The sequence below is a fragment of the Pedobacter sp. AC379 genome (assembly GCF_979258145.1).
Genome location: NZ_OZ409839.1, coordinates 2,191,519 through 2,249,189, shown reverse-complemented (window position 1 = coordinate 2,249,189; position 57,671 = coordinate 2,191,519). Strand labels below are relative to the sequence as shown.

54 protein-coding genes and 5 tRNA genes (2 of these 59 only partly in view) are annotated in these 57,671 nt (G+C 36.6%); 12 read left to right on the top strand and 47 right to left on the bottom strand.

Annotated elements, in window-relative coordinates; genetic code table 11:
- On the top strand, nucleotides 1–270 hold the final stretch of the coding sequence (locus ACZZZW_RS09955) for a glycosyltransferase family 4 protein (RefSeq protein WP_463493126.1). Its footprint begins 930 nt before the window's first position; only the last 270 of its 1,200 coding nucleotides appear in the window; its start codon lies off the left edge, out of view; it ends in the stop codon at nucleotides 268–270.
- A 2-nt stretch (nucleotides 271–272) separates the two neighbouring features.
- On the opposite strand, the gene ACZZZW_RS09950 is transcribed toward ACZZZW_RS09955, so the two are convergent.
- Nucleotides 273–827, bottom strand: a complete 555-nt coding sequence (locus ACZZZW_RS09950) for a DUF4136 domain-containing protein (protein ID WP_463493125.1) — start codon at nucleotides 825–827, stop codon at nucleotides 273–275.
- 164 nt (nucleotides 828–991) lie between these two features.
- A complete protein-coding gene (locus tag ACZZZW_RS09945; protein WP_463493124.1) occupies nucleotides 992–1,765 on the bottom strand; it encodes a GLPGLI family protein in 774 nt (257 codons plus the stop codon).
- Between the two features lie 94 nt (nucleotides 1,766–1,859).
- On the opposite strand from ACZZZW_RS09945, the gene ACZZZW_RS09940 reads away from it, so the two are divergent.
- The 4 genes from ACZZZW_RS09940 (at nucleotide 1,860) to miaA (ending at nucleotide 5,777) form a co-directional block, all read left to right on the top strand.
- On the top strand, nucleotides 1,860–2,426 hold the full coding sequence (locus ACZZZW_RS09940) for an L-threonylcarbamoyladenylate synthase (protein WP_055914841.1): 567 nt from the start codon (nucleotides 1,860–1,862) through the stop codon (nucleotides 2,424–2,426).
- 88 nt (nucleotides 2,427–2,514) lie between these two features.
- Nucleotides 2,515–3,969 (top strand): CCA tRNA nucleotidyltransferase, encoded by a 1,455-nt coding sequence (locus ACZZZW_RS09935; RefSeq protein ID WP_463493123.1) that lies wholly within the window; start codon nucleotides 2,515–2,517, stop codon nucleotides 3,967–3,969.
- A gap of 96 nt (nucleotides 3,970–4,065) precedes the next feature.
- Nucleotides 4,066–4,716: an IS1096 element passenger TnpR family protein gene (locus ACZZZW_RS09930; protein WP_463493122.1), complete on the top strand. Its 651-nt coding sequence runs from the start codon at nucleotides 4,066–4,068 to the stop codon at nucleotides 4,714–4,716.
- 125 nt (nucleotides 4,717–4,841) lie between these two features.
- The gene (gene miaA, locus ACZZZW_RS09925; protein WP_463493121.1) at nucleotides 4,842–5,777 is read left to right on the top strand and encodes a tRNA (adenosine(37)-N6)-dimethylallyltransferase MiaA; all 936 of its coding nucleotides are present in this window, start codon (nucleotides 4,842–4,844) and stop codon (nucleotides 5,775–5,777) included.
- A 65-nt stretch (nucleotides 5,778–5,842) separates the two neighbouring features.
- Here the strand turns inward: miaA and ACZZZW_RS09920 are convergent, their stop codons facing one another.
- The 26 genes from ACZZZW_RS09920 to rpsU form a co-directional block, all read right to left on the bottom strand.
- On the bottom strand, nucleotides 5,843–7,138 hold the full coding sequence (locus ACZZZW_RS09920; protein ID WP_463493120.1) for a G-D-S-L family lipolytic protein: 1,296 nt from the start codon (nucleotides 7,136–7,138) through the stop codon (nucleotides 5,843–5,845).
- 12 nt (nucleotides 7,139–7,150) lie between these two features.
- The gene (locus ACZZZW_RS09915; RefSeq protein ID WP_463493119.1) at nucleotides 7,151–8,374 is read right to left on the bottom strand and encodes an OmpP1/FadL family transporter; all 1,224 of its coding nucleotides are present in this window, start codon (nucleotides 8,372–8,374) and stop codon (nucleotides 7,151–7,153) included.
- A 77-nt stretch (nucleotides 8,375–8,451) separates the two neighbouring features.
- Complete coding sequence (locus ACZZZW_RS09910; RefSeq protein ID WP_055914859.1) at nucleotides 8,452–8,763, bottom strand: DUF3467 domain-containing protein; 312 nt, start codon at nucleotides 8,761–8,763, stop codon at nucleotides 8,452–8,454.
- A gap of 92 nt (nucleotides 8,764–8,855) precedes the next feature.
- On the bottom strand, nucleotides 8,856–9,989 hold the full coding sequence (locus tag ACZZZW_RS09905) for a discoidin domain-containing protein (RefSeq protein ID WP_463493118.1): 1,134 nt from the start codon (nucleotides 9,987–9,989) through the stop codon (nucleotides 8,856–8,858).
- Entirely contained in the window at nucleotides 9,983–11,089 is a 1,107-nt protein-coding gene (locus ACZZZW_RS09900; protein WP_463493117.1) for an alpha-L-fucosidase, read from the bottom strand. The genes ACZZZW_RS09905 and ACZZZW_RS09900 overlap by 7 nt, the downstream gene beginning before the upstream one ends.
- Nucleotides 11,090–11,182: 93 nt before the next feature.
- Nucleotides 11,183–12,310 carry an SGNH/GDSL hydrolase family protein gene (locus ACZZZW_RS09895; protein ID WP_463493116.1) on the bottom strand — a complete coding sequence of 376 codons (1,128 nt, stop codon included), beginning with the start codon at nucleotides 12,308–12,310 and terminating at the stop codon, nucleotides 11,183–11,185.
- A gap of 5 nt (nucleotides 12,311–12,315) precedes the next feature.
- Nucleotides 12,316–14,049 carry a DUF4091 domain-containing protein gene (locus ACZZZW_RS09890; RefSeq protein ID WP_463493115.1) on the bottom strand — a complete coding sequence of 578 codons (1,734 nt, stop codon included), beginning with the start codon at nucleotides 14,047–14,049 and terminating at the stop codon, nucleotides 12,316–12,318.
- 190 nt (nucleotides 14,050–14,239) lie between these two features.
- Nucleotides 14,240–14,482, bottom strand: a complete 243-nt coding sequence (locus ACZZZW_RS09885) for a hypothetical protein (protein ID WP_463493114.1) — start codon at nucleotides 14,480–14,482, stop codon at nucleotides 14,240–14,242.
- A gap of 93 nt (nucleotides 14,483–14,575) precedes the next feature.
- Nucleotides 14,576–18,862, bottom strand: a complete 4,287-nt coding sequence (rpoC, locus tag ACZZZW_RS09880; protein WP_463493113.1) for a DNA-directed RNA polymerase subunit beta' — start codon at nucleotides 18,860–18,862, stop codon at nucleotides 14,576–14,578.
- Nucleotides 18,863–18,937: 75 nt separating this feature from the next.
- Nucleotides 18,938–22,741 carry a DNA-directed RNA polymerase subunit beta gene (rpoB, locus tag ACZZZW_RS09875; protein WP_055914874.1) on the bottom strand — a complete coding sequence of 1,268 codons (3,804 nt, stop codon included), beginning with the start codon at nucleotides 22,739–22,741 and terminating at the stop codon, nucleotides 18,938–18,940.
- 157 nt (nucleotides 22,742–22,898) lie between these two features.
- Nucleotides 22,899–23,276, bottom strand: coding sequence for a 50S ribosomal protein L7/L12 (rplL, locus tag ACZZZW_RS09870; RefSeq protein WP_029283246.1), 378 nt, complete (start codon nucleotides 23,274–23,276; stop codon nucleotides 22,899–22,901).
- A gap of 64 nt (nucleotides 23,277–23,340) precedes the next feature.
- The gene (gene rplJ, locus ACZZZW_RS09865; protein WP_108200815.1) at nucleotides 23,341–23,862 is read right to left on the bottom strand and encodes a 50S ribosomal protein L10; all 522 of its coding nucleotides are present in this window, start codon (nucleotides 23,860–23,862) and stop codon (nucleotides 23,341–23,343) included.
- Nucleotides 23,863–23,864: 2 nt separating this feature from the next.
- On the bottom strand, nucleotides 23,865–24,563 hold the full coding sequence (gene rplA / locus ACZZZW_RS09860; protein WP_029279316.1) for a 50S ribosomal protein L1: 699 nt from the start codon (nucleotides 24,561–24,563) through the stop codon (nucleotides 23,865–23,867).
- Between the two features lie 20 nt (nucleotides 24,564–24,583).
- Nucleotides 24,584–25,027 (bottom strand): 50S ribosomal protein L11, encoded by a 444-nt coding sequence (gene rplK, locus ACZZZW_RS09855; RefSeq protein ID WP_010601094.1) that lies wholly within the window; start codon nucleotides 25,025–25,027, stop codon nucleotides 24,584–24,586.
- A gap of 142 nt (nucleotides 25,028–25,169) precedes the next feature.
- Entirely contained in the window at nucleotides 25,170–25,688 is a 519-nt protein-coding gene (locus tag ACZZZW_RS09850; protein WP_463493112.1) for a hypothetical protein, read from the bottom strand.
- A 122-nt stretch (nucleotides 25,689–25,810) separates the two neighbouring features.
- Nucleotides 25,811–26,350 (bottom strand): transcription termination/antitermination protein NusG, encoded by a 540-nt coding sequence (gene nusG, locus ACZZZW_RS09845; protein WP_025143263.1) that lies wholly within the window; start codon nucleotides 26,348–26,350, stop codon nucleotides 25,811–25,813.
- Between the two features lie 9 nt (nucleotides 26,351–26,359).
- Nucleotides 26,360–26,557: a preprotein translocase subunit SecE gene (gene secE, locus ACZZZW_RS09840; RefSeq protein WP_025143264.1), complete on the bottom strand. Its 198-nt coding sequence runs from the start codon at nucleotides 26,555–26,557 to the stop codon at nucleotides 26,360–26,362.
- A 91-nt stretch (nucleotides 26,558–26,648) separates the two neighbouring features.
- Nucleotides 26,649–26,719, bottom strand: a tRNA-Trp gene (locus ACZZZW_RS09835).
- Nucleotides 26,720–26,803: 84 nt separating this feature from the next.
- On the bottom strand, nucleotides 26,804–27,991 hold the full coding sequence (gene tuf, locus ACZZZW_RS09830; protein WP_029279334.1) for an elongation factor Tu: 1,188 nt from the start codon (nucleotides 27,989–27,991) through the stop codon (nucleotides 26,804–26,806).
- Between the two features lie 126 nt (nucleotides 27,992–28,117).
- Nucleotides 28,118–28,189, bottom strand: a tRNA-Thr gene (locus ACZZZW_RS09825).
- 80 nt (nucleotides 28,190–28,269) lie between these two features.
- Nucleotides 28,270–28,345: transfer RNA gene (locus tag ACZZZW_RS09820), tRNA-Gly, on the bottom strand.
- 81 nt (nucleotides 28,346–28,426) lie between these two features.
- Nucleotides 28,427–28,509 (bottom strand) — tRNA-Tyr (locus tag ACZZZW_RS09815).
- 39 nt (nucleotides 28,510–28,548) lie between these two features.
- Nucleotides 28,549–28,621: transfer RNA gene (locus ACZZZW_RS09810), tRNA-Thr, on the bottom strand.
- Nucleotides 28,622–29,173: 552 nt separating this feature from the next.
- Nucleotides 29,174–29,521 carry a ribosome hibernation-promoting factor, HPF/YfiA family gene (gene hpf, locus ACZZZW_RS09805; protein WP_055914885.1) on the bottom strand — a complete coding sequence of 116 codons (348 nt, stop codon included), beginning with the start codon at nucleotides 29,519–29,521 and terminating at the stop codon, nucleotides 29,174–29,176.
- Nucleotides 29,522–29,535: 14 nt separating this feature from the next.
- A complete protein-coding gene (locus ACZZZW_RS09800; RefSeq protein ID WP_463493111.1) occupies nucleotides 29,536–30,420 on the bottom strand; it encodes a tyrosine-type recombinase/integrase in 885 nt (294 codons plus the stop codon).
- Nucleotides 30,421–30,579: 159 nt separating this feature from the next.
- Nucleotides 30,580–30,774, bottom strand: a complete 195-nt coding sequence (rpsU, locus tag ACZZZW_RS09795) for a 30S ribosomal protein S21 (RefSeq protein WP_025143268.1) — start codon at nucleotides 30,772–30,774, stop codon at nucleotides 30,580–30,582.
- 169 nt (nucleotides 30,775–30,943) lie between these two features.
- On the opposite strand from rpsU, the gene ACZZZW_RS09790 reads away from it, so the two are divergent.
- Nucleotides 30,944–31,330: a hypothetical protein gene (locus ACZZZW_RS09790; protein ID WP_463493110.1), complete on the top strand. Its 387-nt coding sequence runs from the start codon at nucleotides 30,944–30,946 to the stop codon at nucleotides 31,328–31,330.
- A 105-nt stretch (nucleotides 31,331–31,435) separates the two neighbouring features.
- On the opposite strand, the gene ACZZZW_RS09785 is transcribed toward ACZZZW_RS09790, so the two are convergent.
- The 3 genes from ACZZZW_RS09785 to ACZZZW_RS09775 all read right to left on the bottom strand — a co-directional run bounded on the left by ACZZZW_RS09785 (nucleotide 31,436) and on the right by ACZZZW_RS09775 (nucleotide 34,267).
- Entirely contained in the window at nucleotides 31,436–31,627 is a 192-nt protein-coding gene (locus tag ACZZZW_RS09785; protein ID WP_463493109.1) for a DUF6496 domain-containing protein, read from the bottom strand.
- A gap of 261 nt (nucleotides 31,628–31,888) precedes the next feature.
- Nucleotides 31,889–33,043, bottom strand: coding sequence for an acyl-CoA dehydrogenase (locus ACZZZW_RS09780; RefSeq protein ID WP_463493108.1), 1,155 nt, complete (start codon nucleotides 33,041–33,043; stop codon nucleotides 31,889–31,891).
- Nucleotides 33,044–33,367: 324 nt separating this feature from the next.
- Nucleotides 33,368–34,267 (bottom strand): ComEA family DNA-binding protein, encoded by a 900-nt coding sequence (locus tag ACZZZW_RS09775; protein WP_463493107.1) that lies wholly within the window; start codon nucleotides 34,265–34,267, stop codon nucleotides 33,368–33,370.
- 95 nt (nucleotides 34,268–34,362) lie between these two features.
- Between ACZZZW_RS09775 and ACZZZW_RS09770 the strand changes: the two genes are divergently transcribed.
- The 6 genes from ACZZZW_RS09770 to ACZZZW_RS09745 all read left to right on the top strand — a co-directional run bounded on the left by ACZZZW_RS09770 (nucleotide 34,363) and on the right by ACZZZW_RS09745 (nucleotide 40,485).
- Nucleotides 34,363–36,114 (top strand): lysophospholipid acyltransferase family protein, encoded by a 1,752-nt coding sequence (locus ACZZZW_RS09770; RefSeq protein WP_055914902.1) that lies wholly within the window; start codon nucleotides 34,363–34,365, stop codon nucleotides 36,112–36,114.
- Nucleotides 36,115–36,454: 340 nt separating this feature from the next.
- Nucleotides 36,455–37,264, top strand: a complete 810-nt coding sequence (locus tag ACZZZW_RS09765) for a 1-acyl-sn-glycerol-3-phosphate acyltransferase (RefSeq protein WP_463493106.1) — start codon at nucleotides 36,455–36,457, stop codon at nucleotides 37,262–37,264.
- A 177-nt stretch (nucleotides 37,265–37,441) separates the two neighbouring features.
- Nucleotides 37,442–38,593: a hypothetical protein gene (locus ACZZZW_RS09760; protein ID WP_463493105.1), complete on the top strand. Its 1,152-nt coding sequence runs from the start codon at nucleotides 37,442–37,444 to the stop codon at nucleotides 38,591–38,593.
- Between the two features lie 128 nt (nucleotides 38,594–38,721).
- Nucleotides 38,722–38,997, top strand: coding sequence for a hypothetical protein (locus ACZZZW_RS09755; RefSeq protein ID WP_055914911.1), 276 nt, complete (start codon nucleotides 38,722–38,724; stop codon nucleotides 38,995–38,997).
- A 282-nt stretch (nucleotides 38,998–39,279) separates the two neighbouring features.
- Nucleotides 39,280–39,594, top strand: a complete 315-nt coding sequence (locus ACZZZW_RS09750; RefSeq protein WP_463493104.1) for a hypothetical protein — start codon at nucleotides 39,280–39,282, stop codon at nucleotides 39,592–39,594.
- Between the two features lie 411 nt (nucleotides 39,595–40,005).
- Nucleotides 40,006–40,485, top strand: coding sequence for a hypothetical protein (locus ACZZZW_RS09745; protein ID WP_463493103.1), 480 nt, complete (start codon nucleotides 40,006–40,008; stop codon nucleotides 40,483–40,485).
- A gap of 637 nt (nucleotides 40,486–41,122) precedes the next feature.
- Here the strand turns inward: ACZZZW_RS09745 and ACZZZW_RS09740 are convergent.
- The 16 genes from ACZZZW_RS09740 to ltrA form a co-directional block, all read right to left on the bottom strand.
- Entirely contained in the window at nucleotides 41,123–42,052 is a 930-nt protein-coding gene (locus ACZZZW_RS09740; protein WP_463493102.1) for a hypothetical protein, read from the bottom strand.
- Nucleotide 42,053: 1 nt separating this feature from the next.
- On the bottom strand, nucleotides 42,054–42,362 hold the full coding sequence (locus ACZZZW_RS09735; RefSeq protein ID WP_463493101.1) for a hypothetical protein: 309 nt from the start codon (nucleotides 42,360–42,362) through the stop codon (nucleotides 42,054–42,056).
- A 243-nt stretch (nucleotides 42,363–42,605) separates the two neighbouring features.
- On the bottom strand, nucleotides 42,606–44,123 hold the full coding sequence (locus ACZZZW_RS09730; RefSeq protein WP_463493100.1) for a hypothetical protein: 1,518 nt from the start codon (nucleotides 44,121–44,123) through the stop codon (nucleotides 42,606–42,608).
- A gap of 39 nt (nucleotides 44,124–44,162) precedes the next feature.
- On the bottom strand, nucleotides 44,163–46,970 hold the full coding sequence (locus ACZZZW_RS09725) for a TonB-dependent receptor (RefSeq protein WP_463493099.1): 2,808 nt from the start codon (nucleotides 46,968–46,970) through the stop codon (nucleotides 44,163–44,165).
- 112 nt (nucleotides 46,971–47,082) lie between these two features.
- Nucleotides 47,083–47,598 carry an Mpo1 family 2-hydroxy fatty acid dioxygenase gene (locus tag ACZZZW_RS09720; protein ID WP_055914977.1) on the bottom strand — a complete coding sequence of 172 codons (516 nt, stop codon included), beginning with the start codon at nucleotides 47,596–47,598 and terminating at the stop codon, nucleotides 47,083–47,085.
- Between the two features lie 181 nt (nucleotides 47,599–47,779).
- The gene (gene rny / locus ACZZZW_RS09715; protein ID WP_055914924.1) at nucleotides 47,780–49,351 is read right to left on the bottom strand and encodes a ribonuclease Y; all 1,572 of its coding nucleotides are present in this window, start codon (nucleotides 49,349–49,351) and stop codon (nucleotides 47,780–47,782) included.
- Nucleotides 49,352–49,647: 296 nt separating this feature from the next.
- Nucleotides 49,648–49,938, bottom strand: a complete 291-nt coding sequence (locus ACZZZW_RS09710; protein ID WP_025143281.1) for a cell division protein ZapA — start codon at nucleotides 49,936–49,938, stop codon at nucleotides 49,648–49,650.
- A 33-nt stretch (nucleotides 49,939–49,971) separates the two neighbouring features.
- A complete protein-coding gene (locus ACZZZW_RS09705; RefSeq protein ID WP_055914926.1) occupies nucleotides 49,972–50,262 on the bottom strand; it encodes a hypothetical protein in 291 nt (96 codons plus the stop codon).
- 31 nt (nucleotides 50,263–50,293) lie between these two features.
- On the bottom strand, nucleotides 50,294–52,693 hold the full coding sequence (pheT, locus tag ACZZZW_RS09700; protein WP_463493098.1) for a phenylalanine--tRNA ligase subunit beta: 2,400 nt from the start codon (nucleotides 52,691–52,693) through the stop codon (nucleotides 50,294–50,296).
- A gap of 195 nt (nucleotides 52,694–52,888) precedes the next feature.
- Complete coding sequence (locus ACZZZW_RS09695; protein WP_055914932.1) at nucleotides 52,889–53,083, bottom strand: hypothetical protein; 195 nt, start codon at nucleotides 53,081–53,083, stop codon at nucleotides 52,889–52,891.
- 17 nt (nucleotides 53,084–53,100) lie between these two features.
- Nucleotides 53,101–53,295, bottom strand: a complete 195-nt coding sequence (locus ACZZZW_RS09690) for a hypothetical protein (protein ID WP_055914935.1) — start codon at nucleotides 53,293–53,295, stop codon at nucleotides 53,101–53,103.
- A gap of 1 nt (nucleotide 53,296) precedes the next feature.
- Nucleotides 53,297–54,691 (bottom strand): radical SAM protein, encoded by a 1,395-nt coding sequence (locus ACZZZW_RS09685; protein ID WP_463493097.1) that lies wholly within the window; start codon nucleotides 54,689–54,691, stop codon nucleotides 53,297–53,299.
- 5 nt (nucleotides 54,692–54,696) lie between these two features.
- Nucleotides 54,697–55,455 (bottom strand): prolipoprotein diacylglyceryl transferase, encoded by a 759-nt coding sequence (locus ACZZZW_RS09680; RefSeq protein ID WP_463493096.1) that lies wholly within the window; start codon nucleotides 55,453–55,455, stop codon nucleotides 54,697–54,699.
- Nucleotides 55,456–55,464: 9 nt separating this feature from the next.
- A complete protein-coding gene (locus ACZZZW_RS09675) occupies nucleotides 55,465–56,301 on the bottom strand; it encodes an endonuclease/exonuclease/phosphatase family protein (RefSeq protein ID WP_463493095.1) in 837 nt (278 codons plus the stop codon).
- A 95-nt stretch (nucleotides 56,302–56,396) separates the two neighbouring features.
- Complete coding sequence (gene radC / locus ACZZZW_RS09670) at nucleotides 56,397–57,095, bottom strand: RadC family protein (RefSeq protein ID WP_055914946.1); 699 nt, start codon at nucleotides 57,093–57,095, stop codon at nucleotides 56,397–56,399.
- Nucleotides 57,096–57,179: 84 nt separating this feature from the next.
- Nucleotides 57,180–57,671 carry the 3' portion of a group II intron reverse transcriptase/maturase gene (gene ltrA, locus ACZZZW_RS09665; protein ID WP_463492318.1) on the bottom strand. 783 nt of this gene lie beyond the right edge of the window, so only the last 492 of its 1,275 coding nucleotides appear in the window; its start codon lies off the right edge, out of view; the stop codon is at nucleotides 57,180–57,182.

Below are 57,671 nucleotides of genomic sequence, written 5' to 3'. Positions count from 1 at the left end.
GGTTTTGGCATCCCTATTATTGAAGCATTGTACTCGGGTATTCCGGTGGTTGCAGCAACAGGATCTTGTTTAGAAGAAGCTGGCGGACCAAATAGCTTATACGTATCACCGAATGATTCTGAAGCGTTGGCAACTGCCATCAATAAAATTTTGAACGATTCTGAACTTCAAAAAGAAATGAAAGAAAAAGGGCTGGAATTTGTTCAAAAATTCAACAGCCCTGTAGTTACTCAGCAATTAATGAATTGCTATTTAAATCTTTTGCAATAGCCTTATTTTGCAGCGGTAACGCTTGGTGGGTATTGTGCCAAAATTTCTTTAACACCTGTATACAAACGTTGTTCTCTTTTATTGAAGTTATCAAGGTTAAAGCCTGATCCCTGTCCGTGCCAGAATAAAATCTTTTTAGCCGGATCTAAGAAATCGATAATAATTGTGCCTTCGATATACTGGTTAACATAGTTGGAACCCCAACCGCCCCAGCCTCCTCGCCAGCCACCCCAGCCCCAGCCCCAACCACCGTAGTAAGCCGGACCATAAACATCAGTTTTTTCTCTTGCCACAACCACGAGATTCACCAACAAATCTGGACGATCTGATTTGGTAAATCCTTTGGCATTCATTTCAGATTCTACCGCAGCCATTAATCTGCGTTTATCCAAATTATTGAGCTTTACGCGAGCAATGCCTTTATCGTAAAAATTGTAAGTTTTATAACCGCCTAAATCAACATTTTTATCATAATCTGATGCGGTGCGGAGTGTTGTACATCCTGCTAATGCCAATACCACTGTAAAAAGCATTAATAATTTTTGTGCTGTTCTCATTTTGTGCATTGTTTCTTTTAAAATAACCTGATATAAATATAGCGATTTTGGCATTTAAAAAGGAAAATCGTTTGTAATTTTTACACTCAGATTGTTATATCTTAAACAGCTAGCAATTGATTATGTTTTGACGCTATCTGTCTATAAATAAATATTTTACAAAATCAATATAATTCTTTAATTGGTGCAACTGTATGTTTAATGTTACTCGATCCGGTTAGAGAATAATTAACCACATCATTATCCTTTTCTAAATCCTTTTTATTTGCTTTCCACTTTAAAATAAATGTTCCATGACTGATCATTTCATCATCGTTGTAAGCCTTTGGCATTTGTAATTCTACAGGAAACTGATCAACATATTCTATATTTTCCAAACTATAACGATATATATTGTCTATATCACTCACTTCAAATATAATACCCGGTAAACCTCCAAATTTCCATGGCCCAATTTTCATTAAATTATCCTTTTTAAACCATGCCACATATTTACGTCCTCTAAAATCGGTTTCGGCTTTGGTGCAAGTTTCGCCATTAATTTCCTTCGTTTCGGGAGAGATTTTCCAATGGAAATTGTTTAATGTATCCACTACTAAATAGGTCGCCTTTGGCCATATCCTTTCTGCATAGATAAGGCCAGAAATATCAGGCGATTTCAATACGAAAGGTATCCGTTTATCATTGTCATTCAGTACGATCTTAACGCTGGTGATCCTCCTGATTCCGTTGTACGTTGTATCCTCCTTTAATTTTAATTCCTCATTTGGTATTGACAGCTCTAACGACCTGCCATTCAGGTAATACTGTTCCAATTTTATGTCACTTGTTCTTCCGCTCACATTTATATTGTTTCGATAATGAAAGATGATCCTTTTCTGGGCAACAAGCAATGGAGATAAACTGATAAGTACAGCGAGAAGGAATAATTTCTTCATATTGTTTAGCGTTTGCATAAAAATATGGACTGTTTAATTTAAAAAGCAAACATTAACATTATTTAACTTCCTTTTTAAAAATTACCTTTGCAAAATGCTAAGAGATGAGATTAATAAAGCTTTTGAGGTACTAAAATCAGGTGGGGTTATCCTTTATCCAACAGATACCATTTGGGGCCTCGGCTGCGATGCCAGCAATGCTGAAGCGGTGGATAAATTATTGAAGATCAAAAACCGTCCGGCAGAAAAAAGTTTGATTGTTTTACTTGATGTAGACAGCAAATTGCAAAGCTACGTTGCAGAAATTCCTGATGTAGCATATGATTTGATAGAATATGCAGAAAATCCTTTAACCATTATTTTTTCTGGTGCAAAAAACCTGGCCGAAAACGTAATTAATGCCGACGGCAGCGTAGGAATTCGAATTGTTAAACATGATTTCTGTACACCATTAATTCAGCGTTTTAGAAAACCAATTGTTTCTACTTCGGCAAATTTAAGCGGGCAACCCTCACCGAAATTTTTTGATGATATAGATCCTGAAATTATTGAAGCTGTAGATTATGTGGTAGATTTTGAACAGGAAAACCGGACCAGCAGAAAACCTTCAACCATTATGAAACTTTCTCCAAGCGGACAATTTGAATTTATCAGAAAGTAAGTTCCAATCCGCTGTGGGTATCGAACTTGTGTTTTCTTGATCCACCAAATGTTTTTCTTAATTTTGAACAAATGAATTACCCTTATATATGCAGTCTGATTTGAACGAAGGAAGCAGCAAGTACCCTTCAAAGGATTTGGGCTTGCACCTCCAAAATCCCATATTCAAAACCTTATCCACTATAGCCGATAAGCACAATATCGAAGCTTACGTAATTGGAGGATTTGTTCGTGATTTATTTTTAGATCGCCCTTCGAAAGATATTGATGTTGTTGTTGTGGGCAGTGGGATAGCATATGCAGAAGCAGTTGGCCGGAAATTGAACACAAAAGTTGCCGTTTTTAAAAATTTCGGTACGGCTAATATCAAATATCAGGATCTGGAGGTCGAATTTGTAGGGGCCAGGAAAGAGTCTTATCGTTCAGATTCGCGCAAACCGATTGTTGAAGACGGTACCCTGGCAGACGACCAACTCCGCAGGGATTTTACCATCAATGCACTGGCAATTAATTTAAATACCAATCATTTTGGCGAATTGTTGGATCCGTTTAACGGACTTAAAGATTTAGAAAATAAACTGATCCGTACACCCCTTGATCCTGAAATAACGTTTTCTGATGATCCTTTGCGCATGATGCGGGCCATCCGGTTCGCTTCACAGCTTCATTTTGATATTGATCCGGCCGCCCTTAACGCGATAAAAACTCAAAAACAACGCATTAATATCGTATCAAAAGAAAGGATTACCGATGAAATGAATAAAATCATTCTCTCAAAAAAACCTTCGATCGGTTTTAAACACCTTTTTGATACTGGATTACTGCATATCATTTTTCCTCAGATGGCGCAGCTTTATGGTGTCGAAATCATCAAAGGAAAAGGGCATAAAGATAATTTCTACCATACTTTAGAAGTATTGGATAATATTTGTGCAGCTACCGATGACTTGTGGTTGCGCTGGGCCGCAATTTTACACGATATTGCCAAACCTGCAACCAAACGTTTTGAAGAAGGCCACGGCTGGACCTTCCACGGCCATGAAGATAGAGGAGCCAGAATGGTTCCGAAGATTTTTGCGCAGCTGAAACTTCCCTTAAATGAAAAAATGAAGTATGTACAAAAACTGGTGCAGCTCCATTTACGCCCAATTGTTCTGGCACAGGAAACCGTAACAGATTCGGCCGTGAGGCGGTTGCTTTTTGATGCAGGCGAAGAGATTGAAAGCCTGATGTTGCTTTGCAACGCCGATGTTACTACCAAAAACGAGTATAAAAAAACGAAATACAGAAACAACTTTGAGCTGGTTAAACAAAAGCTTAAAGATGTTGAAGAACGCGACAAAATACGCAACTGGCAGCCTCCTATTTCGGGCAATGATATTATGGAGACTTTTGGCTTAGATGCTGGCAAAGAAGTTGGATTAATTAAAAATGCGATCAGGGAGGCCATACTGGAAGGCGACATTACCAATGATTATGATGAAGCGTTTAATTTTATGCTCAATCAGGCAAAACAAATGGGATTAAATCCTGTTAATAAATAATTTAATTGCCTCTACGCTATATTAAGGTGCCTTTGTGGCATTTGATGTTTGCGGTAATATAAATTAACTTTAATTTTACGGTTCCAAAATACAATAATGGCTATTTATAAATTTAGAATTACTTTTGAAGATTTTGATGATGTTGTGAGAGAGATCGACATTAAATCAAACCAAACATTTGAAGACCTGCACAAGGCTATTCACAGATCTACGGGTTATAATGCCGAAAAATCTTCATCTTTTTATGTTAGCACTGATAACTGGTTAAAGGGTGATGAAATTGCTTATTTACCGAGCGAACGTAAAAGAGATCGTGTAGTTTTAATGGAAAACTCTAAATTGAGTGGTTTTATTGAAGATCCGCACCAAAAATTTTACTATATCTATAATTTCGACCGTCCATACGATTTTCATGTCGAGCTTGTAAAAATCATTTTAGATGCCGACCCGAATATTGAATATCCATTTTTAGCCAAAAGCAGTGGTGAGGCACCAAAAATTTTCGAAAGCAGCAATGCATCTATAACCGATCCTGGCGCATCTGCTGGTGCAGTAGCAGGCGAATTTGATTTCTTAAATGAAATGAATTTTGTTCCTGAAGATACCGACGAACTCGAAGCAATGGGTGATATGGGCATTAATGAGGAAGAAAGAGATGAAGAAGATGAAAGCGAAAGCGACGAATTTGGCGATGAGTTTTCTGATAGCGACAACTTCGAAGATGATAGCCATAAAGATGATTATTAACTTTTCTGCAATAAATGTTACTGATCCGATCACTTTAAGATTCAATTCAGCTTCATAGTGCTTAATTTATAATTTAATTATATCAAGTCAGGTGTTTACATCTGACTTTTTCTTTTAAAAAAATCATGTTAACTGCAGATCAAACTACTAAAAAGCCAAAAACACTAATAGCCGTTGTTGGACCTACCGCAATTGGAAAAACAGCTTTAGCTATTAAACTGGCTAAACATTTAGATACAGAAATTATCTCAGCAGATTCGCGTCAGTTTTTTAAAGAAATGGAAATTGGAACGGCCAAACCCGATGCATTAGAACTAGCAGCAGCCAAGCATCACTTTATCAATTCGCATTCGGTAAAACAACTGTTTAGCACCGGCGATTTCGAATTGGAAGCTTTAAATATACTTGATGAAATTTTTAAGCACCATGATACAGCTATAATGGTTGGCGGTTCAGGGCTATACATCAATGCGCTTATTAATGGTTTGGATGAAATGCCGGATATTGATTTATCCATTAGGGAAAAATTAAACAATCAATTCGAAAATGAAGGTTTAGCTGTTATTCAGGAGCAATTGGCCAAAGTAGATCCGGAATATTTTGCAAAAGTAGATCAACAAAATCCACAAAGGATGATCCGCGGATTGGAAGTTTTTTTATCTACAGGGCAAAAACTTTCTTCGATGTTATCGGCCACCAAAAAAGAAAGACCATTCAATATTATCAAAATTGGGTTAAATACCGATAGAGCTGTTTTGTACAACAGAATTAATGAGCGGGTAGATAAAATGGTGGAAAATGGTTTATTGGAAGAAGTAGCCACTTTAACCCCTTTTAAACAGTATAATGCCTTAAATACAGTAGGATATAGTGAAATTTTCGATTATTTTGATGGGAAAGTCTCGCTAGAGGAAGCAATAACTGCTATTAAACAAAATACCCGCCGCTTTGCAAAACGCCAGCTTACCTGGTTTAGAAGGGATGAAGAAATTAAATGGTTTGAGCCCGATGAAAGTGCTCAAATTATTGATTTTATAGAAGACCAAATGAGCGACAAATAAAAGAGGTTGCATCAAAAATTTGATCACAACTCAGAAGTTATCTTATTGATACAACCTCTTTTTAACTATTTCGTGTCAGGAAATTTTACTCCCCTATATTGTGTAATATCCACTGTTGGTATGGTAGAACCATACTTTGCATTAATTGCATCAATAAATACATTGGCAATTACCGCATTTCCACGTGGCGTTAAATGTATCCCATCCAAAGAAAAAGCACCACCTGAAATAAAAGCAGAATTAATACCAATACCCTGGATATTCATTCCAACCTTAACCTGGTTAAAATAAGTATAAGTATCTGCTATGGCCAAACCTTTGCTTGTAGCCAAAGATTTAATACTGCTGTTGTAACTGTTTACGTAATCTTTCACTTTTATAACCTCATCTCTATCCAGTACCCAATTACTGGTTATTGGATTTAGTGGGTGTAAGCCGTAAGGAATAGCACCCTGACCAAACAAACCAGCTGTTTGAAATGGCAAACGGATTAAATCTTCAGCAGTTGCAGCCCTAACCGCGCCTGTTCCGGTTTGAATATAAATTGCTGCTGCCGCAGGATTGATTGCTTTGGCTGCATTTAATAAAGCTGCTACCGTTACTGTATTAAAATAAGGAATTGCAGTTACATCAGGTATCGTACCAACAATACCTTTTTGCCCACCTGCGGATAATGCATTTACCAAATTAGCATATAATGATGAAAAAGTAACCTTATCTGTTAAAACCGTAGTTGGATCTCCGTTAACGGTAACCGCTCCATTTAAAGCATACCCCAACACATCATTATTGCCTAACCAAAGTGAGAAAAAGGTGTGGTTTCTGCCCTGTATGTACTGAAAGTAATTCGTTTTACCAACTTGCGCATCACTTAACAAACGCTCGAAATAAGGATTAGCAGCACTAAAAGTTAAAGATGGATCAAAAGATAAATCGACACGCATGCCTGGAATACCTAAGTTTTGAATTTCAGTGGTGTATTTGGCTAAATGCTTTGCCGCATCAATGTAAGCCAATTTATCTGTTACCGGAGTTAAAGTTGGCGTACCGTTAACCAATGCTGTTAAAGCAACATACCCCGAACCATTAGCTTGTGCATCTGTAAAAAAAGGAGAAGTAAAGCTACCACCACCTACTGTAGCCATTTTGGCCGCAATTAAATTCGGATAAGCTACTTTTTGTCCTTCTAAATATAAGCCACCATCAGCAAAACCTGAGGTTAAAGAGTTACCTACGGCAATGTATTTGCTAAAATTAGCTTGGCCCGCTGTTGTACCCGCTGGTGTTTCAATTTCTGGTTTACAAGCGGCTGTAAAAAGAATGGCAGCAGCTACAAAACTATTTAATATATATTTTTTCATTTGTAATTTCTCCTACCATTTATAAGTTAACGAAAGCCCTGGTGCATAAACCAAAGTTTTAAAAGTACCATCTAAGCCTGTTTCAAGGTTTTTCTGTTTACGCGATTTTACATCTTCAAAGAAGAATGAGGCATTAACTTCGAAATGACTGGTTGGCATATATCCTAAACCAGCACTTAAAATATAACGGTCGGCATCTGGTGCCTCAGGAGTTACGTAACCATCCTGTACCGGAGAAAAAGCATAACCTACGCCTGCTCTTAATGCTAATTTTTCAGAAGCCTGGTGATTAATTCCCAATTTGAATGAAGATCCATCCCGATAATTACGGGCTGATTTCGTATCGGCCAGCGAAGGGGTATTTGTTGCATAATCAAAAGATAAATCCTGATAAATATGCCATTGTACCCAACTTGCATCAAATGCTAAAACTGTACTTTTTGAAAGTGGAATACCAACTCCCAAACTGGTGGTAGCCGGTAAAGGCAGTTCGGCATTAAATGTATTTCCGGCAGGGAAAGATGAAGTTAAAGAACCTGGCACCTGGAAATCGGCTGTTCCACCATCAAGTTTGGTAATCACTTTAGATTTGTGAACCAACGCAAACGATATATTGCTTAAGGTTTTAATGTACAAACCTGCATTCCAACCATAACCCTTACCTGTACCATCCAAGGTAACATGGCCTGAGCGACCGTCGGGATAATTTACCGGTAATGCCCGCTGAAGATTTACATCGCCATGGTTATAAACAAAACCTGCACCAATACCAATACGATCTGTAATTTTAACGCTCAATGTTGGCTGGAAATAAATTGCTTTTAAATTTAACGAAGTTAAGGCATACTTACCAGACCAGTTATCACCCCAATCTACCAAACCACCAAATGGTGTATAAACACCTAAGCCTAATTTCCATTTGTTAGATTTTGGACCCCAAACGGCATAAAATTCGAAAGGTGGAGCAACTTTGTTTTTTACATTTTCTGTAATGTTGGAACCGCTTTGTTTGAAAGCTGATTTAAACAATAATGGGTTTACTCCTGCTGAAACTGAGTTTTTCTCTAAGAAAGTTACTGCACCGGGATTGTAAAATACGGAAGCCTCATCTAAAGCTAATGCAGAACCTGCACCTGCCATACCAATTTGTTTCTGACCTTGTAAATTAACCTGGAAACCCTGCCCCAAAACCCATAGAGGGGCAGAAAGTAATGCGCTCAATAAAATTTTTTTCATTTATAAATGGTTATATCACAAATATATACTATGCCAACATAGTAAACAAATATTTGTTTGTAAGAATTTTGATTGGCTTACGCCTGGGCAGTAGGCCCACCAAAGCCCATCGGAAAAGGTGGCTCTTCCTGTGTTTTGATTCTTCCGTTTACAGCTTCAAATTTCTGAATGTTATCTTCCAGTGCCGCCAATAAGCGTTTAGCATGTTCTGGCGTCAAAATAATTCTTGATTTTACCTTGGCCTTTGGTATTCCGGGCATTACACGAATAAAATCCAGTACAAATTCGGTATTTGAATGGGTAATGATGGCCAGGTTAGAAAAAATTCCTTCAGCAATTTCTTCTGATAACTCTATATTTAATTGATTTTCGTTTTGTTGTTCTTCCATAATGGCTCAAAAATAAAAAATTCCGCTGCTTAATGGCGGAATTTAATATATAATGTTCGAAATAAAATTAATTATTGGTAGATCAAGCTTTGCTATTTCTCAACGAAATCAAGCTCGGCAATGGCTAAGGCTTTTTTATTTCCCGCTATTCCGGTTGCTTTTATCCGTATATATTGTGCGTTTATACTATTTTTAAAATAATTTGTTCTTGGCGTAGGGTCGTTTATCAGGTTACCAAATTCAAAAGTTTCTACATCTTTCCAGTTTTTACCATCACTACTGGTTTGTAATATTCCTTTTTCAAGCATTCCATCCGCGAAATTAGTTGGTGGAGTATAAATAAAGCCTTTTAAATTGTGGATGTTACCCAAATTTATCGCAATATAATGCAAATTTTCAGTTGAGTTAGAAAGCCAGTAAGTTTGCTTATCGGCATCAAAAGCCATGGAGGCATTATGCTTTGCATCTTCACTATCCATATTCAGTAACTTCCAATCTTTCTTTACTATTCCAAATGTTTCAGCAGCTAAAGCACCTTTTTCCTTATCGGTTATCGCAATTGCCTTTACTTCTCCTTTCGCAATCTGTATCGGCCCTCTATATTTTTTAGCGGTTGCAGTAGGCAAACTGCCATCGGTAGTATAATAAATTTCTATACCTTTATTCAGGTTGGCAGTTGCATTTTCTCCGTGTGGTTTCCAACCAAATTCATGTGTTTTGGGCGATATGGTGGTTAAACCATTTACATCTCTGTTGAACTGCAATTGAGGCGGGCGGTTACGGTAGTAGTGTGCAGAAATGGTCGCGATTGCTGGATTGCCCCTGGATGATAAAATGGTTAATCTGATTTTCGATGTCGTAATTTCAGGAAAACGTAATATTCTTTTGTAACCGATATTGCTTGCTTCGGCAATTTTTTGCCATTTATTTCCAATCCAGGCGTCTAATTGATGTTGTACCACGCGTTCACTATGGCCTGCAATATCTTCCTGAACAACAATCCGGTTTACAGTTACAGGCTTTATGGTAGAAATTACAATACTTTTTTGTTTATCAGCAAGTAAAACATTAGTATTCAAATCATTATCAAGTACTTGCTTAAATCCCTTAGCACCCAAAAATAGATTTTTGCCATACGTTTCGTTAATGCGTTTCCCCACCTCATTTAATACGCTTACATCTTCTTTTGAAAATTTTCCGTCACGATTGGGCGGAATATTCAGCAAAAAAGTGGAGTTCCCCCTACCGAACGTTCATAAATATCAAAAACATCATCAGCACTACGCACTTTATGTTTATCATCATCGCGGTAAAACCAGCCCTCTCTTATTGAAGTATTGGTTTCTGCCTGTTGATAATGCAAGTATTTGGCTTTGTAAAGTTCGTTATTGCTCCCTAAATCTTTAGCAGTTAAATCTGGAAAATGAGTAGCAGTATCCGGGTTTTCGCTATAAGGAAGTACATTCCATTCTGTTTCGCGGGTTCCTCCAGCTTCATTTCCGCACCAACGGATATCTTCTTTACCGAAAATAAGGGCTTTTGGTGCCAATGTATGGATCAGCTTTTTCCAGGCAATATAATTATATTTTTGGCCACCCTTGGTTTTAGGGTGTGCGCCATCAAACCACACCTCATCTACCGTACCATATTCTGTTAAAACTTCGAAAAGCTGGTTTAAAAAATATTCGTTGTAGTCGTCCACTTCGAAATTAAATTTAGTTTTGTTTGCAAACGGTCGGCCGGCCACTTCGCGGGGTATGGTCCTGGTTGTTACTTTACTTAAGTTCCCATACAAGCCATCAGGACTTTCGATCTGATATAAATCTGCCGGAGATAAGTAAATGCCCAATTTTAGTCCGTACTTTTTGCAGGATGCAGACAGATTTTTTAAAATATCACCTTTACCATTTTCAAAACCTGTTGCCATGATACCGTGGTTGGTGTACCTACTCTGCCAAAGTACAAACCCATCGTGGTGTTTTACGGTGATGATAACCATTTTCATCCCTGCCGATTTCATAGACTGGCACCATTGGTCGGTATGTAATTCTTTCAGGTCAAAAACTTTAGGATCTTCTTTACCGTTCCCCCACTCCATCCTAGTAAAAGTATTAGGTCCGATGTGGATAAACGCGATAAATTCATTTTTTAAAGCACTTAACTGGTTTGAAGTGGGTACTACATGGCTTGCTTTTGCAATAATGGTGGCTTTGCTATCATCCGCTGCAACTGCAATGGTATTTTGCGGTTTTGTACCATCACTTTGTGCAAAGGCATTTGCAATAAATGAAGCCATAATGGCCGATGTAATTATTAATTTTCTCATTTGTTTGTTTGGATGCTTTATTATATTTGGTTTAAAATGGTTATGTACTTATTGGCTATATTTAGATTACTAGCTTAACCGGAGTACAATCAATTATTTTTTTACCGCTAATATTCTGTTGATTATTTTCTCGTAGGCATCTGCATATTGCATCATGCCAAAATCGTTAGGATGGGTGCCATCAATGGTGCTGTCGTCAGTGAATCCAATTTCTTTAGCAGTTAAGATATAAAGATCCTTAATTCCTGATTTCTTAAGTTTTTGATAAGTATTGTTTAACACTTTAGAGGTCCAACTGTAATTACCTGTTAATACGCTATCCAAATTAACCTGATCCAAACCTGAGCTATGCTCAACCAATAAAATAGGTGTATTGGGGTGTTTGGCCTTTAAACCATTTACTGAACTGGTAATTCGCTTTTCAATTTCTTCAGCCGGATAAAGTTTTTTATCAGTTAAATTAGGCTGACAGTCGAGCACAAATAACTTAGCATCTATTTGATTCATTAAATCGATCAGTGGGCTTTCTAAACGGCCGTTACCCGAAAACCCAATGTTAATAACGGGCTGAGCCAATTTTCTGCCCAAAATATTTAACCATGCCATACCAGGGCGGCCAGCACTTGCACCTTGCATTATAGATGTACCGTAAAATACAAGAGGTGCTTTTTCGTTGGCCTCTTCAACCTTAAGCTCTGCATTAGCATTTACGCCTAATTTTATCCATTTAGGGGCATTATACAAAGGCAAATACAAACGGAACCGCTTAATTTTTACGGATTGGCTGAAATTTCCATAAGCATAAGTAATGGTGTCTTTATAGCTGTATTTGGCTTTGATCCAATGCCATTTATTTTGAAAATCCTGTGCATATAAATCTAATCCGCTTACCCCTAAAGTTGGCATGTTTTCTAAATTTTTACCCGCTTCCAATTGGTATTTTACTACAATTTGTTGCGCTGTGGTATAAAAATCTATATACTCACCTGCGGTATTTTTGGCCAGATCCCAAACTTCTTTACGAACATTTTTTTCGGCTTCAGTGGGTAAACGGTTAAAATAGTTAAGGCTGTCGGGGTTTTGCCAGGCTTTCCCCTTTAATGTTGGATAACTGTTCTCCATTGGATTAAACCACTTAATATTGTCGACACCCTGTGCGCAAATAGATTTACAAAAAGCCAAAGAGAAAAGTAAAGAGAGCAAAAAAAGATTAGGTTTCATTTTAGTTATTTATTTAATAATTGTTTCACGTTTTGTAAGGTTTCATCTGCTGTTATCGTTGATAAAGATTTGATTTCGAATTTCTTTAAAGCTGTGTTCAACTCATTTAGAGATGCTGCATTTTTGGTTTTAATATAAAATGATTGCAGCTGTTTAATCTTTTCGAAATCCTGGGCACCCTCAATCAATTTTTCGAATCTTACCGAAGTTAATGGCCCTGGATAAACCTGATAAGTGTCGCCAGCTGGCCAAGCGGTGAAACGGGTATCTGTTAAAGGATTTTTTGTCCAGCTGTTATATGCCCACCTTACGTAACCATCCATATTTTTATATGCGGTATACCAACCCATCCATACTTGTTCTGCAGGCGACGAAAAACTAAATGCATTGGGATAAGGCTCTGTACAACAGGTATACCAGGTGCTAATTTTACCTTCCTTGATTCTTTTCTGTAATATTTCTGCCGGGAATTCCCATTTTGATGCGATGCAATAATTATCAATATCTTTTTCTATCTCCTGATGATATTCTCCGGCTAGTGCGATTTTCCAGTTCGGATCAATGCTTTTCAATAATTTTATTACTGCTTGCATCGCTTTCATCGGGCGTTCATCCATAGCAATGTATGTTTTAGCAAACCAGTTTTTTGTTTTTAAGTGTTTGGTAAAATCAGTAAGCATGGTTTTCCAAAATGCATCATAAGCAGGTGTACCAATGGCATCAGTAAAAACAGCTTCTTTTTGAGTAGCTTCATCCCAATAGTTAAAAGCAATTTTCCAAGGAACCATGCTATAACAATTAATACGCTGGTTGATACCCGTAGTCATTACAAATGAGATATATTTATCAAACAATGCATAATCATAGCTCCAGGAGCCATCTTTTTTCTTAGTCCAATTGATTAAACTCGGGTAATCATCATAAGTTTGATGGCCCCATGCTTCGTTCACAATACTTGCAGTAATGGTTTTTTGCCCGGCATTGGCCAACATTTCATAATAGGGTTTCATTAGTGCGAAATGTTCATTACTCCACAACTTTACTTTATGCACCCTGGCAATAGCTGCAGGGTGCTGCCATAAATCTAAGTCATATTTCCACTCATTTGGCGGTGGAAGTACTTTATCTATCACCTTAATTTCAATAGGTAATTTATATTCTTTTTCGGCAGTAATTTTAACTGTTCCGGAATAGATACCAGCTTGAATATTTGAAGGAATTTTTATACTCAGCCAAACAGGTTGCGTATTTTGGGCTTTAACAGTAATATTATTGTTTTTTGTGTCGATCAGGTCAGCTACATAAGATGAATCAAAATCTGCAGCTTTGCGGTAACCACAGCCATCTCTAAACTCATCTGTAATGACATATTTTATTAAACCCGCGCTAAGATTTTCTTTCTTGATATGGTTACCTGTTTGATCTTTAAGATCTGAGAGCTGGATATTTATGTGATCTAGATTGTTTTTAGTCCAAAGCAGTAATTGGGTATGTATCTTTTCGCCCTTCCAGGCTGAGGTGTTCCATGAATTTTGGATTGCAATTTGCGGCGGTAATTCTTTTGGAAATCTTATATTGCTGTTGGCAAAACTAATATTTAATGAATTGCTGATGCGCTGCCAATTATTATTTATGTTTTCTTTACTTGGCCGTATTGGTTTTTGGAGTGCCAAACTAACATCCTGGGCAGCACTGGTTAAGCCAAAACCCAGCAATAATATTACTGATAAAAACTTCATAAACCTAAGTTAATGAAACCGATCAGTATAAGGTTAAGAGATTACAGAGCGGGCTTTACGCAAACGTTTGATGGATTGTAACAAAATTGATAGCTTAACTATTCTAAGATTAGACCATTAACTTTCAAAAGTAAATAGATCTTAAATACTTAATTATATAGTAGAGGAAATATTAAGTCTAGCAACCCTATTATTTAATCATGAAGTTCACAATACCTATTACTGAACCAATGATAGCTAAGAACTGAATCAAACCAACAACATAAATTGTTTTCTGCATATCGGCAATATCTTCTTTGGTAGCCAAAACCTCACGCTTATTTTCAAACTCAGATTTAACTTCTGATTTAACAAAAGAAACCAACTGCTCTGCTTCCTGTTCGCCAAGCTTAGCTTTTAAGATCTGAAAAAGTTGAATTTCTGAAACACTCATGTATTTATTTTTTTATTAAAGTTACAAAATCTATTCCAAACAAAAAACTCCCTCACTAAGGGTGAGGGAGTTTAAAATAAATATTAGAAAATACTAAGCTTCTACTTCTTCTTGTTTTGAAGCCAATAATTTATCGTATTCTTCTTGAGAACCAACAATGATTCTTTCGTAACCACGTACACCAGTACCTGAAGGGATTAAGTGACCAACGATCACGTTTTCTTTCAAGCCTAACATATTATCGCGTTTACCTGCAATTGCTGCCTCATTTAATACTTTCGTAGTTTCCTGGAACGAAGCCGCAGAAATGAACGATTTCGTACCTAATGATGCACGTGTAATACCTTGTAAGATAGAACTTGCAGTTGCTGGTCTGGCATCTCTAACCGTGATCTGCTTTAAATCCTTACGTTTCAATTGAGAATTTTCGTCTCTTAATCTACGTAATGAAACAATTTGACCTGGTTTTAAGTCTGTAGAATCACCTGCATCTTCAACAACTTTCTTGTCGTACATTGCATCGTTCTCGTCAGCAAAATCCCAACGGTCAACAGCATTGTTTTCTAAGAAAATAGTATCACCTGGATCTTCAATGTGAACTTTCTGCATCATCTGGTGAACAATTACCTCAAAGTGCTTATCGTTAATTTTCACACCTTGTAAACGGTAAACCTCTTGAATACCATTTACTAAGTATTCTTGAACCGCTGCAGGGCCTTTAATTGATAAGATATCTGCTGGAGAAATTGAACCATCTGATAAAGGCATACCTGCTTTCACAAAGTCATTATCCTGTACAAGGATGTGTTTCGACAATGGAACTAGGTATTTTTTAACTTCACCATCTTTCGATTCGATTGTGATTTCACGGTTACCACGTTTAACGCCACCTAAAGTTACCACACCATCAATCTCAGTTACTACAGCTGGGTTAGATGGGTTACGTGCTTCAAATAATTCCGTTACACGAGGCAAACCACCTGTAATATCTCGGGTTTTACCAGTTGCACGAGGAATTTTAGCGATAATCTGACCAGTTTGGATAGCTTCACCTTCATCAACTGAAACGTGAGCACCTACCGGAATGTTATAACCTTTGATAAATTCACCTTTCTTATCAACAATTTGAACAGAAGGGTTTTTAGTTTTATCACGTGTATCGATAATTACTTTTTCACGGTGACCAGTTTGCTCATCTGATTCTTCACGGAAGGTTACACCTTCAATAATTGCATCAAATTGTGCTTTACCGGCAAATTCTGAAAGAATAACCGCGTTGTACGGATCCCATGAACAGATTTTATCACCTTTTGAAAGTTTATCACCTTCTTTAACGAATAAGAATGCACCGTAAGGAATGTTGTTGGTTACAATGATACGTCCAGTTCCTGGTTCAACAATTTTGAACTCGCCTGAACGACCCAATACTACCTGAACTGTTCCTTCTTCTGTTTGTGTATCAACAGTACGGATATTTTCAAATTCGATTACACCATCAAACTTAGCTACGATGTTAGATTCTGCAGCAATGTTTGATGCAGTACCACCCACGTGGAAAGTACGAAGTGTTAACTGTGTACCCGGCTCACCGATTGATTGTGCTGCAATTACACCAACTGCCTCACCTCTTTGAACACGTTTACCTGATGCCAAGTTACGGCCATAACATAATGCACAAACACCACGTTTTGATTCGCAAGTTAATACTGAACGGATCTCGATACCCTCTAAAGGAGATTCTTCGATCAATTTAGCAACATCTTCGTTAATATCTTCACCAGCACCTACCAATAATGTGTTATCCAAAGGATTGTACACATCATGTAGTGAAGTACGGCCTAAAATCCTGTCGTATAATGGCTCAACAATATCTTCCTGATCTTTTAAGGCGGTAGTATACATACCTCTTAAAGTACCACAGTCGTTATCATTAACAATCATATCCTGCGCCACATCATGTAAACGACGGGTTAAGTAACCCGCATCCGCCGTTTTTAACGCCGTATCTGCCAAACCCTTACGTGCACCGTGAGTAGAGATAAAGTACTCTAATACCGATAAACCTTCTTTAAAGTTTGATAAGATCGGGTTTTCAATGATATCACCACCTGAACCAGATTTTTGAGGTTTCGCCATCAAACCACGCATTCCGCAAAGCTGACGAATCTGCTCTTTAGATCCACGTGCACCAGAATCAAGCATCATGTAAACTGAGTTAAAACCTTGGTTATCGCTAGATAACTGAGTCATAACGAAAGTAGTTAACCTGTTGTTGATACGGGTCCAGATATCGATAATCTGGTTGTAACGTTCGTTGTTGGTAATGAAACCCATGTTATAGTTGTTTCTTACCTCTTCAACCTCAGCAGCTGCCTGCTCTAATAAAGTATGTTTTTCTACCGGAATGTTTACGTCTTGTAAATTGAACGATAAACCTCCCTGGAATGCCATTCTGAAACCTAATTCTTTGATATCATCCAAGAATTGTGAAGCACGGGCCATACCAGTCATTTTCACTACTTCACCAATAATATCCCTTAAAGATTTTTTGGTTAATAGTTCATTGATATAACCTACTTCTTCAGGAACCATCTGGTTAAACAATACCCTACCTACAGTAGTTTCAGTTAATTTATTAACGATAGAACCATCAGCTTGTTTAACATTTACCCTTACTTTGATAAATGCGTGCAAGTCTAATTCTTTTTCGTTATAAGCAATAATAACTTCTTCCGGAGAATAGAAATTTGAATCCTGTCCTTTTACAACTCTCGAATCATCAGTTCTACGGCCTTTAGTAATATAATAAAGACCCAAAACCATATCCTGAGAAGGTACTGTAATTGGTGTACCGTTAGCAGGGTTTAAGATATTGTGTGCTGCAAGCATCAAAACCTGGGCTTCCAAAATTGCTGCATTACCTAAAGGTAAATGCACAGCCATCTGGTCACCATCAAAATCGGCGTTGAATGCAGTACAAACTAACGGGTGTAACTGGATTGCTTTTCCTTCAATTAATTTTGGCTGGAAAGCCTGAATACCTAGTCTGTGTAAGGTAGGTGCACGGTTTAATAATACCGGGTGACCTTTTAATACATTTTCTAAAATATCCCAAACTAACGGATCTTTTCTATCAACGATTTTCTTAGCAGATTTAACTGTTTTTACAACACCACGCTCAATCATCTTACGGATAATGAATGGTTTATAAAGTTCAGCAGCCATATCTTTAGGAATACCGCACTCGTGTAATTTAAGGCTAGGCCCTACAACAATTACCGAACGAGCTGAATAATCCACACGTTTACCCAATAAATTCTGACGGAAACGACCTTGTTTACCTTTCAGGATATCTGAAAGTGATTTCAAAGCACGGTTACCTTCAGTTTTTACCGCGTTAACTTTACGTGAGTTATCGAATAACGAATCTACAGCTTCCTGCAACATACGTTTTTCGTTACGTAAAATTACCTCTGGTGCTTTAATCTCGATCAAACGTTTTAAACGGTTGTTACGGATAATTACACGACGGTATAAATCATTTAAATCTGAAGTTGCGAAACGGCCACCTTCTAATGGAACTAAAGGACGTAATTCTGGTGGAATAACCGGAACAATTTTAACAATCATCCACTCAGGGCGATTCTCAATACGTGTATTAGCACCACGGAAAGCTTCAACAACCTGAAGACGTTTTAAAGCCTCATTTTTACGTTGTTGAGAAGTTTCGTTAGCAGCCTGGTGGCGTAAATCATAAGATAAAGTATCTAAATCAATACGTTTTAATAAATCTTCTAATGCTTCAGCACCCATTTTGGCGATGAATTTATTAGGATCTTTATCATCTAAATATTGGTTTTCTTTAGGTAATTTATCTAAGATATCTAAATATTCTTCTTCCGTTAAGAAGTCCATATAGTTGATACCTTCTTCAGCCATTAAGCCTGATTGAATAACTACGTAACGCTCATAGTAGATAATTAAATCTAATTTTTTAGTAGGTAAACCTAATAAATAACCGATTTTGTTTGGTAAAGAGCGGAAGTACCAAATGTGTGCAACAGGAACCACTAAAGCAATGTGTCCCATACGCTCACGACGTACTTTTTTCTCAGTTACTTCAACACCACAACGATCGCAAACAATACCTTTATAACGGATACGTTTGTATTTACCGCAATGACATTCGTAATCTTTTACCGGACCAAAAATACGCTCACAGAACAAACCATCACGCTCAGGTTTGTAAGTACGGTAATTAATGGTTTCTGGTTTCAACACCTCACCGCTTGAACGTTCCAAAATAATTTCTGGAGACGATAAGCTAATCGTGATTGATGTGAAATTGCTTTTTAATTTATTATCCTTTTTGTAAGACATACTTATGTAAGGTTAAAGCGGAAAGCTTAAAGACCAAAGCTGCTTTGAGCTTTAGTCTTTAGTCTTTCGGCTTAATTAATCTAATGTAATATCTAAACCTAAACCGCGTAACTCATGTACCAATACGTTAAACGATTCTGGTACACCTGGCGTTGGTAGGTTTTCACCTTTAACAATGGCTTCGTAAGTTTTGGCCCTTCCGATTACATCATCCGATTTAACGGTTAAGATCTCCTGAAGGATATTAGCTGCACCAAATGCCTCTAATGCCCAAACCTCCATCTCACCAAAACGCTGACCACCGAATTGAGCTTTACCACCCAATGGTTGTTGTGTAATTAATGAGTACGGTCCGATTGAACGGGCGTGCATTTTATCATCAACCATGTGACCTAATTTCAACATGTAGATAATACCTACAGTTGTAGTCTGATCGAAGCGCTCACCTGTTAAACCATTATATAAGTAGGTTTTTCCTGAAGCAGGAACGCCGGCTTTAGCAATCCACTCTTCCACTTCATCATGAGTAGCACCATCAAAAATCGGAGTTGCAAATTTAACACCCAATTCCTGGCCAGCCCAAGCTAAAATAGTTTCGTAGATCTGACCAAGGTTCATACGTGAAGGTACACCCAGTGGGTTCAACACGATATCAACCGGACTACCATCAGCTAAGAAAGGCATATCTTCATCACGTACAATACGTGCAACAATACCCTTGTTACCGTGGCGACCTGCCATTTTATCACCTACTTTTAATTTACGTTTTTTAGCAACATAAACTTTTGCCATCTGTACGATTCCTGAAGGAAGCTCATCACCTACACTGATCGCGAATTTATCACGTTTGTAAGCACCAAGCTCTTCGTTAACACGGATACCGTAGTTGTGAAGCAACATTTTAATTAACTCGTTTTTATCATCATCAGTAGTCCATTTGTTAGGGCTAATGTGATTATAATCAAGTTCTGCTAAAATTTTCTGAGTAAATTTAGCGCCTTTGGCAACCAATAATTCTTTGTAAATGTTAAATACACCCTGAGATGTTTTTCCGTTTACGATAGTGAATAATTTGTCAACAAGTTCTGCTTTTAATTTCTCAGTAATGTTGTTATATCCTTTGTCTAATTTCTCAATTGCCGATTTTTCTTCAGCTTTTGTAGTTTTCTTAGCACGGCTGAATAATTTAGTATCAATTACCACACCTTGGATTGAAGGAGGAGTTTTTAAAGACGCATCTTTAACATCACCTGCTTTATCACCAAAAATTGCACGTAGTAATTTCTCTTCAGGCGAAGGATCAGATTCTCCTTTTGGAGTGATCTTACCAATTAAAATATCACCTTCTTTTACATCAGCACCAATACGGATAATACCATTTTCATCAAGGTCTTTAGTTGCCTCTTCAGAAACGTTAGGGATATCTGGTGTTAATTCCTCTTCTCCACGTTTAGTATCACGTACTTCTAATTCAAACTCTTCAATATGCAGTGAAGTGAAAACGTCATCACGAACAATACGCTCGTTGATTACAATCGCATCCTCAAAGTTGAAACCTTGCCAAGGCATGAATGCCACTTTCAAGTTTCTACCTAAGGCCAATTCACCGTTTTGAGTTGCATAACCTTCGCAAAGTACCTGTCCTTTAGTAACTTTCTGACCTTTCTTAACGATTGGTTTTAAGTTGATACAAGTATTCTGGTTGGTTTTTTTGAATTTAATTAAACGATAAGTTTTGCTATCACCTTCAAATGAAACCAAACGATCATCTTCGTTACGCTCGTATTTAATGGTAATTTCGTTAGCATCTACATATTCTACAACACCGTCACCTTCAGCATTGATCAAAGTTCTTGAGTCACGTGCCACGCGACCTTCTAAACCTGTACCAACAATTGGTGCTTCAGGACGTAACAACGGTACGGCCTGGCGTTGCATGTTCGATCCCATCAAAGCCCTGTTCGCATCATCATGTTCTAAGAACGGAATCAACGAAGCAGCAATTGAAGTAATCTGGTTAGGCGCAACGTCCATTAAGTCTAATTTCTCAGGCTCAATAATCGGGAAGTCACCTTCATAACGCGCTTTAACACGTGGTGTTGTAAAGTTACCTTTATCATCATATTCTGCATTTGCCTGAGCAATGGTTTTACCATCTTCATCTTCTGCAGATAAGTAAATCACGTCTGAATCTACAACTACTTTACCATCTTCAACACGTTTGTATGGTGTTTCAATGAAACCTAGATTATTGATTTTTGCATGCACACAAAGTGATGAAATCAAACCAATGTTCGGTCCCTCTGGAGTTTCAATAGTACATAAACGACCATAGTGAGTATAGTGAACGTCACGCACCTCGAAACCGGCACGCTCACGTGATAAACCACCTGGACCTAAAGCCGATAAACGGCGTTTGTGTGTAATCTCGGCCAATGGATTGGTTTGATCCATAAACTGAGATAACTGGTTAGTACCAAAGAACGAGTTGATAACCGATGATAACGTACGGGCGTTAATCAAATCAGTTGGTGTAAACACCTCGTTATCGCGAATGTTCATACGCTCACGGATTGTTCTGGCCATACGGGCTAAACCAACACCAAATTGTGCGTACAATTGCTCACCTACCGTACGTACACGACGGTTAGACAAGTGATCGATATCATCTACCTCTTCTTTTGAGTTGATCAATTTGATCAGGTATTTCACAATTGCAATAATATCTGCTTTTGTTAATACTTTAACCTCATCAGGCGTATTCATTTTCAATTTACGGTTGATGCGGTAACGACCAACATCACCTAAATCGTAACGTTTATCCGAGAAGAATAAACGATCAATGATACCACGAGCAGTTTCCTCATCAGGTGGTTCTGCGTTACGCAAAGCACGATAGATGTTTTCTACAGCTTCTTTTTCTGAGTTTGATGTATCTTTCTGTAATGTATTATATATAATGGTATAATCAGCCTGACTTGCGCCATCTTCTTTTGATAAGATGATGCTTTTTACGCCAGCCTCGATAACCATATCAATGTGTTCGTCTTCTAAAACGGTTTCTCTTTCAAGAATCACTTCATTACGGTCGATAGAAACTACCTCACCAGTATCTTCATCAACAAAATCTTCAACCCATTTTTTCAATACCCTTGCAGCCAGTTTACGACCGATGTATTTCTTTAAACCAGATTTACTAACTTTTACTTCGTCAGCAAGATCAAAAAGTTCTAAGATATCTTTATCAGAATCGTAACCGATAGCACGTAATAAAGTGGTAACCGGGAATTTTTTCTTACGATCGATGTAAGCGTACATAACGTTATTAACGTCTGTAGCGAACTCGATCCATGAACCTTTGAAAGGAATTACACGTGCAGAATACAATTTGGTTCCATTAGTGTGACGGCTTTGGCCGAAAAACACACCTGGAGAACGGTGTAATTGCGAAACGATAACACGTTCTGCACCGTTGATAACAAACGTACCTTTTGGTGTCATATACGGGATTGTACCTAAATACACATCCTGGATAATGGTTTCAAAATCTTCATGTTCTACATCATTACAAGAAAGCTTAAGCTTTGCTTTTAATGGAACATTGTAGGTTAATCCACGCTCAATACACTCGTGTATATCGTAACGTGGCGGATCAACAAAATAATCAAGAAACTCTAATACGAAGATATTTCTTGAATCTGTTATTGGAAAGTTTTCAGCAAACACTTTAAACAAACCTTCGCTAGAGCGATCGTCTGATGTGGTATCTATCTGGAAAAATTCTCTGAATGATTGCAATTGCACATCCAGAAAATCCGGATAGTCTATAATGTGCTTACTAGTTGCAAAATTTACTCTTTGTTCGACTGTCTTTGCCAATGGACTAAAAGATTTTAGTTTAAGAATAAACTATTTGTTTGGTTTCGGTTTCAAGCATTCTCATTAACCAAACAAAATGAGATGTTTATAAACAGGTAAAGACACCGACATTTTCAGTCGGTGTCTAATACATTTTTAGCTTAGCTAAGTTAAGTGATTACTTAATCTCAACTACTGCTCCAGCTTCTTCTAATTGTTTTTTAAGAGCTTCAGCTTCGTCTTTAGATACACCAGCTTTTAATTCTTTTGGTGCTCCGTCTACTAAGTCTTTTGCTTCTTTCAAACCAAGGCCAGTTAAGTCTTTAACAAGTTTCACAACTGCTAATTTAGCGCCACCAGCTTCTTTTAAGATAACATCAAATGATGTTTTTTCTGCAGCAGCAGCAGGTGCATCACCACCAGCAGCAGGACCAGCAACTACAGCAGCAGCTGCAGGCTCGATACCATACTCGTCTTTTAAGATTTGAGCTAATTCGTTAACTTCTTTAACGGTTAAGTTTACTAATTGCTCAGCAAACGATTTTAAATCTGCCATTTTATTAAGATTTTAAAAATTTACGTAAAAATAATTTTGTTTTATTGCGAACTTAAGGTGTTCGTTAACCTTCTCTCTCTTGTAGAGTTTTAACAATTCCTGCAATTTTGCCTCCGCTTGATTTAAGCGCAGATATAACATTCTTAGCTGGTGATTGTAATAATCCAACGATATCTCCGATAAGCTCTTCTCTTGATTTCAAGCTTACTAAGTTATTCAATTGGTCATCGCCAACATAAACTGATGAATCTATAAATGCTGCTTTAAGCAATGGTTTATCAGATGTTCTTCTCAAAGCTTTAATCAACTTAGCCGGAGCGTTTGCTGTTTTTGAGAATAATAATGATGATGAACCTTTAAGGGCTTCGTATATCTCAGAAGCGTCGCCGTCTAAACCTTCAATCGCTTTGCGGATTAAAGAGTTTTTAGCAACTTTCATGATGATATCACCTTCAAAACATTTGCGACGGATGTTATTAATCTGCTCAACAGAAAGGCTAGAAGTATCAGCAATATAAAAATTGCCATACTCTTGCATTTGTCCTTGTAGTTCTAAAACTACTTCGTTTTTTTCTTCTCTGTTCATGATTAAATCCCCGCTACTGATTTTGTTTCAATTGCAATTCCAGGACTCATTGTAGAAGACACGTGAATGCTCTTAAAATAAGTTCCTTTAGCAGCAGATGGTTTTAATTTCGAAATTACCTGAATGATTTCAAGTGCATTCTCATAAATCTTATCTGCTGGGAATGATACTTTCCCTATTGAAGCGTGTATAATACCGCTTTTGTCAACCTTAAAATCAATCTTACCTGCTTTAACCTCTGTTACAGCTTTACCAACTTCGTTGGTTACTGTACCAGATTTTGGGTTTGGCATTAAGTTCCTTGGACCTAAAACGCGGCCTAATTTACCTACTTTTGCCATACAAGCTGGTGTTGTGATAATAATGTCTACATCGGTCCAACCACCTTCAATTTTAGCCACATATTCGTCTAAACCTACGAAGTCTGCGCCGGCTGCTTTTGCTTCTTCTTCCTTATCAGGAGTTACTAAAGCTAAAACACGAACAGTTTTACCTGTACCGTGTGGTAAAGTAGCAATACCACGTACCATTTGATTCGCTTTACGCGGATCAACACCTAAAGATACATCAATATCAACTGATGCGTCAAATTTAGTGGTAGTGATTTCTTTTACCAAAGCAGCAGCAGCCTGTAAAGTATAAGCTTTACCAGCTTCTATTTTAGCGTGTGCCTTTTTTTGATTTTTAGTTAATTTCGCCACTGTTGTAAACTGTTTTTTAATTAATTGTTCCAGGGTGCGTCACCAGAAACGGTGATTCCCATACTGCGTGCTGTACCAGCAACCATACTCATTGCAGATTCGATTGTAAATGCATTTAAATCAGGCATTTTATCTTCAGCAATAACTTTAATCTGGTCCCAGGTCACCGATCCAACTTTTTTACGGTTAGGCTCAGCAGAACCACTCTGTAATTTAGTAGCATCTTTTAATTGGATAGCTACAGGAGGGGTTTTGATGATGAAATCGAATGACTTATCAGCATAAACAGTAATTACAACTGGCAATACTTTACCTGCTTTATCTTGGGTACGAGCGTTGTACTGTTTGCAAAACTCCATAATGTTCACCCCTTTAGCACCTAATGCAGGTCCTACTGGTGGCGATGGATTTGCCGCTCCGCCTTTGATCTGTAATTTGATCATTGCACTGACTTCTTTTGCCATTTTGTGTTTTTTGTTTATTTAAAACTCAATGTTAAATATTGGAAGCATGTAACATTTAATTCCTTATGGCTCCTATAAAGCTTAAAGGACTGCAAAGATATGGATAATCTTACAGTCCCACAATAGTTTGAGAAAAATATATTTATTTTGTATTCAACATATCCAAAACTTCCTTATGTCTTTCAACTATTTCATTATTTGATAATGCGGTGGAAGCATTCGGCCTTACTATAGCCTTTATCAATTTGTGATCATAAAGGTAATATCTGGTTGCGAACGTATTTTTAACTTTAGAATCTTTCAGGTACATCGGCTTATCATAAAATGTTTCCTTTCTGTAAAGAAAATATAAACCATTACCATTAACATAGTAATCTTCTTCAGTCTTTCCCATTTCGCCATAAAAGATACAATGGATCTTTTTTAGCATTTGTTTATCGTAGTAACCTATTACCTCCCCACCTTCTGCCGACATTGATGAAGCGTTTTTAACTTTCTTTTTATAAAATCTTAAACGATTATTAATTGTAGAATAATCTGCTTGTATTTTCTTAAGAATAACCGCCGTATCAATTAACGGTGTAATTAAATAACGATCCGCACTAAAACCAGCTATAGCAAAGCAAAATATACAAATCAAAAATACAAGGAATCCTTTCATTGCTATCTGGATTATATATTATTAAAGATATGAAAAACAACGAATCATAATTTCCTAAAATATCTAAAACAAAAAAGCCTTAGAAAACAATTCTAAGGCTTTATATATTTTAAAAAAAAATTTTACTCTTTTTCCACTTGCATGTAATTAAGTTCGAGTGGGGTTTTACGTCCAAAAATCTTAACCATAACTTTCAATTTTTTCTTCTCTTCGTTTACCTCTTCGATGATACCAGAGAAACCATTGAAAGGCCCGTCCATTACTTTAATGCCTTCGCCAACATAATAAGGAACATTCATGGTTTCACCTTGTTCGCTCATTTCATCAACCACACCTAAAATACGGTTAACTTCTGCCTGGCGCATTGGAATTGGATTACCAGCTTTATCACCAAGGAAACCAATAACGCTATTAATTCCTTTAATGATGTGCTCTAACTCTCCGTCTAATGTAGCTTCGATTAAAACATAACCAGGGTAAAAGTTACGTTCTTTGGCAATTTTTTTACCATCTTTCATCTGGTAATATTTTTCCATCGGGATTAATACCTGTGGAACCAAATGAGAGAAACCTAAACGGCTGATCTCAGCATCTATGTACTGTTTTACTTTCTTCTCTTTTCCGCTAACAGCCCTTACAACGTACCACTTTAGATCGCTCATTAGTAAATATTAATTAGAAAGTGATTTATAAAAAGTATCTAACACAAATGTAGATCCTTTATCCATTGCAAAAATAACCAATGCAATAATTAAAGAAGCCACCAATACAAGAATTGCAGAACTCTGCAGTTCACCCCAAGTAGGCCATGTAACCTTATTGGTCATTTCATCGTACGATTCTTTTATAAACTCAACTACTTTAGCCATATTATAATGATTAAATGATTGAGTTAGTGAGCGAGAGAATGAAAAAACATTCAATCATTAAAACATTCACTAATTCAATCATTAATTTGAGCACGGGAACAAGGATTCGAACCCTGATCAAAGGTTTTGGAGACCTCTATTCTACCGTTGAACTATTCCCGTAATTAGAAAGCAAAGTGCTTAAGCGTGCTCAAACACTTTGCTTTTCTTATTTTTTTTAAGTTCCGATAAATCGGAATTTAAAATTTATTTTAAAATTTCAGTTACCTGACCAGCACCTACTGTTCTACCACCTTCACGGATAGCGAAACGTAGACCTTTTTCCATTGCGATAGCGTTGATCAACTTTACAGTGATTGTAACGTTATCACCTGGCATTACCATCTCAGTACCTTCAGCTAGTGAAATCTCACCAGTAACATCTGTGGTACGGAAATAGAATTGAGGACGGTATTTGTTGAAGAATGGAGTGTGACGACCACCTTCTGCTTTTGATAATACATAGATCTCAGCTTTGAAATCTGTGTGAGGAGTTACTGAACCTGGTTTACAGATTACCATACCACGACGGATATCAGTTTTCTCAATACCACGTAACAATAAACCTACGTTATCACCTGCTTCACCATAATCTAAGATCTTACGGAACATCTCAACACCAGTTACTGTAGATTTTAAGTTCTCAGCACCCATACCTAAGATTTCAACCGGATCTCCAGAGTTGATTACACCACGCTCAATACGACCAGTTGCTACAGTACCACGACCAGTGATCGAGAATACATCTTCAACAGGCATCAAGAATGGAAGCTCAGTTAAACGTGGAGGAATTGGAATGTAGCTATCAACAGCATCCATTAATTCCATAATTTTTGCTACCCATTTAGCATCTCCGTTCAAACCACCTAAAGCAGAACCTTGAATAACAGGAATATCATCACCAGGGAAATCGTAGAACGATAATAATTCACGAACTTCCATTTCTACTAATTCTAATAATTCAGGATCATCAACCATATCCACTTTGTTCATGAATACAACCAATGAAGGTACACCAACCTGACGAGCCAATAGGATGTGCTCACGAGTTTGTGGCATTGGACCATCAGTAGCAGCAACAACGATAATAGCACCATCCATTTGAGCCGCACCTGTAACCATGTTTTTAACATAATCCGCGTGACCTGGACAATCTACGTGTGCGTAGTGACGGTTTGCAGTTGAATACTCAACGTGCGCAGTATTAATTGTAATACCTCTTTCTTTTTCCTCAGGAGCTGAGTCAATTGAATCGAATGAACGTGCCTCAGATAAACCTGCATCAGCTAAAACTTTTGTAATAGCTGCTGTTAAAGTTGTTTTACCGTGATCGACGTGACCGATTGTACCGATGTTTAAGTGCGGTTTACTACGGTCAAATTTTTCTTTTGCCATTTTATTTATAACTAATTAGTAGGTTAACTTTTTATTAATTTTTATTTATTGTTTTGATGCAATGCAACACAAAAAACCTTGTCTACACTGCATATTAAACAGATTTAACAAAGCTTTATTATCCTGAGCCAACTATGGGAATTGAACCCATGACCTCTTCCTTACCAAGGAAGTGCTCTACCGCTGAGCTAAGTCGGCTTTTTAGTTTCCAGTTCCAGCCTTTTAGTTTTAACCAAATTAAAACTGTAACCAATAACTGCCCACTTTTCTAATCTTATTGGAGCGGAAGACGAGGTTCGAACTCGCGACCTATAGCTTGGAAGGCTATCGCTCTACCAACTGAGCTACTTCCGCTTTTAAAAACTAGTGATTGATTGAATGAAAGAATGAGAGATTTATTCTATCATTAAAACATTTGGTCATTCATTTAAAGTGTGGGGAGAGAAGGATTCGAACCTTCGAAATCTTGCGATAACAGAGTTACAGTCTGTCCCATTTGGCCGCTCTGGAATCTCCCCATTTTCTACTTCAAAATGCTAACACTTTAAAATAAAAAGAGCCTCCTATCGGAATCGAACCAATGACCTACTGATTACAAGTCAGTTGCTCTACCAGCTGAGCTAAGGAGGCTTTAAATTTTGTGCAATGATACGAAAAATCTTCATTTTTCATACTATTAACGTGTTTTTTTAAAACTTTTATCTTTTTAAAGAACAACCCTTTTCTGATTGGCTTAACACCGTTTCCGAAAGGGAATGCAAATATACACACTTATATTTCACTTCAAAATAAATTTGAAAAAAAATAGAGAACTTTTTTAGCGTTTTAACCCAAAAGCTCCGATTTACAATAATAGTTACTTCATAATCAGCCCCTTTGCTATTGTATAAAAATGCATTATTATTTTTAACTTTTAATACGTTTTAAGCAATGTGAATCGGTTTTTAGCCTTAACCCTTATTTTATGCTTTTACCTACTTGGTTAAAACATGCGTACACACTTACCTGATTAATTCAAATAGTATATGTTTCTTAAAAAACTTCAAAACATTACTTAGCAAATCATTTTTCTGATTGATCATTATAATGGAAAAAATATTTACCATGAAAATGTATTTCAATAAAAAAACGGCAACACCATGATGAATGATGTTGCCGTTTTATTAATAAAACCAGACTATGTTAGTAGTCAGCAGCTTCGCTTTCGGTTAAAATTGCTTTATGCTCGCTTAATTTTGCGCGCGTTTTATCTTTATGTTTAGTGATCTGCTTTCTTAACGATTCGATAGCCAGATCTGTGGCTTCTTCAAATGATTTACATTGTTCCTTTGCAAAGAGGGTACCACCTGGTACAATGAGTTTTATCTCACTGATCTTATTGGCCTCGTCTTCTACGTTCTCTAACTTTAAATACACTTCTCCGCTAATGATCTGGTCGAAAAACTGATCTAGCTTGTTCGCTTTCTTCTGTATAAAATCTAACAACTTACTGTCTGCACTGAAGTGGATTGATTGAACTCCGATTTTCATTTTTCCTCCTTTTTTTACGCCTTTGGATGGGCTTGTTTATAAATTGTTTTTAATCTTTCGATCGAATTGTGGGTGTAAACCTGGGTTGCTGCTAAACTTGCGTGGCCCAAAAGTTCTTTGATTGCATTTAAATCTGCTCCTGCATTTAGCAGACTTGTTGCATAGCTATGCCGAAGCACGTGGGGACTTTTCTTTTCATTGGTTGATATGTGGTTTAGGTATGAGGTAACAATGCGGTATATTAATTTTGGATATGCCGCCGCACCTGTATTGGTAACGATTAAGATAAGCAAATTGTTATTAAAGTTTTGCAACTTTTTTAGGTTAATATAGGTATCAACCTGATTGATAAGCTGTTTATTTACGGGTATAATTCTTTCCTTATTTCTTTTACCCAATACCTTGATTGTTCCCGAATACACATCAATATCTGTTTCTTTTAACTGAAGTAACTCGGTTAAACGCATACCGGTACCAAAAAGCAGTTCAATTACCAGATGATCGCGTACTGAAGGAAAACTTTCATTGAAATAATTTTCAGAATCCAACAATTGATCCATCTTTTGCGAATCAATAAACACTGGAAGCCTTTTGGGAATTTTAGGGGCTTTAATTAATACAGTAGGATTTTGGTCAATCTTTCCGGCTCTTAATAAAAATTTGTAAAAGCTTCTTAAAGCTGAAATTTTGCGGTTGATGGTATTTTCGGATACTTCCTGCTCCATCAATTCTACCATATAACTTCTTAGATGGGTATGCTTAACTTCAATGAAACTGAGCGTGAAACTATCATTGATGTATGCCTCAAACTGATCTAAATCTGTTTGATAAGCGCCGATGGTATGTTGAGAATAGCGCTTCTCGTGAGTTAAATATGTGATAAAACTTTTTAGCAACATTCAATATCTTTTTACGGGCATTGATATGAAGTTACAAATAGTTTTGATATAAAGAAATCATTAATTAATTGTTTATTGTAAAGTTTTGGATTCCTTTTAAAACAAAAAAGTCCTTCCGATCTTAATCAGAAGGACTTTTTATATTTATATCGTAAACAACTATGAAGTTGTATCTAGATTCATGTTCTGAATGTAAACAGCATGTTTAATTTCAGTACGGCGAGCAACGGATTTTTTCTCGTATGCTTGGCGACTACGTAGTTCTCTCAATACACCAGTTTTTTCAAACTTTTTCTTGAAACGTTTAAGGGCTTTATCTAATGATTCGCCGTCTTTAATGTTGATAATGATCATAACGCTGAAATACCTCCTCTCGTGGTTTTTAAATTCTTCCCCTGTTATCGGGGATGCAAATGTAAGCAAAAGATTGAAAACTAGAAAGATTTAGAAAAAAGAAATTTAATTTAAATCATTAAGCAAACTCATCTGTTGATTACCTACATTTATATATGCATTATTATTTATGACTACAGGCAAAAAAGTTACCTCAATTATTGCAGTAATAGTTGTTATTGCATTAATTGCAATTTGTTACTACCGTTATTTCTTTGTTTTTGGCGAAGGCGTTAAAGCAGGCGAATTAAATTATGTGGTAAAAAAGGGTTATGTGTTTAAAACCTACGAAGGAAAATTGATTCAAAGCGGTATAAAATCCAGACAAACAGGAACTTTACAGAATAATGAATTTGAATTTTCTATCGCAAATAAGGAAATAGCAGATAAAATGATGGCCAATAGTGGTAAGTTTTACGAATTACATTATAAAGAATACAAAAATTCGCTACCGTGGCGTGGATTTAGTGTATATGTAGTGGATAGTATTTTAACATCCAAAGATATACCGCAATAAGCTGAACATGAGCAGAAAGCGAAAAGTCCAAAGATTAAAGCTTAATGATGTGGGAAGATAGTTTACACACCTTGCCTATTCGCTTTGGTTTTTCGGCTTAAGCTTTTAACCTTTCTTCGGCACCTTAGCTCCTTCTTTTCTTGCTTCTGATAATCCGATGGCAACTGCTTGCTTTTTGGATGTTACTTTTTTACCGGAGCCGCTTTTTAACTTGCCCTCTTTCATTTCGTGCATGGTTTTTTCAACTTTATCACCAGCTTTTTCTGAATACTTTGCCATATTTAATTCATTAGTCAATGGTTCATTAATTTTCTGTTAATCGGTTAATTGTTAAAATCGATTAGCTGACCTCTAGACATACTCAATTAACCTTTAGTATTAATAAAACAAGGGCAATAAAGGGTTGGTTTGGGAAAATTGAACAAAAAAAATCCGGAGGAGGTTAAGCCGTCCGGATTGCTCATAATATATTTGGTTTGTTGTTTATAAGGTTGAAGGTGTAGGGCGTAAGGTTTAGGGTGATCGACATTAGCCTTAAACCCTAAACCTTATACCTTTCTACCCTTGCAATATTTCTCTGGCAATTACAATTTTCTGTATTTCGGATGTGCCCTCACCTATCGTACATAATTTACTATCGCGATAAAATTTTTCAACCGGGAAATCTTTGGTGTAACCATAACCGCCAAATATCTGTACGGCATCGGTGGCCACTCTTACCGAAACTTCTGATGCAAAATATTTTGCCATTGCCGATTCTTTGGTCATAGGTAAATGCCTGTTTTTTAAATCGGCGGCCTGGCGGATCAATAATTCAGCGGCTTCAATTTCGGTAGCCATATCGGCAAGTTTAAAACTAATGCCCTGGAAGCTTGAAATAGGCTGCCCGAACTGCTGGCGCTGTTTCGAATAGGCTACTGCCGCATCAAAAGCACCCTTGGCAATGCCCAGGGCTAATGCTGCGATCGAGATTCTTCCACCATCCAAAACTTTCATAGCCTGTTTGAAACCTTCACCTACCTTTCCTAATAAATTGGCTTTAGGTACCCGGCAGTTATCAAAAATCATTTCCGTGGTTTCTGACGCCCTCATACCCAGTTTATTCTCTTTTTTACCTGCTGTAAAACCAGGTGTACCCCGCTCAACAACAATGGCAGAAATCCCTTTCGAACTCCCCTGCTCACCTGTTCGTACCATTACTACAGCAATATCGCCGCTTTTACCATGGGTAATCCAGTTTTTTGCTCCATTTATAATATAATCGTCGCCATCTTCAACAGCAGTGGTCATCATTCTAAGCGCGTCTGATCCCGTGTTGGCTTCGGTTAAACCCCAGGCACCAATCCATTCGGCTGTTGCAAGCTTTGGCAGCCATTTCTGTTTTTGTTCTTCATTGGCAAATGCTAAAATATGCCCTGTACACAAGGAGTTGTGTGCGGCCAGCGAAAGGCCAATTGAACCACAAACCCTGGCAACTTCTACAATTACATCAACATATTCCTGATAACCCAATCCGGAGCCACCATACGTTTCAGGTACCAAAACGCCCATTAAACCCAATTCTCCTAGTTGCTTAAACAGTTCTATCGGGAAATGCTGTGCCTCATCCCATTCCATGATATTCGGACGAATGTTTTTCTCAGCAAAATCGCGGACCATGGCCTTAACATTCTGCTGAGTTTCTGTTTCTGAAAAATCGAAGCTTACGCTCATTAAATTATATTTTAAGTTAGTTAATGGCAATTATAAACATTTATTTCATAGTTAATTACCATTAAATATTTGTGCAATTACAGAATGAAATGGTATTCGGTTCAATTAGTATATCGGTTAATTTTAAACCCCGAAATTACCCGGAAAAGTTTTTTTATATTTTTCACACTATTGGGGAATAAACCGATAATAGGGCTTTGTTGATGAGAATAAATGCTTTCACCTTGTTGGGCTATGCGTATTACATAAACTGAAAGATATACATCTCAATTATTTATCGGGGAAAGCTTGTGAACAGTAATTAAGAGATTAATTAATCAACGTTTAAAAGGAAATATAAGGCAGAATCTTATCAATTACCTCTTGATTTAAGATTACGATCTTTTTTAAATCTGTTGAACCGGCATAATTACCGTGTTGTTTTCGATACTGGAGAATGGCGTTGATTTGTTTGTAAGATAAATAGGGATTTGCTTTTAAATCGTTAAAAGTTGCGGTATTGATATTGACTTGCTTTAAAGGTATGGCACTCATTGAAACTTGACTTTCTATTGCTGCATATTTATTAGCATCCAAACCATAAACCTCCATTAATTGCTCTTTTTTATAAAATCCGCCGAGTCGATTACGGTATTTAACAATTCTGCTTGCAAAAGCTCCCCCTATTCCTTTTATCTCATCTAATTTTGCAGAATCAGCCAGATTTATGTCCACAATAACTGCGGCTTTTTTCACATATTCCTTTTTTTCAAATGGTGTAAACTTTTTTGAAAAATTACCTTGCTGATCAGCAATGTTTACATACGGCAACAGTTTTCCATACATTTTTGAAGAAATGGTATACATTTTCTTCAAATCTTCGGCTTTGTAAAATCTGCCACCTTTTTCGGTATAATTCACTATGGCTTGTGCCTGTTTAGGCGATAAACCTAAATGCTGCCAGCCAGTTGCGTTCAAAGTGTTGGGGTCGAACTTAAAAAGTTTACTGTTATCTTCCCGGTCAGGATTTTCAATGCGTTCGCGGATCTCAGAAGCATATTTTTCGTCGGCTAAGGTTATATTCTGTATCCGGCTCAACAGATTGGGATCATCTTTTTCAATGGGTTTATAGGCATTATATAATAAAGGTATAGCCTTTAATAATAAAATAATGGATACTAAAAACAGTAAGCCATTAAATTCTCCTTTGCTAAAACCAAAATTTTTATTGAGCCAAATTCTCATTGATGTGATATGACATGTGTATTATAAATATAAATCTTATTTTTGGGATTGCAAAACTGAGCAGGTTTTGCTTATCAACGCCATAAGAATTATATATGAAGATCATAACTACGTCTGAGTTTGCGAAAGCGACAAAGATAGATAAGCTAGGTGTACCAGGTTTAGCGGGTTTGATGATGGAGATCATGAAACTGAATGACATCAATGATGTATTCGCTCAAAATCAACACTTTAAAGGTTTAGAGTTTGTAGATAAGATACTGGAAACCATTGGCGTTTCTATCGAATTTGATGACGACGATTTAAATAGCATCCCAAAAACGGGTCCTTTCATTGCCATCGCAAATCATCCTTATGGTGGTGTAGAAGGTTTGGCTCTTGTTAAACTTTTATGCACCGTTAGGCCGGATGCAAAAGTGATGGTAAACTTTATTTTAAAGAAAATCCCAAATCTGGATGAGTTTTTTGTTGCCGTAAACCCTTTCGAAAATGTTCAGCACTCCTCAAGCATCAGTGGTTTAAAAACTACTTTCGATTTGCTGAGAAATGGCATTCCGATAGGAATTTTCCCTGCCGGAGAGGTTTCTACCTTTAAATTGGATGCGCAGCAAGTAACCGACAGAATGTGGCATCCGGTTGTTGGTAAGCTTATTGCCAAAGCTAAAGTTCCGGTTGTACCTATTTATTTTCATGGTAATAATGGTGTTTTCTTTAACATTTTAAGCTTCATCCACCCTACTTTGCGCACGGCAAAACTTCCTTCTGAGTTTTTAAATAAACATGGTCGCACCATTAAGGTAAGAATTGGTAAGCCCATCGCGATTTCAGAAATTTCGCACATGAACAGTAGCAATAAGTTAATGGACTTTTTAAGGGCCCGTACTTATGCGCTAGGAATTGGACTGGATACGGAGAAAAAACTCTTCAATCCACTAAACTTATTTAAAATTAAAAAGAAACCTGCAGAGGTTATTGAAGAAACTTCGCGGTTATTAATTAAAAGTGAGGTTGAAAAGTTGGAGGATTTTAAGGTTTGGACGGAGAAAAACTATGAAGTTTATATTGTTCCTACACTAAAGATTCCTAATATTTTAAGGGAAATTGGCCGCTTGCGTGAAATTACCTTCCGCGAAGTGGGTGAAGGAACAAACAAAAAAATAGACCTTGATAACTACGATATTTACTATAACCATTTATTTATTTGGGATAGGGATTTAGAAAATATTGTAGGTGCGTACAGAATTGGTAAGGGCGACGAAATTTTAGAAAGCATGGGCCGCCGTGGGTTTTACCTTTCTGAACTCTTTAAAATGAAAGATCAGTTTTACCCAATGCTGCGCCAAGGGATAGAACTTGGCAGATCGTGGATCAGGAAAGAATACCAGGGCAAGCCACTTCCTTTATTTTTGCTTTGGAAAGGCATTTTAAAATACCTGATTGATAACCCACAGTACCGCTATATGTTCGGGCCGGTAAGCATAAGCAACAATTTTTCTAAATTTAGTAAAGCTTTAATTGTTGATTACATTACAAAAAACCATTTCGATTATGAGATGGCCAAATATGTTAAACCGAGAAATAAATTTAAAGCAGATCTTTTACCAATTTCTACTGATACATTGGTTGACAGTAGTGAATCATTTAAGGATTTAGACAGTATTATTGGTGACATTGAAAATTCGCACATTAAAATCCCTGTATTGTTAAGGCAATATATGAACCTTAATGCAAAGATTATTTCATTCAATATCGATCCTAAATTTTCTGATTGCCTGGATGGGTTTTTAGTTGTAGATACACACAATATTCCACCAGAAATGCTGGAAAAACTTGGCAAGAACTTATAATTTCATTTCAATAAAAAAACCCAGACATCCATCTGGGTTTTTTATTATCAACTAACCTAAACTTTATAAATACTAACCAAATATTTATGCCACAAAAGTATAGTGAGCTTGTTAAGTTGGTATTAATGAAATGTTATTTATAGAATTAATTACAATACAATTTGTTAACGAATAAATACGCAGATGTTCATATTATTCCGTTATCTTTAGCTACTCTGTATGAGCTATGATGAACATTCGACTTTAAAAAACAGGATGTTTCCCTCCCTTATATTTAGCTCAACTAAATAATCTTTTATTAGATTGGTTTTCGAATAGAAATCAATCTTGAATTATCATTATGACGGTCATTTCTAAAGAAAACTTTTCAAAAGCAACAGGTATTTGTAATATTCCCATCCCTGGTTTGGCTTCCTTTTTAATGCGTTTTTTAAAGATTAATGAATTTAACGGAATTATTAAAGATGCCGATACTTTAGAAGGTGAAAAATTTGCAAACCATATCCTTAAAGTTTTAGGTGTTACCATTCAGATCAGTGATGAAGACTTGGCCAACATCCCGAAAGAAGGTGCATTTATAGCTATTGCAAACCACCCTTATGGTGCAATTGAATCGCTTGCTCTTTTGAGCACACTAGCCAATCAGCGTGCCGATACCATGTTTATGGGCAACTTTCTATTAAAGAAAATCCCGAACCTGGAAAAATGCATTATCGCCGTCAATCCCTTCGAAAAAGTTCAGGATGCATCAAGCATTAGTGGATTAAAAACAACTTTGAAAGTTTTAAAAGACGGGAGCCCTGTTGCTATTTTCCCCGCTGGTGAAGTTTCTTCTTATAAATTCAGAAAAAATCAGATTACAGACCGAGAGTGGCATCCTGTGGTTGGAAAAATCATCTCAAAAGCCAATGTACCCATTCTTCCAGTCTATTTTCATGGCAATAACGGGATTTTTTTCAGTTTGCTAAAATTCATACATCCGTCATTACAAACTGCCAAATTGATTTCAGAACTATTCAACAAAAGTGGCCATCAATTAAAAATCAGTATTGGCAAACCCATTCATTTAAAGGAGATTGCTTGCAAAGATTGTAATACTTCTCTTTTGAAACACTTAAGAAAAGATCTTTACGCATTAAAAAACGATTAGGTTGGTTTTTAAAATTCAATGTTAATTCCCGGTTAGTTACTGTGCCTCCTGTTAACATAAAGAAATTGTTGCTTTAACGTTAATAATAAGTAAATTTAATGTAACCAAATATGTTGAGGTTTGATACGAGGGATTTACATATTATTTTCGAGCATTATTTTATTTGCTTTTTTGGTGATGAATAGCAACATCGCCATGGGGCAAAACTATTCGTTTGATTTTTATAACGGTACTTTCAATTTCAAACTGGATTCTACAACCGTAATACCCACAGCAAATACAGCTAGTGCTGCCGAAGTTTCGAAATTCTATAGCAGCATTTCTTCAAGTGATTATGAACCGCTTATTTCTTCATTAAAAGAATATCAGAAAAAATACGACTTAAATGATTGGATTTATTACCAGCTGATCCGTAAAACTGCTGAGCAGATCAGTCCTAAAGCAAACAATTATTTCAGGTATACCTTATATAAATGGTTTTTGCTCAGCAAATGTGGTTATGATGCCAGGCTGGCAGTTGGGAATAATCAGGTGATCTTTTATGTGCGGAATGATGAAGATATTAGTGATATCCCCTTTTTTATGGTCGACGGTAAAAAGTTTGTCTGCTTAAATTACCACGATTACGGAAAACTATTTAAACAGGCTGATACTTATAAGCCGGTTAAAATTTCCATTCCGGAAGCAAAAAACGCCTTCTCTTATAAAGTAACGCGTATGCCCGATTTTAAACCGGATAGTTATCAGGATAAAGATATCGCGTTTAGTTATCGACAAAAAGTACAGCATTTTAAACTTAAAGTGAATGAAAATGTACAAACCATTTTCAAAAACTATCCGGTAGTCGACTTTGAAAGTTATTTTAACATCCCACTGAGTAGAGAAACCTATAGTTCGCTCATTCCAACATTGAAAGAAAATTTGAAACACCTGGATAAGAAAAAAGGTGTTGATTATTTGATGAAGTTTACCCGCTATAGTTTTTTATACGAAGATGATAGTGATAATTACGGTGAAGAAAAACGTTTCTCGCCCGAGCAAACTTTATTAAGTACTTATAGTGATTGTGATGACCGGGCTGCCCTGTTTTTTTATCTGGTAAAGGAAATATACGATTTACCCATGATCGCTTTATTATATCCTAAACACCTTACCATTGCCGTACAATTTGATACACCTATAGGCAAGGCGATTACTTATAAAGGCAAAAAATATTCTTATTGTGAGCCTACACCACAGGCGCAGAATTTAAAAATCGGACAGCTTTCTGCCAACCTGAAAGACAGTAAATACCAGGTAGTTTATGCATATGAACCTATAAGGAGATAACGGGCTTATGGGCTAATTCAATGTTAATTTAATATTTATTTAATGTTATCTTATCAATAACAAGCTGAATCATCAGCTAATAACAGTACTTTTATTTTTGAACTGATGTTTAAATTTAATTTGTCTTTATGTCTGCAACAATATATACCATTTTAAAAGAATTTTTTGTTGAGGCAAACGGCCATGCCATTAAGGCCAGAATTATGTCGCCAATTAATGATGAGAATATTTTTGTGTTCCAAATTAATTCTTTTTATAAAAGTAAAACCGACGCCGATGCTTACGAACCTGCATCTACATTTACCTCATATGCAAATGCCGAGCGACATTTATTACAATACCTGGAGGGTTTTCAAAATACTTTAGATCTTGGTGGAGCCATTGCACCAGGCCATAACTTTTAGTTATTTTCGCTATTGTTTCTTCAGGATTGATCTCTGATGAGATTACATTTACATCAGTATTCGTTTTTCCTTTTGATTGCCAATAAGAATTAGCAGTTAAATAATCAAAAAAAACTTTAATGAAAATTGGACAAGTCAGGCTTTCCTGACTCCAAACGTCCTGATTTAAAATAAGTTAAAACAAATATTTTACATGTTAAGCGGGCAAGCGACTGTTAACATAATGATAATATTAATTTAACTTTCCGATTCTCTATCTTTGAAAATACCCATTAATTTTAGATGAAAAAGAATAAATCGAAGTCGAAAAATCATTCGACAAGCAAAAAGTTACGTAAAGAATTAGAATCCAAATTAGTACTTGCATTTACAGATCTTCTTGATCAATATGGCAAAGCAAAAAAAACAGATAAGGTAATTGAGAAGTTTGCAAAGCAATTAGCAAAGAAAGTTACTTTCAGAATACAAGATGATTCTATAGCTCCATTTACAAAAGAAGAAATCACCAGTGCTGAACCTGCAAAAGCAAAAACAGCTAAACCGGTTGTAATAAAAAAAGCAAAAGTAATTGTTAAGGAAGAGGTTGAAGCGAAATAAATAAAAAAGGCCTTGTTGGTAACCCAACAAGGCTTTCTTAATGTGTAAATAAAAGCTTATCGTAAAACTCCTCTGATCTTCTGTAGATAATCGACTGCTAAAATTTACAGTCCTTATTCAAAAATCTACCGGGTAGAGCCGCTCGCATTTTTAATATTTGTTTCAAAAAAAATAAGTATATTGGCTGTGTTAATTAAATAAACCGTTAACGAACCATATAATCTGCCCGGATAAACTTAGCTTATCCTTAGCGGCAATAAAACTCATCCCATTTATTTTATTGGTAAATACGCAAGTTGATTAGGTAAATCAAGGTTGTGGCAATTTTCTGTGCTACCGCCCTGATTAAACCAGCCATTTCAAATTGTGTTTAGGTTGAAATTATTTTTTCAATTAAATAACATATAATCTATGAGTTTAAACAACAAAATCTCGGCAGAAATTACCGCCGAGCAAATGGCAAAAGTTACCGCACAATTACAGGAAGCAAGAACTACGCTTAAAGATGTGTTGATTTTTAACCTTTCGGCAGACGAGCGCCAGACCATGTTAAAAATGGGAGACAGAACGTTGGCCTTTGTAGGCAGGGCAATTACACACGCAAAACAATCGCCCAATTTGGTACCCTCTTTTTTAGATGTGACCGAAACACAAAAAGACTATAAACTTGCAGCCGATCTGTATGAAATTTACCTCGAAGCAAGTAAGTTTTTACGAGCAGTAGATGACTGTATGATGGTAGCTGGTGGCGAAGCCTATGAATCAGCATTGGTTTTTTACAACGCTGTTAAAGGTGCAAATAAATCAAATATTGCAGGTACGCAAGATATTTATGATGACTTAAAGCAGCAATTTCCAAGAAACAAAAAGATCACCGAAACAAATATATAACAAAACGGTATTGGCAATGATTTTCAATTATTGCCAATACTTTTCTTTTTGTGCCAGTTAATTAAACCTGCTTACAGCAGTTATTGATAAATTAAAAACACCTAATTATACGTTAAGCACATATATTATTTAACCAAAAACCTATAATTATTTGTTAGGAACATATACTATTTAACCAATAACCTATAATTATAGCTTCAGAACATATATTGTTTAGCCAATAACCTATAATTATAGCTTCGGAACATATATTGTTTAATCAAAGCATATAATTATGGGTTTGGAACATATATTGTGTTTAGCCAAAAGCATATTTTAACCTAAGACAGAATAAAGAGCCTGCTTATTTTTTTTAAAAATGAATCGAAAAGTTCGCAAAGCAATTAACTAAAAAAGTTACTTTCGTTACTCAAAAGATTCTATAGCTCCATATACAAAAGAAGATCAAGTTACAGCTGCGGCTCTAAAAACAAAAAAGGTTAAACCGGTTGCAGAAAAAAGGCAAAAGTAATTGTTAAGGAAGAGGTTGAAGAGGGATAATTGGTTGTATTTCCAAAAAATCAGCGACGTATTAAAACCTCTCAATAAGTATAGGACTTTTTGAGAGGTTTTTAATAATTGTTATCTATTATTCTGATTATTGAACAGGAAACGCATAAAAAGCTACATTCTTTTGAATCCAAGAATCCCCAGGAGGATTTTGAGTGAACAAAAATAAATTCACTGATTCATGGCTATAACAATAAATCGGAACAGTTCCTGGCACTTGGGTACTATAAGCATAAAAAGCAATTTTTGATGAAGTTGTTGACCAATTACTACCAGATCCAGTTAATGCTTGGGTTGGTGTTTGTGCTGAAGTTGAGTAATAAGTCAGATTTTCAGGAAAACCAGGACTTCCACTTGAATCATAGGATTTTCCTTTAAATTCATAAACAGGTACAGTACCTGGTGCTTGAGTTTTATATCCATAGTAGTAAATACCTCTATTGCTCCAACCAAACGGAGTTGACATCGCATCATCTAATGAAAGATAATATTCGCTATTTGAGTTTCCAGCAATTAAATACACAGGTGCTTTAGGTATAACTGCTGGCGGTACTACATATATACTATATCTTGTATCAGAATAAATTGTTTTCGATTGATTTGAAAAATCTACGAATTCAACTAACAAGAGTATTTTCCCATTAGTTTTATTCGCAGGTAATGTGGCGTCTATATCAAAGAGATAAGCTAGCGTCTTATCGTAGTCAGATGATGTTACATTTTTTGTACCAAGAGTAATCGTTGATGGATCATTTTTAATTGTCGCATCACCACTCGCTGCCTCAGTATAGACTAATGAAATTTTACAATTACCAGTAACGTACCCTCCGGTAGCTACTACACCTCTAGACAATACAGCTACAAATTTAAATAATGTAGCCTCATTTTTTGTTGGTACTATTAACGCATTATTCTGAACACGATTTTGATCGATTTGAAACTGCTGTAACACAATCTGAGCTCGGGAAGTTAAAGCTATCACTATGAAAGCTATTAAAAGAAAAAAATGTTTTTTCATATTATTTCTCGTATGTGGCTTTATATTCATTTGCAGAATCGTACTCAGATTGAATATCTGCTAAACTTTTATGATACCAACCATATACAACAAATTCTTTGTTCTTTTCATTGTATACAATTTGGTTCTTTGGCGCAGTGGTAGTTATCGAAATAAAGTTTAGTAATTTTGAGAATTCAATTTCTGATACTACGGTTGTTTTAGCAACGGGTTCGATTTTGATTTCATCTTTTTTACAACCAGCTGTAATTGCAATTATTAAAGCTCCAACTATTGAGGCTTTAAATAGATAGATATTTATTTTTTTCATTCCTAAATGTAGTCGCTAAATGTTAAAAATACATTACTATAGAATTAATAAACTAATAAATAATACAAATAAAAATTTATAATACTACTAATTAAAATAATTTATAATCATATATTTAACACATAATACTACATCAAAAAAATATTTATATTGAATTTTATAAAACGCAAAAAGCTAGAATTAATCTAGCTTTTTGCGTTAAAAAATAAATGAATGCCCACAGAGGGTATTTACTGAATAAATTTAGTAAACATTGGTTTGAGGTGTAAAATTAGCCCAACCAGTAGTCCAGTCAGTAGTACCAAAGGCACCGCGATAGTTAACTACATCAAAACCAGTCAATCCTGTAAAACTTGCGCCTGCTAATAAAACAGATCCGGTGTTCAATGTGAACTTCGGCGTTGCACCTAAGTCAAAAATTGTAGCGTCAATTCCTATATCTTCCCACTTTGAATAAGTTTCGTTTGCAAATGCTGCTGTTTTAAACCAAACATCAACAGTTTGAGCACCTACATTCCCGGTAGATTTAGTTTCGACACCAATTGGATTTGGAAATGTTGTAGTACCACCAGTACCATAACCGTTTGCGCCCCAACCATCTACACCTGCAAGTACATTGTTTTTTAGTACCAATTCGCCAGCAGCTGCATTTGCTAAAGTTGTAGCTCCATCAATAAATAAGCCATTTGGATAAGCTGTAAATACTGAGTTATAGATTTTGATTTTATTATTTCTTCTCAAATGCATTGCATTTTGAAATTGTGTAGAAATTGTTTTATTCCTGTCTTTCTTTGGGCCAATAATGGTTACGTTAGAAAATTGAGGTGAAGTAAAAGGTGTTAAGCTAGAACCTGCACCATCGTTGTCTACCTCAAAACCATTCGAACCCGATTGATCTGCAGAGTTTGCATCACGGATACCGATAGCGAATTGAACAGTACCACGGAATCCAAAATCAACATCAAAGTCATCATCAAGGCCACGATAAGCAATTAAATGTTTAGCATTTACTGTTCCACCAAACCACTCAAAAGCATCATCCAAGCCATAAGAACATTGAACATAGTCAATTACTGTTCCTGAACCTACTGATCCCATTGTTAAAGAGTTCACTTCCTGGTTTGGATTAATTGGCGTACCAGCGTAATCAATTCTAACATATTTTAAAATACCAGAGTTATCGGCATCAACAGTACCACCGTGCCAGCCTCCGTAAGCGCCTTCTAATTCGGCCTCACCACCGGCTTGGTTATTTGTAGCTTTTCCACATAATACAACACCACCCCAATCACCTGGCTCACGGAATCCTGCTGCACGCTCAGAAGTAAAGATAATTGGCTGAGATGCAGTACCTTCAGCAACTATTTTATTACCTCGTTGTACCACCAATGTTCCTTTTGTTTCTCTATCTCCAATAATTGTTGTACCTGCTTCAATTGTTAAAGTAACGCCTTCAACTGCAGCCAAACCACCGCTATTTTTAGCATCTCTACCAACTCTTACAAAACCATTAAGTCTGTAAATATTATCTTTTGTCCACTTTGTATTCGTTGTAATGCTACCGTTTGCTACTTCTACAATAGGTTTTGTAAATCCTGTTGCAGGATTTGTTCCTGTTCCTGTACCTGAATTAAATCCAGCCTCATTGTATTCGATAACGGTAGTTTTTTTACACGAACTAAAAATTAAAGTTCCTGCCAAAACAAACATCATTGTTTTAAGAGCGTTTGTACCAAATTTTGGCTTGTAAAGCTTTTTCATATTCATTTTTCTATTTTTTTATATCCTTAAATGTTTTTGTTAAAATACTTTGTAAGAAAGTGTTAATCCGAACTGGCGACCACTTTTGTATTGTACAGTTACCTGATCTGTTGATTGATCGAATTTACCATCCTGATTTCCATCTTGCATTAGCGTAAAGTTTTGATTTAGCAAGTCGTTAAAGTTGGCTTTTAATGAAAGTTTATTTGTAAAGTTTTTTGTGATTACTAAGTCGATTACATTTCTCGGCATCTCATAAATATCTCTGATTACATCTGTACCCACAAATGCAATACGCTTACCTGCAACATTATACAGTAGATTTACCTGGAATTTTGATTTAACGTTATTATAGAATATTGCTGTATTAATAATGTATGGTGATTGACCTTGCATAGGGCGGTTATTGGATTGACCAAGGGCATTATCACCGGCAAACTCAACTTTACTGTTGATGTATGATGCATTTAGTAAAAGCGTAATATCATTAAGAAATTTTGATGAGGTAAGACCCGATAATGATTTACGCATTTCTAATTCCACTCCAATATTCCGAACATTTTGAGCATTATTAAAGCTGAATGATTGCGCATTGGAACCAGAAACAGCAGTCATCTCTATAGCATCCTTAAATTTTTTGTAAAAACCAGAAATACTAATAAGTTCGCTTGTGGATGGATAGAATTCATATTTTAGATCATAATTATCAATCTTTGCAGTTTTTAAATTACGGTTACCAGCAACATTAAAGTTTTGATCAAAATCATAGAATGAAAATGGGGCTATTTCTCTAAATTCTGGTCTGTTTAGTGTTTTACCATACGCTAATCTAAAGAGCGATTTTTCACTGATGTTATATTGTACATTGGCAGAAGGCAACACCCTGGTGATATCATTATCCACATTAACAGGGCCACCTGTATCAAAACTATTTAGCTTTTGAACATTTTTCTCCACTCTGGCACCCGCTACGATTGTCAATTTATCTTTATATGGCAAAATAAAATTAGCATAGCCAGCCAATAATTTGTTAGAGGCATCATAGTTGTCATAAGGGTTTGATTTTTCATCCAATCTTATCCCGGTTGTGGTATTGATATTTTTCCAGTCGAAAAGTTCTTCGATAGTTCCTTTTAATAATGATTGATCAAATTGAAGAGAATTTGCCCTTACATAACCGATATTTCTCGAAGAGAAAGATCTTTGTTTATCTTCATAATAGGCTCCAACCTTTACTGATGGTTTAAATTCTTCAGATTTTGGAGCTAACGCTTGTTCAACATTAAATGCACCTGTTTTAATATCTTCATTCATTTTTGAATAGAATCTTCCCAGGAATTCTGGCTGAGCTCCTCCTGTAGGCACGAAAATATTATAGGTTCCATTTCCATTATCCAATGTTCTGTAACGCGAATAATCAGGCTGATCTCTGAAAGATTTACTGTAACCTGCAACCCAGTCGAACTTTGTATTTTCGCTATTAAATTTATGATTACCTGATAACTGCCCCGAATAAATACCGCGGTACAAAACGTTGGATGCATAATTTGCATAGGCTTGTTGCTTTTCTGAACCTACCCTACTTACATACTGCGATGTACTTAGCTGATTATATAAGTTCTTAAATTCAAAGGTATTGTTGTTATCTAATTTGAAGGCCCAATTATGCACAACACCCAAACGAACATTATAGGTATACTGATCGTCGTTATACCTGTAATTCTCTTCTGCAACCTTTGAAATAGGATCATATGCCTCGTAGTTGCCTCTAAAAACAGCATTGTTGGTTTTGCTATTACTGTAAGTTATCGCAGTAATATTTCCTAATAACTTATTATTGATATTAAAACGTTTACTGCCATAAATATTAAGCTTTTGATCTAAATTGGCCGTATTTACATCAGGCACCCAATTATTTCTCAATGCATGCCCGGCGGCATTTAGTTTGCTTGCGCTAACATTATTTAAATTTGAAGGAAAGTTTACAGGAAGATCATTATCTCCGGTGTTAAAACCAGTGAAGTACAAACTTCCAGTATTTGTTCTCTTAAAGTCTTTAAAAGTAGCATTTTCACGGTAAGAGGTACCATAATCTATGGTTAAGCGATCATCATCAGGAATGCTTTTTAAAAAAACTTTTACAACACCACCAGCGAAATCGGCAGGAATATCAGCAGAAGGACTTTTGTAAACCAATACCCGATCTATTTGGTTGCTTGGAATTAAATCAAAAGAGAAAGACCTTACATCAGTTTCTAAACTCGGAGCTGTTACGTTGTTTAATTGAACGTTATTATATCGTTCTGCCAAACCTCGAATATTTATAAAACGATTATCAACAATGGTAATACCCGGAACACGTTTTACAACCTGTGCAGCATCAGTATCTCCCGATCTTTGAATGGTTTGGGATGAAACTCCGTTTGCTATCGATTGCGATTTTTTTAGTTCGGCTAACAATGAAACCTCAGTACCTGTTTTTCTGGATCCGGAAATCACAACATCATTAAGTGTTGATTGATCATCTTCCATTACAACATCAATTACTGTTGTTTTTCCTGGAGTAACTTTAACATTAGAAACAACTTGTTTTTTAAAGGATATAAATGAAAAAACAACATTATAAACCCCTGATTTAACTGTATTTAATGTGTAAATACCTTGCGCATCACTCGTTGTACCGATAGATGTTCCTTCAATTAAAACAGATAACCCAACCAAAGTCTGCCCAGTAGTTTTATCAGTTATCTTACCAGAAATTTTTCCAGTTTGCGCATACGAAAGTATGCTGATCGTTAAAGCGAACACTGTAAGTGCCGCTCTTTTAAAAGAGTTTTGTAAATCCAATTTGCCTTTATTTGATAAGGGCAAAAGTATTACCACAGTGTTAACTGTAGATTAGGTATTAATTAATGTTACTTTACCTTAAGGTTAATTACAAGTTAACAACTTTTTTAACTCAGTACCTGATACCTGTTTTTTTGCAAATGAAGTGCAGTAACCAGATCGGGCCTATTAACAAAAATTTAACATCATCAAGAAAAGATGGCTTTTTCCCTTCAATTTTATGCCCTATAAACTGACCTGCCCAGGCAGCCACAAATATTGCAGCATAAATGGCATAAGCAGTTCCACTCCCTAAACCAACGGCCTGTTCAATTTTAACAATGATGTAACTCATCAGGCCTACCACCCAAATCATCATAAAAAACAGTACAGGTGATAATGTAAAGTAATAATAAAGGCTAAATGCAAGCAGGAAAGATGCCCAGTTGAAAAAACCGTTATAGCTACCCAGAAAGCCAAGGTGCGGAAAAGGAATCTGCCAGATTAACCCCAATAAGCTAAATACAATTAATGGAACACAGATCCAATGCACCAGTTTGTTGGTTGGATTTTGGTGACTTTCGGCATACTTATCAAAAAGTACATCTACAGGCCGTTTCGGTTCTATTGTTATGGATTGCTTGCTCATTATGTAAAAATAAAAAAAAGCGATGGAATATCCATCGCTTAATATTTTGTTTATTAAACCGTTCGTCATGCTGAATTTATTTTATCAGCAGTTTATATCGTTTTAAAGGTCAGATAGCTACTTCGTGGTCAGCATCTTTTCTATAACTACATCCTGAAACGAGTTCAGAGTAACGATTAACTTATTTAGCAAATGCTACTGAACGGGTTTCTCTGATCACCGTAACCTTGATCTGACCAGGATAAGTCATTTCGGTTTGGATACGGGTAGAAATATCAGCAGCTAAAAGTTCTGCCTGTGCATCAGTGATGCGTTCGCTTTCTACAATCACACGTAATTCTCTACCTGCCTGGATAGCAAATGTTTTCTCCACACCAGGATAAGATAAAGCCAGTTCTTCTAAATCCTTCAATCGTTTAATATAACTTTCTACCACCTCACGGCGTGCACCCGGACGGGCACCAGAAATCGCATCACATGCCTGGATAATTGGAGAAATCATTGAAGTCATCTCAATTTCATCGTGGTGGGCACCAATTGCATTGCAAATTTCAGGATGTTCTTTATATTTTTCGGCCAGTTGCATCCCTAAAATTGCGTGTGGCAATTCGGGATTATCATCAGGCACTTTACCTATATCGTGTAATAAACCTGCGCGTTTGGCCATTTTGGCATTTAAACCTAATTCGGCAGCCATTGTAGCACAGAAATTTGCAACCTCGCGCGAGTGATGTAACAAATTTTGACCATAAGATGAACGGTAACGCATACGGCCAACCATACGGATCAGCTCAGGATGCAAACCATGGATACCTAAATCGATTACAGTACGCTCACCAATTTCGACGATTTCATCTTCGATCTGTTTTTTGGTTTTGGCAACAATTTCTTCAATACGTGCCGGGTGGATACGTCCGTCGGTTACCAAACGGTGTAAGGCCAAACGTGCAATTTCTCTTCTTACAGGATCAAAACCTGATAAAATAATAGCTTCCGGGGTATCGTCTACAATAATCTCAATGCCGGTAGCAGCCTCTAAAGCCCGGATATTTCTACCTTCTCTACCAATAACGCGTCCTTTTATCTCGTCACTTTCGATATGGAAAATGGATACTGAGTTTTCGATAGCAGCTTCGGTAGCGGTACGTTGAATGGTTTGAATAACCACTTTTTTAGCTTCTTTACTTGCGGTAAGTTTTGCTTCGTCTACAATATCCTTTATCTGGATCATTGCTTGTGTACGGGCAACTTCTTTCAGGTTTTCTACCAATTGGTTTTTAGCTTCATCTGCTGATAAACCTGCAATGGTTTCCAATTGTGTTAAATGCTGATTTTTTAGCACCTCAACTTCTTCTTGCTTTTTAACGGCAATTTCAGTCTGTTTTTCGAGGTTAACTTTTTGTTTATCGAGTTCCTGCTCTTTTTTATTAAAATTTTCCATGCGCTGATTTACCGATTGCTCTTTCTGCTTCATGGTATTTTCGCGTTGGTTAATGTTGTTGTTTTTAGCATTCACTTCTTGCTCATGCTCAGCTTTCATTTGCAAAAACTTCTCTTTTGCTTCTAAAAGTTTATTCTTTTTTAAGATTTCTGCATTGTTCTCTGCATCTTTTAAAATCTTTTTCACTTTGTTCTGTGCAGCAACTTCCTGCTGTTTAAGCAAGTTGCGCAGGAGGAATCTTCCTACCACTACTCCGATAGCAATACCCGCTATTACGGCAAATACGTATCCTAATATTTCAACTATTTCCATTTTGTTTTTTAAGTAAAAAAAAACCGCAACTAATTTTTAAAGTCTCATACATTTTAAACCTCAACTAAGCATAATTAGGGTTTAAGCCATTTTCAGGTGCCATAGCAGATGAAATACGCCCTCTTAACCCTATAGATATTGAAGTGTTAAGTTTTATAAAATTTGAAACTCAAAAACTAGCTGCGGCTATGTTTTTATGCTAAATATTGGCCCCGTCATCCCAAAGATATTTCAGGATCTTATAAATTTAGGCTCTGAAACGAGTTCAGAGTGACGAATTGCCGAAAGAACGAACCTTATTTTGAAAAGAAATTATTGAGTAAAACATCCAATTCTTCAACTTTATCAGCAACAGCAGTATCCTGGTTTTGTACTTTATTTTCTGTTCTTAATACGGCGGTTGCATAATGCAAAACTGCCATAGAAAGAAGGTCCTGCTTATCTCTAACCGCATAATTATCCTGGTAATCTTTTATGCGCTCATTGATCATTTTTGCTGCCCGTCTCACAATTTCTTCCTCTTCCATATTCACCTTTAACGGATAAATACGGTCGGAAATGGTTATTTTAATCGAGATTTCTCCCATTGTTTAGCTTAGTTTCTGATTTCTTTGCATCATTTATTTTTTTAATAATGCAATACTTTTATCAATCTCACGCACAAAATCGTTAATTTTTTGTTTAATATCAAGCGACTTTTCACTTGTTCCCTCAATACTTTTAGCCAATTTTGTAACCCTCAGTTTTTCGTCGAGTTCTACATTTTTGCCTTTAGCCGTATCAAGTGCAACTTTTAACGATTGATTTTCAAGCTTTAATAAATCATTTTCTTCCTGTAGCGCATTACATAACTCAATTACCCGAGCCGTTTTTTGTAATACTTTATCTAATTGATCTGCAACAGAAGTCATGAATTTATTTCTAAAAGTACGAATTTATATTTTATTTCCTAATTTCTGCACCAGCTTGTGAGGTTAAATTGGCAATTAGCTTTTGCATTGTATTTTCAATCTGCTTATCGGTTAAGGTTTGTTCCTCATCCTGCAAAATGAAATTTAAGGCATATGATTTTTTACCTTCAGGCAGTTTATCGCCAACATACACATCAAATACACCAACTTCTTTAATTAGTTTTTTGTCAGTTTTAAAAGCAATTCCTTTCAAAGTATCAAAGGTTACGTTTTGATCTATCAACAAAGAAAGATCACGACGCACTTGCGGGTATTTTGAAACTTCTTTATTAATGATTCTGTTTTTCTTCACAATATCCAACAAAGCAGCCCAGTCAAAATCTGCATAAAAAACTTCGGCATTTACATCGGCCACCTTACGGTCGGCTTTTGATGCAGCGCCGAAACTCACCAGCGTTTTATCTCCACGGAAATATTTAATGCCATATGCAAAATTTTCATCATTTAAAGTATCTGTCTGGTAGCTTGCAATGCCCAAACGGGAAATGATCGCATCTACAGCCGACTTTAAATTATAAAAAGTAGATGATTTGGTATTATGGTTCCACTGCTCGCTTTGCTTTGCACCAGAAATTAACAACATTAACCTGGGGCGCTCTACGTACTTCTCATTAATTAAATGGTAGGTTTTACCGAACTCATAAAATTTAACATCAGCATTTTTACGGTTTTGATTATAAGCAACACTTTCTAAAGCAGGCATCAATAAATTTTGGCGCATTACATTTAAATCGCTGCTTAAAGGATTTAAAATAAATACAGCCTCATCTAAATTTTTAGAGTAGGTAGATTTTGTTAAAGAGTTACACATAATTTCTGCATAACCGTTAGCAGTTAGCATATCGGCAATTACATTGTGTGTATTTTCTTTTTCGGGCTTGGTACTGTATGAAAGTGATGCATTTACCTTTGCCGGAATTTCGATATTGTTATAGCCGTAAATACGCAATACTTCTTCTGTAATATCGCACTCACGGGTAACATCAACTTTAAATGAGGGTACTCTTAAGGCCAGGGTATCATCTGAGGTATTGGTTGCCGAAATACCCAAAGCAGTAATGATGTGTTTAATTTCTGCTGAAGGGATATTTGCGCCGATTAATTTATTAATATTCGTGTAACTTACCTCAAACTCAAAGGGCTTGATGTGGCTTGGGTAGATATCAGAAATTGAAGATGAAATTTCGCCACCAGCAAGTTCTTTAATTAACAGTGCGGCATATTTTAATGCTGTAACCGTAATTTCAGGATCGGTACCACGTTCGTAACGGAAAGAAGCATCAGTTTTTAAGCCATGCCTTTTAGAAGTTTTACGTACAGAAACTGAATTGAAATACGCACTTTCTAAGAAAATATTTTTTGTATTGTCATCAACTCCTGATGATTTACCACCAAAAACACCCGCAATACACATTGGTGCTTCAGTATTACAGATCATTAAATCATCGGCACTTAACTTACGCTCAACACCATCAAGTGTTATAAAAGGTGTGCCTTCGGCAACTTTTTTTACGAGTACTTTTCCGCCGGCAATTTTATCGGCATCGAAAGCATGTAGCGGCTGGCCTAAACCATGTAATATATAATTGGTAATATCAACCACATTATTAATCGGGCGTAAACCGATAACTTTCAATTTATCTTTTAACCACTCTGGTGATTCTTTTACTGTAACTCCAGAAATTGTAACACTACTATAACGCGGACAAGCAGCTAAATCTTCTACCTCTACCGGAATAACAAGATTTTCGTTGTCTGTTTTGAAAGTAGATAGATCCGGCATTTCATATTCGCTTCTGAAATAAGCTGCTAAATCTCTCGCCACACCTAAATGCGAAGCTGCATCGGCACGGTTAGGTGTTAAGCCAATTTCAAAAACATAATCATCATCCATTTTAAAATGATCTTTTGCACGGATACCTACCTCAGTATCTGCCTCAAGAATCATAATTCCATCGTGAGATTTACCTAAGCCAATTTCATCTTCGGCACAGATCATGCCCTGCGAAAGTTCTCCCCTGATTTTTGATTCTTTGATTTTAAAAGGTTCGCCCTCCAAAGGATAAACAGTTGTACCAACGGTGGCTACCACCACTTTCTGACCAGCGCCTACGTTTGGTGCACCGCAAACAATCTGAAGATTTTCGTTACCGCCAACATTTACGGTGGTAATGCGCAAACGATCGGCATTGGGATGCTGAACACAGGTTAAAACTTCGCCGATTACCAAACCCTCGAGGCCGCCTACTACAGGCTGCACTTTTTCTACACTTTCTACTTCCAAACCAACATTGGTAAGGATTAATGAAAGCTCCTGAGGTGTTTTATCAATTTGTACGAATTGTTTTAACCAGTTATATGATATTTTCATTTAATGAGATTTGAGATTCCAGACAGGAGATTTGAGACTTAGAAGGCCTGTAATCTTCAATCTGGATTTATAAAATGCAAAGATATTATTTAAAGCTTAAAGGAGAAAGCTAAATTATTGAGATTTGAGATTCCAGACATGAGATTGGAGGCTTACGATGGCTAAAACCCTGATTCAGGCACACAATATAAATGACTAATGGTTAATATGCAGATTGGAAAGAATGACTGCGCATGCCCCTGCACCAATAACCAACATAATTACGGAGGCAATTACCAGTTTAAGGCCTGGCTTAACCGGCTGATTTTTTACTGCCTTAATGATGATCTGGATAATACCAACCACAAAAAGCAACACAGCAACTACCCAATAAACGATAAAAATTCCCATAATACTTAAGCTGGATATTAACTGTTGGCAAGCAATACGGCACAGGCCCCAAAACCGATTACCACCATAATCACTGAGATGATAATTAACTTTAATCCGGCTTTTACAGGCTCATTTCTTGATGATTTTACGATGATCTGGATAATGCCAACAATAAAAAGAACAATTGCGGTTAAACAATAAATTACAAATAAGCCGAACAAACCACCCATATCAATTCATATTTAATTTTTCCCTGATTAAATCTATTTTATTATCGCGATAAAAAATATTCATGGTTTCAAATGGAACTATTTTGTATTTATCGCTTACAATGTGCACACAGGATTTTTTAACTGCACGCACATCAAAATCCAAAGGATCCATAAAGTTCATAATGATGATGCGGAATAAATTATCATAACTCAAATTATCCGATTTCACTCTTGGCAAACAGCACATCAGCTCGCCAAAAGTATCTTCTGCACAATCTACCGAAACGCCTGTGCTAAAAAGATTAAGCATATGCGCTTTCAGTTTTTCATCATGTTCAAAAACGATTGTATTTTTTGAATTGTTCAATAAATCTTCCGGATTGATCAAATGTGTCATCGGAATTACTTCATCACCGATTTTTAAAGCGTAAGCCATGCAGAGCGCATCAGGGTTGCAAGGCACCGGAATTAAATCCTGTGGGGTAAAAGTTGGGTACTGCTCATAAATTTTTCTTCGTACCTCTGTCAGGGTAATCCTTCCCTGCTGATCGTTATAATCATCATTTCTACCTGCTACTTGTGTAGGCTGAAAAGTAACGCCACGCACGCATTTCTGCTTTAGTGCGTAATCCAGTATATCACCAATTTCGTGGTCGTTTAAACCGTTTTGCAAGGTAACCACCAGAGTTGTTGATACATTGAACTGGTTTAAATGATCGATGGCTTTTCTCCTTACCTCAGTTAGATCCTCACCTCTTAGCTTGGTTAATACTTCGGCACTAAAACTATCAAACTGGAGATATATTTCGAAATCGGGCATGTAACTGGCTAATTTCTCAACGAAGTTAATGTCTTTCGCAATTCTGATCCCATTGGTATTTACCATTAAATGTTTGATGGGTTTGGTTTTGGCAAGATCAAGGATCTTAAAAAATTCGGGATGAACAGTTGGCTCACCTCCTGAAAGCTGAACCACATCCGGCTCGCCCTCATTGGCCACTACAACATCCATCATGCGTTCAATCTCTTCAAGCGTGCGGTGCCTGCCATAACTTGGAGATGACATGGCATAACAGGTTGGGCATGCAAGGTTACAGCGATCTGTTACTTCGATAACGGTTAAACAGGAATGCTGCTCATGATCGGTACATAAACCACAATCGTACGGACAACCATAATGCACTTTGGTATTAAACTTAAGTGGCATTTCGGATTGCTTATTGTAATTTCTGATCTGCTTATAATAATCTACATCATCGGCAATCATCACTTTGCTATCGCCGTGGGTTCTGCAGTTTTTCAGCATAAATACCTTTGCATCCTGAAAAACAATTTTCGCATCGCAAAGCTGTAAGCATTCCGGACAAAGACTTTTGGTGTAATCGTAGTATATATAATCCCTGGTATTGGCCATATTGCTTACTGCTGATGTATAATCCGTTTGGAAACTCTGATAATGAATTTATAATAATACATAAAAATAAACAATGCAGACCAATGAATACTGCTTAAATTTAAAAATAATGATTGGTAAGGTTTAATAAATTCTATTAAAAAACGAAACAGGAAATAGAGTACCATGAGCAGCTTAAAGCGATCTCCGTTAATCATTTCGACCTTTTTTAACCTGTTGAAAAGTAAAATTAACAGCACAAGATAAATCATTTCATAGAGCATTATCGGGTGCCTGAGGATGCCGTCGCCCAAATCCATGCCCATAAAAAAATGAGTGGGAATTCCATAGGTTGGTTCGTCGATCCCCATAGAAAAGCAACCAATTCGGCCAATAATCAGCGCAACCAAAATGGGAATAACATAAATATCTCCTGAAGCTATATCAACACCGATTATCTTTTTAATCAGTTCTACACCGAAAAGGCCTCCCAACAAACCACCAATAATGGTTTTACTTTGATAAAGGATTGAAAAAGTAAGGTGATGGATAACTTCGGGCGTTTCGAGCACAGCAACCACCCTTGATCCGATTAATGCTCCAAGCATTGCTCCAAGCATAATCCATAACCTGTTTTCGTCGGAAATTGGATCTACAATTCCTTTTTTATAGAAATAATAAAGCCTAACACCAACAATAAAGGCAAGTGTTTCGAAAATATAATGATAATGGTACTCATTACCGAAAAGTTCGAACTTAAAAGGAAATAATGATAGTGCTGTCAATACCATTTATTAAAAGAAGAGCTTACAATAAACAGGCAAATGATCTGAATAATATCTTTTATCCTTACTATCTGTAAGTACGGCAAACTTTTGCACTTTAAATCCTTTATTTACAAATATATAGTCGATTCTATCCTTCAAATCACTATCGAAATGAAAACCATTAAACGTGCCGGCAGGCCCATATGGAGGTTCTACAGAAACCTCTTTTGCATCAGTAAGAAAAGATTTAATTGTTGCAATGGCTTCAGTTTCTGGAGTTACGTTTAAATCGCCAGTAAAAACAACGGGTAAGGTTGGCGCAATTTCCTGTATTTTCCTTTTAAGCAATTTTGCCGATTCTATCCTGGCCTGCACGCCGATATGATCGTAATGGGTATTAAACACGATAAACGCTTTCTTATTTAATTTATCGTACAGTTTAACCCAGCTACACACGCGGTTTAGTGCCGCATCCCACCCTTTAGAAGGCACATTAGGCGTTTCGGAAAGCCAAAAAGTGCCACCGTCTTTTTTAACAAACCTATCTTTATCAAAATATACTGCGGAGAATTCTCCTTTTCGTTTACCATCATCGCGACCAACGCCTACCACATCAAAATTTGAATTTTCCAACAAGGCATCAAACTGTTCAGGCAAAGCTTCCTGTACACAGAGGATGTCGGCATCATGAAATTTCACTAATGCTTTTACATTGTCTTTTCGGTTTGGCCAGGCATTAATGCCATCTGATGCCACATTTAAGCGGATATTGTAAGTTATAATATTGATTGGCACATTCGTTTTTTGAGCGAAGGCCATTACGGTTAGTAAAAGAAAAACTGGGATAATTTTTAAAGTATTCATATTGACTATTAATTTTGACATACCACAATTGGTAACGTAAATAAAGTGCGATTATAACAATTTAAGCTTAATTACCCTTTAACAAGGAAATATCTTTAAATTAAATCTTCATCTTTATAACTATAATAGCGGTTGTTGGCAAAAATGAGGTGATCTACCACAAACATACTAAGGAGATTTCCGGAAGAAACCATATTCCTGGTTAATATATCGTCGCTTTCGCTCGGCCTTACATTACCAGAAGGGTGGTTATGTGCCAATACGATATTTGCTGCATTATTTTCTAAAGCGGTTTTAAAGATGATTTTTGGATCAGCAACTGTTCCGGCTTGTCCGCCTTTACTGATTAAAAATTTCCCGATAATCCGGTTGGATCTATTGAGCAACAAAATCCAGAATTCTTCATGATTGAGATTGGCAAAGGTTTGATGCAGGTATTTATACACATCATTAGAGGTTGTAACCTGAGTAATGATCTCTTCGGTAATATCTTTTCGCCTTAAGCCAAGCTCTAAGGCAGCAATAATGGTTAAGGCTTTAGCTTCACCAATCCCTTTAAATTTTGAGAGCTCCTGAATGGATGCCCGACCAAGCTTGGCTAAACTATTGTCGTAAAAAGCTAAAATTTTCTTACTTAAATCTACAGCTGTTTCGTTTTTACTTCCCGAGCCGATTAAAATTGCAATCAGCTCGGCATCGGTTAAATGCCTTCGGCCATGCAGCAGAAGTTTTTCTCGGGGCCGATCTTCTTCTGCCCACAGTTTTATGCCAAGTTTTTGAACGTAGTTTTCCATTTTTAATCGAGTAAGAAGCAGGGAATTAGTTTCCCTGCTGTCTCCTCACACCACCGTACGTACCGTTCGGTATACGGCGGTTTGTTAGAATAACTTCGTTTGGTGTGTCGTTTTCCAATAGTAATAATTGGTAAATCCATCAAGTCCATGCCTCAAAAAGAACTTCTTGTCAAGGGTTGTAAGTAATATCGGGCTGTTTGCAGTCCTACAGTACCCCTTACGGGTATTGGCCAATTGATAGGCCCTTGATTTTACCAACCCCATCTTCATTAAATTCCGCGCTCTACCCGTTATACTCTTCCATTGCTTCCAAAGAACAATCCGCAGTCTGGTCCTCATCAACTCGTCCAGTCTGGTCATATGACTCTTTGCTTCTGCAATAGAGAAATAATTAACCCAACCATGAATGATTTCCTTAAGCGTTAATATTCTTTCTTGGAATGGAACTGGTTGGCTACGTTTAGTTTGCTCCCGGATTTTCTCCTTGATCGCTCTTAGAGATTTGGATGAAATTCGCATCTTCCATCCCTCTTTGCTACCATAGAATGAAAACCCGAGCAGACTACTTTGGCTTGG

Coding starts and splice junctions, on each gene's coding strand:
- ACZZZW_RS09885 (WP_463493114.1), bottom strand. CDS start 14,482: ATGAGTGTTTCAGAAATTCAACTTTTTCAGATCTTAAAAGCTAAGCTT.
- ACZZZW_RS09935 (WP_463493123.1), top strand. CDS start 2,515: ATGCAGTCTGATTTGAACGAAGGAAGCAGCAAGTACCCTTCAAAGGAT.
- ACZZZW_RS09895 (WP_463493116.1), bottom strand. CDS start 12,310: ATGAAACCTAATCTTTTTTTGCTCTCTTTACTTTTCTCTTTGGCTTTT.
- ACZZZW_RS09675 (WP_463493095.1), bottom strand. CDS start 56,301: ATGAATACTTTAAAAATTATCCCAGTTTTTCTTTTACTAACCGTAATG.
- ACZZZW_RS09710 (WP_025143281.1), bottom strand. CDS start 49,938: ATGGGAGAAATCTCGATTAAAATAACCATTTCCGACCGTATTTATCCG.
- ACZZZW_RS09780 (WP_463493108.1), bottom strand. CDS start 33,043: ATGAGCGTAAGCTTCGATTTTTCAGAAACAGAAACTCAGCAGAATGTT.
- ACZZZW_RS09760 (WP_463493105.1), top strand. CDS start 37,442: ATGAATAGCAACATCGCCATGGGGCAAAACTATTCGTTTGATTTTTAT.
- miaA (WP_463493121.1), top strand. CDS start 4,842: ATGTTAACTGCAGATCAAACTACTAAAAAGCCAAAAACACTAATAGCC.
- rplJ (WP_108200815.1), bottom strand. CDS start 23,862: ATGAACAGAGAAGAAAAAAACGAAGTAGTTTTAGAACTACAAGGACAA.
- ACZZZW_RS09930 (WP_463493122.1), top strand. CDS start 4,066: ATGGCTATTTATAAATTTAGAATTACTTTTGAAGATTTTGATGATGTT.
- radC (WP_055914946.1), bottom strand. CDS start 57,095: ATGGAAAACTACGTTCAAAAACTTGGCATAAAACTGTGGGCAGAAGAA.
- ACZZZW_RS09745 (WP_463493103.1), top strand. CDS start 40,006: ATGAGTTTAAACAACAAAATCTCGGCAGAAATTACCGCCGAGCAAATG.
- ACZZZW_RS09850 (WP_463493112.1), bottom strand. CDS start 25,688: ATGAAAGGATTCCTTGTATTTTTGATTTGTATATTTTGCTTTGCTATA.
- rny (WP_055914924.1), bottom strand. CDS start 49,351: ATGGAAATAGTTGAAATATTAGGATACGTATTTGCCGTAATAGCGGGT.
- ACZZZW_RS09790 (WP_463493110.1), top strand. CDS start 30,944: ATGACTACAGGCAAAAAAGTTACCTCAATTATTGCAGTAATAGTTGTT.
- nusG (WP_025143263.1), bottom strand. CDS start 26,350: ATGAGCGATCTAAAGTGGTACGTTGTAAGGGCTGTTAGCGGAAAAGAG.
- ACZZZW_RS09705 (WP_055914926.1), bottom strand. CDS start 50,262: ATGACTTCTGTTGCAGATCAATTAGATAAAGTATTACAAAAAACGGCT.
- ACZZZW_RS09750 (WP_463493104.1), top strand. CDS start 39,280: ATGAAAAAGAATAAATCGAAGTCGAAAAATCATTCGACAAGCAAAAAG.
- rplL (WP_029283246.1), bottom strand. CDS start 23,276: ATGGCAGATTTAAAATCGTTTGCTGAGCAATTAGTAAACTTAACCGTT.
- ACZZZW_RS09735 (WP_463493101.1), bottom strand. CDS start 42,362: ATGAAAAAAATAAATATCTATCTATTTAAAGCCTCAATAGTTGGAGCT.
- ACZZZW_RS09910 (WP_055914859.1), bottom strand. CDS start 8,763: ATGGAAGAACAACAAAACGAAAATCAATTAAATATAGAGTTATCAGAA.
- ACZZZW_RS09940 (WP_055914841.1), top strand. CDS start 1,860: ATGCTAAGAGATGAGATTAATAAAGCTTTTGAGGTACTAAAATCAGGT.
- ACZZZW_RS09770 (WP_055914902.1), top strand. CDS start 34,363: ATGAAGATCATAACTACGTCTGAGTTTGCGAAAGCGACAAAGATAGAT.
- ACZZZW_RS09800 (WP_463493111.1), bottom strand. CDS start 30,420: ATGTTGCTAAAAAGTTTTATCACATATTTAACTCACGAGAAGCGCTAT.
- ACZZZW_RS09945 (WP_463493124.1), bottom strand. CDS start 1,765: ATGAAGAAATTATTCCTTCTCGCTGTACTTATCAGTTTATCTCCATTG.
- rpsU (WP_025143268.1), bottom strand. CDS start 30,774: ATGATCATTATCAACATTAAAGACGGCGAATCATTAGATAAAGCCCTT.
- ACZZZW_RS09920 (WP_463493120.1), bottom strand. CDS start 7,138: ATGAAAAAATATATATTAAATAGTTTTGTAGCTGCTGCCATTCTTTTT.
- ACZZZW_RS09720 (WP_055914977.1), bottom strand. CDS start 47,598: ATGAGCAAGCAATCCATAACAATAGAACCGAAACGGCCTGTAGATGTA.
- ACZZZW_RS09890 (WP_463493115.1), bottom strand. CDS start 14,049: ATGAAGTTTTTATCAGTAATATTATTGCTGGGTTTTGGCTTAACCAGT.
- ACZZZW_RS09915 (WP_463493119.1), bottom strand. CDS start 8,374: ATGAAAAAAATTTTATTGAGCGCATTACTTTCTGCCCCTCTATGGGTT.
- ACZZZW_RS09730 (WP_463493100.1), bottom strand. CDS start 44,123: ATGAAAAAGCTTTACAAGCCAAAATTTGGTACAAACGCTCTTAAAACA.
- ACZZZW_RS09765 (WP_463493106.1), top strand. CDS start 36,455: ATGACGGTCATTTCTAAAGAAAACTTTTCAAAAGCAACAGGTATTTGT.
- rpoC (WP_463493113.1), bottom strand. CDS start 18,862: ATGTCTTACAAAAAGGATAATAAATTAAAAAGCAATTTCACATCAATC.
- ACZZZW_RS09900 (WP_463493117.1), bottom strand. CDS start 11,089: ATGAGAAAATTAATAATTACATCGGCCATTATGGCTTCATTTATTGCA.
- hpf (WP_055914885.1), bottom strand. CDS start 29,521: ATGAAAATCGGAGTTCAATCAATCCACTTCAGTGCAGACAGTAAGTTG.
- tuf (WP_029279334.1), bottom strand. CDS start 27,991: ATGGCAAAAGAAAAATTTGACCGTAGTAAACCGCACTTAAACATCGGT.
- ACZZZW_RS09950 (WP_463493125.1), bottom strand. CDS start 827: ATGAGAACAGCACAAAAATTATTAATGCTTTTTACAGTGGTATTGGCA.
- ACZZZW_RS09690 (WP_055914935.1), bottom strand. CDS start 53,295: ATGGGTGGTTTGTTCGGCTTATTTGTAATTTATTGTTTAACCGCAATT.
- ACZZZW_RS09755 (WP_055914911.1), top strand. CDS start 38,722: ATGTCTGCAACAATATATACCATTTTAAAAGAATTTTTTGTTGAGGCA.
- ACZZZW_RS09685 (WP_463493097.1), bottom strand. CDS start 54,691: ATGGCCAATACCAGGGATTATATATACTACGATTACACCAAAAGTCTT.
- rplK (WP_010601094.1), bottom strand. CDS start 25,027: ATGGCAAAAGAAGTCAGTGCAATGATCAAATTACAGATCAAAGGCGGA.
- secE (WP_025143264.1), bottom strand. CDS start 26,557: ATGGCTAAAGTAGTTGAGTTTATAAAAGAATCGTACGATGAAATGACC.
- ACZZZW_RS09775 (WP_463493107.1), bottom strand. CDS start 34,267: ATGAGAATTTGGCTCAATAAAAATTTTGGTTTTAGCAAAGGAGAATTT.
- pheT (WP_463493098.1), bottom strand. CDS start 52,693: ATGAAAATATCATATAACTGGTTAAAACAATTCGTACAAATTGATAAA.
- ACZZZW_RS09695 (WP_055914932.1), bottom strand. CDS start 53,083: ATGGGAATTTTTATCGTTTATTGGGTAGTTGCTGTGTTGCTTTTTGTG.
- ACZZZW_RS09740 (WP_463493102.1), bottom strand. CDS start 42,052: ATGAAAAAACATTTTTTTCTTTTAATAGCTTTCATAGTGATAGCTTTA.